Raw genomic sequence first — 55,768 nt, 5'->3', positions numbered from 1 at the left:
CGCAAGGATCACGCTCTCGCGCAGATGGTCCTCGGCCGCAGCACCTGCTCCCAAGACCGATGCTTTGGTGCTGGCCATGGGCACACCTTGGGGCTGCCATTTGCCCCGTGGCTGATAGGTCGACTTCGCCGTGCCGCCACGGTTCTGGCGAAATAGCTCCCATCTGAGCGACTTGATTTCTTCGCCATAGTGGCTGCGGATCGACGGGTCTTTGATCTCTTGGATCTTGGCACGCAGTGCTTTATCGAGTGCGGCCTTGCGCTCTGGACTGTCAAAGACTTTGCCTTCGGTCTCACGACGCCACAGGAGCTGAACCATTGGGATCGCTTGATCGAGCAAGGCCTGCATCGCACCAGGGCCCTGCCCTTTGACCAAATCGTCAGGATCCATACCCTCGGGCATCAAGGCAAAGCGCACGGACTGCCCAGCCTCGAGCATAGGCAAGGCGGTGTCGATCACACGCATCGCCGCACGCATACCAGCAGTGTCACCATCCAGCGCGATGATTGGTTCGCGCGCGATGCGCCACATCAGACGCAATTGATCCTCGGTGATCGCAGTTCCTAGCGGGGCGACCGTCGCACCAAAACCGGCCTCTGACAGCGCGATCACATCCATATACCCCTCGGCCACGATCAGATCGCCACCTTTGCCCGCCGCCTCGCGCGCAGGTTTCTGATTGTAGAGGTTGCGACCTTTGTCAAAGAGGACGGTTTCGGGCGAATTGAGGTATTTCGCATTATCATTTGGATCCATCGCACGCCCGCCAAAGGCAATCGCACGGCCCAGTCCATCGCGGATTGGAAACATGATCCGGTTGCGGAACGTGTCATAGGGCTTGCCGCCCTTGGACGACGGTTTGGCCAAACCACAGTCCATCATCATGTCAGGCGAGACACCTTTGGCCGTCAGGTGGTCCCACAAGTTTTGCCAACCGTCAGGTGCAAATCCGATTTCCCAGCGTTCAAGAGACGTGTCATTGAACCCACGCCCGACCAGATAATCACGCGCTTCACTTGCGGGACCAGTTTTCAGCGAAAGACGAAAAAACTGGACCGCTTGTTCCATCACGTCGGCAAGCTGGGTGCGTCGGTCTGCTTTTTTTTGCGCCTCGGGATCGCGTTGGGGCATTGGCATGCCCGCCTCACCGGCTAGGATTTGAACAGCTTCCATGAACCCGACATTTTCGGTTTCTCGGACAAAGGAAATCGCATCACCTTTGGCGTGACACCCAAAGCAATAGTAATAGCCCTTTTGATCGTCGACGTGAAAACTGGCCGATTTTTCCTGATGAAACGGGCATGGTGCCCACATATCGCCCTTGCCCTGATTGGACTTGCGCGGGTCCCAAATAACTTTGCGCCCAACAACCTGAGCGATGCTCAGTCGGGTACGCAATTCATCAAGGAAACCGTCGGGCAAACTCATTTAGACAATATCGCTCAGCGCGTTCAGAGAGTCGAGAGTCCCTCGCGCGCGGCGACACCGCGCATCGCGGTTTTCAGCTCATGCACCAATGTCCCAGCCATCGAACGAAAGACATAGAGATCGAAACTGTTGTCGCCCGTGCAATGGACCGCGCCGTTCATATGCTGGATCTGCGTGCGGATCACATCACCACGTTTAAGTGCGGTGATGTCCGCTGGGACAAGGCGCGACAAAACGTCAGGTGCAGTTGCGCCGACAATCGTCACACATGCCCACGCATCTGATTGATCCGTAACGGCGGCATCAGCGGGCCGTGGGGCGGGACCATGTACCATCCAATGCCCTTGCCCAAACCACAAAATGCGGGCGTCTTTGCCCCCATTGCTGCGCCCGATGCGAGGAAGCGTGAGACCAGCAGCCGAGGTCCCGTTAAATGGCTCGACCAAGTGCATTTGATCAATCACCTGTTCGATCAAAGACACCCCGCCCCAAGAGAAAGGCAAAAGATCGGCACAGGGTGTTTTCGCAATCAGCTTAACCACGGACACGCCTCCCCTCTGGATCAAAAAAAACGGGGTTCACGACCTCGCATAGCGTTTCAACACTACGCAAATGATCCACAAGCCGGATGGTTTCACCCATCCTGTCGCGCCCGTCGCGCAAGAAACCTAGGCCAAGATTTTGGCACAACGTTGGGGAATAACAAACGCTGGTGACGTATCCCGCAGAGTTCTGACGCGTCGCGTCGGCACCGCGTTCAAACAGATGCGCACCGGCCGTCAGTTCGCCATCGAAGGCGATAGGGCGCAAGCCAATCAGTTCGTCCCGATCCTCGACCAAACCGACACGAGCCGCCATCGTCTTGCCGATGCAATCCTTTTTGACCGACACCATCCGGTCCATCCCGATATCAAAGGCCGTCACGCGCCCATGGATTTCCGCATGGGTGATAAAACCCTTTTCGATCCGCAATACGTTGAGCGCCTCCATCCCGTAAGGACCACCGCCCATCGTTTCTGCGGTCGCGGTCAAAAGTCGGAAGAGGCTGTCACCGTATCTGGCAGGAACTGCGATTTCATAGGCATGTTCACCAGAAAAGGAGATGCGGAACAAACGGCCTGAGACACCTGCGACCTCGACATTGCCGCAGGCCATAAAGGGCCAGTTTTCGTCATCAATCGTGCTGTCGAGAAACCTACTAAGCAGCTCTCGCGACTTGGGGCCCGCAACGGCGAACTGCGCCCATTGTTCCGTCGCGCTTGCAAGGCTGACACGCCAGTCCGGGCGCAAGGCCTGACGGATGAATTCGAGATGCCGCATCACCAGACCTGCAGCCGTAGTCGTCGTAGTGATGACATAGTGCTGATCGCCCAGCCGTGCGCAGGTTCCATCATCTAAAACATGACCATCTTCGCGCAACATCAGGCCATAGCGGACCCGCGCGACTTTGAGCGTGGACATCATGTTGGTATAGGCCAAATCGAGCAACGCAGCAGCGTCTTGCCCTTGGATATCAATCTTGCCTAGGGTGCTGACATCACAGACACCGACCGCGTTTCGAACATAGCCGACTTCGCGGTCGCAGCTTTCGCGCCAAGTTGTCTCGCCCACCGCAGGAAAATACGAAGGGCGATACCAAAGGCCCGCTTCGATCATTGGGGCACCGCGCGCGATCGTCGCGGCGTGGCTGGTTGTCAGACGTTCGGGCGCAAATCCATGTCCCTGCCCGCCGGCCCCCATCGATGCGATAGAGACAGGTGAATACGGTGGTCGAAACGTTGTCGTCCCCGTCTCGGGAATTCCGCGACCCGTCGCATCTGCGAGGACCGCCAGGGCTGACACGTTCGAGTTCTTGCCCTGATCCGTCGCCATCCCCTGCGTCGTGTACCGCTTCATATGCTCTACCGAGCGAAAGCCCTCTTGGGCCGCAAGATTGATATCTTTGACCGTGACATCATTTTGAAAATCGAGCCATTTGCGGCCTTTGCCCTCGACTGACCAAAGGGGGCCAATCGCATATGTTTTCGCCTCGGCCTCGGGGAGTGGAGCCGGTTTCTCGTTAAATGCCAGATCGGTTGCCGCCGCCGCACCCGCCTGCGCACCGCTTGCGAGACAGCTTGCCGTGTCCATCTGCCCAGCAGCGGCGCCTGCAACCGTCATACCGGGTACGGCGCCCGCGGTTGGGACAAAGGATAATATGTCTTCGTTCCATTGCGGCCGACCATTCATGTGACAAGTCAGATGCACTGACGGGTTCCACCCTCCTGACATAGCAAGGCAATCCGTGCGGATCACATGCGTGCCATTTGAATTCGCGACTGTGATCTCTTGCAGTCCGTGCCGCCCCTTGGTCGCGGTGACCCGTCCACCTGCATAAACCGGAACATCGGCATTCAATGATACGTCCTTGCGGCTGTCGATCAGGGCGGCAACGTCGACGCCAGCATCCAGCAGATCATGCACAGTTTGGTGCGCGTCATCGTTATTGCCAAAGACCGTTACGCGCGCGCCAGGGGCCACGCCCCAGCGGTTAACATAGGCACGCGCCGCGCTGGCCATCATCACGCCGGGTCTGTCATTGTTCGGGAAGGCCACGGGCCGTTCGATTGCTCCAGCGCACAGAACAGCGCGTTTTGTGACGATCCGCCAAAAGCATTCGAGTGGCGCCTCGCCACCACGTGCGCGGTGTTTGCTCACCCGTTCGAGCGCACCGTAAGTGCCTTGGTCATATGCACCGGTGACGGTTGTGCGTGGCATGATCCGAACATTGTCCATCGCCTCTAGTTGGGCGCGCGTCGAAGCCGCCCAATCCGACCCAGACCAGCCATCAAGCGAGCCCGTCTCGGCATTCAAACGCCCCCCGATCATGCTGTCTTCGTCAGCGAGAATGACCTGTGCGCCGCCTTGACCCGCACTAAGCGCAGCCATCAGGCCCGCAGGACCCGCACCAATCACCAGAACATCGCAATGGGCGAATGCCTTTTCATAGAGATCCGGATTAGCCTTGCCACTCAGCGTACCAAGACCTGCAGCGTTTCGAATGAACGGTTCGTATAGACCTTCCCAAAGTGCTTTTGGCCACATGAATGTCTTGTAGTAAAAACCGGCACTTAGAAATGGTGACAGCAAATCGTTGATCGCCATGGCATCGTGACGCAGCGACGGCCAAGCGTTTTGCGACCGTGCCTCGAGACCATTGAACAGCTCTTGGACTGTGGCGCGCACATTCGGCTCGGCGCGTGCATCGCGGCCAATCGTCATAAGCGCGTTTGGCTCTTCGCTTCCTGCGGTCAGAATGCCCCGAGGCCGGTGGTATTTGAACGACCGCCCGACCAAACGCACGTCGTTGGCCAACAAAGCAGAGGCCAAAGTATCACCCTCAAAGCCTTGGTAAGCCGTACCATCAAAGGTAAAGGCCACTGGCTTGGCGCGGTTAATATGTCCCTTTCCAACCAGCCTCATTTCGTGGCCTTTCGCGCAAGCTCGGCCTTGATCACCTCGTGCGTAGCAGTGTTCCGAGTGACGACAATCCACGCCGAACAGCCTCCCTCATGACACCACAGATCACGGGTGATCCCCGCCGGATTATCACGCAAATGTACATAGTCGTCCCATGCTGCCTCGCCCGCATCAGGGTCAGGGCGGTTCAGGGCGACAGCGTCGCCCTGATAGTAAAACTCCCGACGATCACGATCGCCACAGATAGGACATGGGATACGCATTCGGGCTTAGCCACCTCTGCAAGATTGAAGGACCACATCAACAAAGGTCACGCGGTTAACGTCCAAGAGACGCAAACGGAACCCACCAGCCACATCAAAGAATGTCTGTACTCACGGCTGTCGCCCTCGCAGACACCCTCCGCAAACGCCGCAGCCGCAATCTTTTTCACTTCGGCGCGCTCATCGGCCGGAATGATCGCTTGGTCGAGCCCTACGTTGATATCCATCAAAACTGTCGGGCCTATCGCCACGGCGCGGGACAATTTGAAGCCAGGTGCAAAATCACGTCCACGCTCGCGATCAATATCTTGCGCGACCGCTTGGGCCAACTGGCACGTCAGTTCCGATGGGCACGGCGTGCCCTGTTGTGGAATGGGCTCGCAAGCCGCGAGAAAGCCAAGGCCCGCCACAAGGAGTGCGCTTTTGAAGAATGCAGAAAAGGTCATAAGGTTTCCTAAAAAGTGATTAATGAAGGTTGTGTTGAGAGCCTGTGCCCTCTTCGTCCAATAGATTGCGACCCGTTCGGAACCGATCGAGCCTAAATTTAGTAGCCGCGTCATGGTAGGTGTCAGTGGCCATTAAATGAGCAAAAACATTGCCCGAAGCCGGTACAGCTTTAAAGCCACCATAGCACCAGCCACAATTAATATAGAGACCCTGAACATCTGTACGGTCAATGATTGGGGATCCGTCAGGCGTCATATCCATAATGCCACCCCAAGATCGTAAGACCTTGGCCTTGCCGATCATGGGCATCAGGGTCATGCCCGCCTCCATCACATGCTCTTTCATCGGCAAATTGCCGCGCGCTGCGTATGAGGCGTAGAAATCAAGATCACCCCCAAAGACGAGACCGCCCTTGTCAGATTGACTGATATAGAAATGGCCCATGCCAAAACTGATCACCTGATCAATCACAGGTTTCAGGCCTTCGGTCACAAACGCCTGCAAGACGTGGCTCTCAATCGGCAAGCGCATCCCTGCCATTTCGGCGACCTGACTAGAGCGACCCGCCACGACCATGCCGATCTTTTTTGCGCAGATGGCTCCGCGTGTGGTTTGCACACCGCGCACGGCACCGTTTTCGATATCGATGCCAGTGACTTCGCAATTCTGGATTAGGTCAACTCCGAGCCGGTCCGCACCACGAGCGTAGCCCCAAGCAACAGCGTCATGCCGCGCCGTGCCGCCCCGTTTGTGCAACAAGCCGCCATAGATCGGAAAACGCGTGTTTTCAAAATCGAGATAAGGAACCAAGTCTCGAACGCCATTTTGATCTAGCAGCTCTGCGTCGTCGCCTTGGTTGATCATCGCGTTGCCGCGACGCGCAAACGCATCGCGCTGACCGTCCGAGTGAAACAAGTTCAGGATGCCGCGTTGCGACATCATCGTATTATAGTTCAGCTCTTGCTCCATATTCTCCCACAGCTTGAGCGAATGTGAGTAGAATTCAGAGTTGCCATCGAGGAAATAATTGGCCCGCACGATCGTCGTGTTGCGCCCGACATTGCCACCGCCCAGATATCCCTTTTCCAGAACGGCGATATTCTTGAGCCCATGCTCGCGGGCAAGGTTATAGGCAGTCGCCAACCCGTGCCCGCCACCGCCAATAATGATGATATCGTATTCAGGTTTGGGATCCGGCGTGCGCCAAACGGGCTTCCAGCCGCGCTGACCTCGCAACGCTTCAGATATTACGCGGAACCCTGAATAGGTCATCTGCCCTGTCTCCCCTTACGAGGCAGAAAAGCACCGCATCACTGGATGTTCAATGCGTCAATTTCGAAAAACCCGACCGCCAGATCGAAAAAGGCGGCTCTGATGAAAGAGCCGCCTCAATGATAGGGTTTTGTGCCTAAGGTCAGAGACCTTTGGCGCGGTAGCTTGCTGACACTTTGCCGATTGCAACCAGATAGGCCGCGGTGCGCAAGTCCGTGACATCGTCGCGGCTGTGCCAGACCTCTCGCATCGACTGATACGCCGCACGCATTGTGTCATCGAGACCTGACCGGACAAGCTCGAGCTCGCCTGCGCCTCGCAGGTAGCGCTCTTTGAAATCAGGGCTCAGTTCCCAACCAATGCCGCTGTCCTTGGACAAACGCTCGAGCTCGTCGACAACCAACTGGTGGCGCGATTCCTCGGCGCGACGCTGCATGCGTCCAAACCGGATGTGGCTCAGGTTTTTGACCCATTCAAAGTAGCTGACGGTCACACCACCTGCGTTCGCAAACATGTCAGGGATAATCACACAGCCCTTTTCGCGCAGGATGTCATCGGCCCCAGCCGTCACAGGTCCATTCGCTGCCTCGATGATCAAAGGCGCCTTGACGTTGGCCGCGTTGCCCATGTGGATCACCCCTTCGAGCGCCGCAGGGATCAGGATATCGCAATCCACCTCGAGAATGCTGGACCCGTCAGTCGTGTGCGTGGCTTTTGGATAGCCGGTCACACCGCGGCGTTCACCAATCCAAGCCCTCACGTCTTCGACATCAAGTCCATTTTCATCGAAAAGTGCGCCATCATGTTCGATAATGCCAATGATTTTCGAGCCGTCTTCTTCCTGAAGAAACTTGGCCGCGTGGTAGCCCACATTGCCGAGGCCCTGAACGACAACGCGTTTGCCAGAAAGATTACCTGTTAGGCCGGCAGCCTTCATGTCTTCAGGATGACGGAAGAACTCTTGCAATGCATATTGGACACCACGACCTGTCGCCTCGGTCCGGCCTTGGATGCCGCCCGCATTGATCGGTTTACCGGTGACACACGCGGCCGAGTTGATGTCCGTTGTGTTCATGCGTTTGTATTGGTCCGCAATCCACGCCATTTCGCGCTCGCCTGTGCCCATGTCGGGAGCGGGGACGTTTTGTGATGGATGGATCAGGTCACGTTTCGCGAGCTCATACGCAAAGCGGCGCGTAATCAGTTCAAGTTCGTGCTCTTCATATTCGTTCGGATTGATGCAAAGCCCGCCTTTGGACCCACCAAACGGCGCCTCAACCAGCGCGCATTTGTAGGTCATCAGCGCAGCGAGCGCCTCGACCTCGTCCTGATGTACGCCTAGTGAATAGCGTATTCCGCCTTTCACAGGTTCCATATGTTCGGAGTGGACCGACCGATACCCTGTAAACGTTTGAATTTCGCCGCGCAAACGAACGCCAAAACGGACCGTATAGGTCGCGTTACATACTCTGATTTTTTCTTCTAGACCCGGCGGAAGATCCATAAGCGCCATGGCGCGCTTGACCATAATATCAACGGATTCACGAAAGCTCGGCTCTTGGATGTCGGCCATCTGGCCCTCCTGCAATGACGGTGCGCGCCAATGCCCGCACGTTGTTATCAAAGCGCAGCAGCGAAACAAAAGCCACCGGAAAACGCACAAATTTTCATCACTTTAAAAACTTTTTGTTTCGGATCCCAAAAAGCATCCAATTGGTTAACGTTCCATTGAGCCTTTCTGTCTCAATTTATAATTTTTGTGAAATTTGTGTCCAATCCCCCGCCAAAGGGGCCGATTGACGCGAAAACGAGCACAGTTTGACAAACTTCCGCCAAGATTGAACCTCTCTCGCCCAAATTTGAACACCCTGCTCTGATTAAAACTTCCTTGGCGACAAGTGCGTCGTCCAGCCAATGCCCCTTTTTTTGGGGCTGTGAAGGGATTGAAATGAAACACGCTGTGACCTTGAAAGAGGTGTGGAATGCCGCACGCACCACGCGCTCGGCCAAGCGATTTGTTAAAGAGTTCGCAAGAGACGAAGATGGTGCGTTTATCATCTTCTCTTTGTTTATGTTTGTGTTGATGTTGCTGACCGCTGGTATGGCGCTGGACCTCATGCGTTACGAAACACACCGCGCGCGCCTTCAAGGTACGCTAGATCGCGCCGTTCTCGCTGCAGCCGATCTGGACCAGACACTATCGCCCGCAGCGGTTGTCACCGATTATTTCGCCAAAGCCGGACTCTCGAGCTTTTTGACGTCGACGACTGTCGACCAAGGCCTGAACTACAGAATCATCAGCGCCCAAGGCAACATGACGATGCCAACGACCTTTATGCGTCTGTCGGGTCAAACCGAATTGGCGATCCGCGGCGACGCAACCGCAGAGGAACGTGTATCCAACGTAGAGATTTCGCTTGTTGTAGATATTTCAGGCTCGATGGGCCGCAACAACAAGTTGAGCACACTGCGGACCGCCTCCCATACATTCATTGATACAGTGATCCGTCCAGAAACAGAGGATCTGATCTCGCTCAATATTATTCCCTACACTGCGCAGGTGAACGCAGGGCCAGATATCTTTGATCAGCTGACGGTAGACCAAAAGCACAACTTTTCGCATTGCATCGACTTTGAACCAGCCGACTTCAACACGGCAGCTCTGGATGTTCCGCCTGTGTCGACCCGGACCTATAAGCAGATGCAGCACTTCCAATACGGCTGGTCTTCGAGCTACGTGAACAACCCAGGTTGTCCAATGCAGAGTTATGAGCGGATCGTTCCGTTCAGCCAGGACGCGACATCGCTCAAGAGTACAGTGACAAGCCTACGAGCCCGTGCAAACACGGCGATCCACCTTGGGATGAAATGGGGTGTGTCGATGCTTGACCCGACCTTCCGTCCGATCGTGACAGCCATGATTGCGAACAACAAAGTAGACCCTGAGTTCGCTGGTCGTCCTGTCGCTTACAACGACCCAGAGACGCTCAAGACGATTGTTCTGATGACAGATGGTCAAAACGTAGACACCTACCGTATCAGCGACGAATTCTATTCTACCCCGTCGCAGATTGCGCACTGGGATCGTTACCAACTGTTCTTCTTTACTAACAATTACATCGATCGTGATATCGACCAGAACTACTACTACAAGAAGTTCACAGCGACCCAAGCCGACACCATGCTGCAGTCGATCTGTGACGCTGCAAAAGCTGAAGGCATCCTAGTTTGGACAATCGGCTTTGAGGTCTCGAACCATGCTGCTGGCGAAATGCTGGACTGTGCGTCGTCGCCTAGCCACTTCTTCCGTGTGGAAGGCGTCGAGCTCAGCGAAGCGTTTGCGTCGATTGCACGTCAGATCAACCAGCTGAGACTGGTCCTATGATCCAGGCACTCAAATCTAGGGTGGCAGATTGGCTTGCCCCTGTCGTTCGCTTTCGTAAGAACGAAGACGGCAGTTCAAGCGTCGAGTTTGTAATCCTGTTCCCTGTGTTCATCGTGCTGGTTGCGACATCGATTGAGGTTGGCCTCGTCATGACACGCCAAGTGATGCTAGAACGCGGCACCGACTTGGCCGTACGTGCGATCCGCTTGGGAACGACGTCACCGGGTCCAGTCGGCGCAGCTCAGATAACCAACATGATCTGCAGCACGGCTAGCATCATTCCCGATTGCGTCAATCAGGTAAAAGTTGAGATGCGGCCAATTGATCCGCGTTCTCTGACTTTGATCCCGACGGTTGCAGATTGCCGCGACCGTGATGATCCTGCGGTCCCTGCTCGTGAAGTCACGTCAGGCACTCAGAACCAGCTTATGGTCTTGCGCGTGTGCGCGTTGATCGACCCGTTCTTTCCAACCGTCGGTTTGGGCAAACGCTTTTTGGTCGATGAAAACGGCAAGCTGGTCCCGAGAACAAATGAGAACGGCGACATTATGCGCGACGCCAATGGTGTTCCGTTAATCAAAAAGAGCGGTATCCCATTGATCGCCTACTCCGCCTTTGTGATGGAGCCCTAAGTTATGTGGTCGTACCTCAAATCATTCCACCATGATGAACGCGGCAGCTTGTCCGTCGAGATGGCGCTTGTGGCCCCGATGCTGGTGTGGACCTATTTGGCCATGTTTGTGTTCTTTGATGCCTACCGCACAAAGGCCAACGCGACCAAAGCAACCTATACGTTCTCGGACTTGTTAAGCCGCGAGTTGGACTATGTGAACCCGACCTACATGATGTCGATGCAGCAGTTGTTTAACTTTATGACAGAATCCCCGAACACAGCGCGCATCCGCCTCACCATGGTGCGGTTTGACGCGGGCAATAATCAGTACCGTGTTAACTGGTCCAAAGAACGTGGCGGAGTTGGCGTCTTGAACACCACGTCGTTGGCACAGATACACAACCAGTTGCCTGTGATGCCAGATGGCGAAGTTGTCATCCTGTTTGAAAGCTGGCTCGACTTCATGCCGTCATTCAACGTCGGACTTGAGCCCTTTACGATCTACAACCATGTGGTGACACGCCCCCGTTTTGCGCCACAGGTTTGCTGGGAACAACCAGGCAATTTGAGCAACAACTGGGGTGGTGACGACGCTCCGGTCGTCGATTGCTAATTAGCTCTGACGCAGCGCGATTTCGGTCGCGATGCGTTCGGCCATAAATTTTGCGGCCCCTGCAGCAGTAACACCACCGACACCAACACGACGACCTGACTGCCAAAACATCCCCGGCGCCCAGCGCCGTTTCTGACGGTTTTTCAGAACAAGCGTAAACCCGTTTGACGGCTTCATCGCAAACACACCGCGTTCGACGGCCTGAATATCATCCGTTTCAGCGATCATTTCGCCGGTATTGTCCCACACCCCTGTTTCATCAAAGGTGATGACCATTAGCGTGGCACGGCGCAAACGTTCCGCGATCCACAAGACACCCGCCCCAAACGCCAGCAAGAAGATCCGCCAGCCAAACGATGGAGCCGTCGAAAAGGCGAGATAGACCAGCATCGCCCCCAACGAAATCAAAACCGCACAAGCAAATATACGGCGCGGAGCCGAGGCGGTCAGAGTAGCGAGTGGAGCGTCAGTGGTCATCAGGGCAGCCTTTTGTCATCAAGTGACTGCCTCATATCGCGCTATCCGCGAAAATACTAGCGACGGACGACGATCTCGGCGCCACGCTCTTCTGGTTCATCATCTTTCATCTCTGGCGGAAAGCCCGGTGCTGTAACGTCCAATCCGGTACGATCTTCGAGACGGCGAATAATATTGGGGGACAATTCGCGGGGTCCGTATTTCTCGATACCATCATTGAAGATGTTGATCATGAGCGGGCTCATTTCCAGCTCGACGCCAGCGCGATCAGCAACCTCTTGGAACAGGCCGATGTCTTTGGCTACCAAATCCATGGTGAACGAAATATCGCGGCTGCCATTCAAGATGACTTGGCTTTCGGTTTCATGAACAAAGCTGGTGCCCGATGACATCGCGATCGCCTCGTAAGCGACGCCCATATCCATATCGGCCCCTTTGCATACAGTCAGCGCTTCGGCGCAGGAAATCAGGTTCGCAGTGGCTAGAAAATTCGTCACAACCTTGAGAACGGACGCAGATCCCAGATCGCCAGTGTGCAACACGCGGCGGCCCATCACGGTGAGCAAAGGCAGAATTTTCTCGAACGTCGCGCGATCACATCCAGCAAAGATGCTGATGTTGCCTGTATCGGCACGGTGGCACCCACCAGAGACCGGGCAATCAACCGCTGCACCGCCCTGAGCAATCACTTGGCTTCCCAATCGTTTGACTTCGGCTTCGTCTGTTGTGCTCATCTCCATCCAGATTTTGCCAGCCGTCGCATGGGGCATCATTTGGCTGACGACAGCGTCCGATGCAGCAGGTGACGGCAAACAGGTGATGACGGCGTCGCAGTCTTGCATCATCTGAGCAGGCGACCCTCCGTCTTGGGCACCACGTGCCACACAATCGGCAACCAGTTCCGAATTCAGATCATGAACAACCAGATCAACCCCGTTGCGCAGCAAGCTGCCCGAGAGTTTGCCCCCGACATTTCCTAGTCCAATAAATCCAACTTTCATCCTGCTCTCCATCGCAATATTTTACCCAGACAAACGGGTTTCGCTGGAAACGTCAGGTCTATTTGCGACGCTTAGAGTGCAATTTTTCATGTGCAGCGCCGCACCAAATCCATGTTCGTCTGCACAGTTTGTGCAATTGCCCCAAACCCGCTGGATCATTAGGTACAGATCAAAGGAGACAGATCATGTCACTACGCCCCACTTTGGAAACCCGCCAAGCCACACCAACAATGGAAGGTGCAGGTGTTAAACTGCATCGGGCCTTTGGGTTCCAAGATCCAAGCGAGATGGATCCGTTTCTGTTGTTTGATGATTTTCGCAACGACCATCCCGAAGATTTCGAGAAAGGATTCCCTTGGCATCCTCACCGCGGGATCGAGACGATCACCTACGTTCTGAATGGTACGGTTGATCATTCTGACAGCCTTGGAAATAACGGTTCGCTGGGTGCGGGTGATGTTCAATGGATGACCGCAGGGTCCGGCATTCTGCACCAAGAAATGCCCCACGGAAACACGCGCGGACAGATGCACGGCTTTCAGTTGTGGGGTAACTTGCCAGCCGCACAAAAAATGACGGCGCCACGTTACCAAGATGTGACAGCCGGTGCGATCCCGACCGTCATTGACGATGACGGTGTCGCCGTGCGCATCATCACAGGTGAGTTTTGGGGTAAAAAAGGTCCGGTGGACGGCATTGCGGCAGACCCTCAATACCTAGATGTGACTGTACCCGCTGGCGTGCGCAAAACCTTTCAGATCGACACCTACCGTCGTGCCTTTGCCTATATTTTTGAAGGGGCTGGAGCATTTGTGGACGCATCAAACCCATCAGGCGTGTTGCTCGAAAAAGAGGTCATGGGTGAAGAGCTGAACATTCGCGACATGTCAGGTGATCGTACATTGGTTCGCTTCGGAAACGGCGACAAGGTTACAGTTCAGGCCGGACCAGACGGAATGCGGTTTCTGCTCATTTCCGGCGCACCGATCGAAGAGCCGGTCGCCTGGCACGGCCCCATCGTGATGAATACACGCGACGAACTGGTCCAAGCCGTCAAAGAATTGAACAACGGCACATTCATCAAGCCCGCGCACTAGGGCGCCACGGATTTTCGCACCAAATCCCAATATAGGTCTGCAACTGCAGTTTCAGGCAGCCGACCATCTTGGCGGTACAATGTAGAGACGCCCGTCAGCATCGCGATGATCGCAAGAGATGTGATCTTGGCGTCTTGGGTCGCAATGCTGCCGTCTTCTTGGCCCCGTTTGAGGATCAGCTCGACTTCGGTCTCGTAGGTCTTGCGCAGCTGTTCGATCACGGCGAAATTCTCGGGGCTGAGATTGCGCAGTTCCATATAAGAGATGAACACCAGATCGGGGCGCGGAAGGTGATAGCCCATGTGAAACCGCGCAAAGCTCTCTAGTTGAGCCATACCGCCCTCGGGCTTTTGGACTGCCGCCCAATCGTTTAGCAGCGCGTCCATATGTTCGCGCATCAGATTGAACAGCAAGGTTTGCTTATCAGGCGTATAAGAATAGAGCGCACCCGCCTGAATTCCGACCTCGGCCGCGATTTGGCGCATGGAAACAGCTGCGAACCCATGCCGCGCAATCAAGCGCAACGCGGCTTCGCGGACCCGTGGGCCAGTAATTTGCGAGTGTGATCCCGTTTTGCGTGCCATGCCGCACCTCTCGGCGAAAATCCCGCCTGTTTGCTTTACGCCCTCAACCTGCCCTTGCCCCTACGCGCTCGCAAGCCTAATCTGCAGACAGACCCAATAGCGGACCTGCCATTTATGCGTGCCTTGCCAATCTTTTTTGTTGTGATGCTGGCGGCATGCACCCCTTTTCCCGATCTGGATGATACGCTTGATCCGGCTGTGCGTGACGCCGCCTTTCCAAAACTCATCCCTCTCGAACCCCTTTTGGCGGGCGTTCCAGACACGCGCACGACGCCGGCTGTTTTGGCGAATGTCGATGCGCAGATCGCAGCTCTTAATGCTCGGGCAAATCGCCTACGCGGGCCTGTCATTCGCGCCAACACGCGCGTACGGATGAGGCGCGGAGTGACATTGCAGTAGCTGCGACCTTAGGGTAACAGCGTGCGGCAAGTAACGCTCCGACAAGGATTTTGAAATGACTGACATGACACCACTTCGGCTTGGAATTGCGGGCTTGGGCACCGTTGGTGCGGGTGTTGTGAAAATCATTCGTCAAAAGGCGAATTTGTTGGCGAGCCGCACAGGCCGCCCAGTCGTCATTACCGCAGTATCGGCGCGTTCACGTGACAAAGATCGCGGTGTGAATTTGGCTGACTACGCGTGGGAAGATGATCCAGTCGCATTGGCCACCCGCGATGATGTCGATGTTTTTGTCGAACTGATGGGGGGCGACGAAGGCCCTGCCAAGGACGCCACAGAAGCCGCAATTGCTGCGGGCAAAGACGTCGTAACCGCAAACAAAGCGCTTCTTGCGCACCACGGTCACGCGCTGGCACAATCTGCCGAGGCTGCAGGCCGTGTCATTCGGTTCGAAGCCGCAGTCGCGGGCGGTATCCCCGTCGTGAAATCATTGACCGAAGGTCTTGCTGGCAACGATATCGACCGCGTCATGGGTGTCATGAACGGCACGTGCAACTACATCCTGACCCGTATGGAGAGCGCAGGCTTGCCCTATGACGAGGTCTTTAAGGAAGCCAATCAGCTTGGCTATCTGGAAGCAGACCCGAATTTAGACGTCGGCGGAATTGATGCGGGTCACAAACTGGCCCTGCTGGCGGCGATTGCTTACGGAACCCGCGTTGATTTCGACGCGGTCGAGTTGGAAGGTATCGGCAGCATTACCATCGACGACATCAAACATGCCGCTGATATGGGTTACAAAATCAAACTGTTGGGTGTGGCACAACTGACCGGACGCGGCCTAGAGCAACGCATGACGCCGTGTCTTGTTCCGGCAACCAGTCCGCTGGGTCAACTGGAAGGCGGCACCAATATGGTCGTTATCGAGGGTGACCAAGTCGGCCAGATCGTTTTGCGCGGAGCGGGTGCTGGCGAAGGCCCGACTGCGAGTGCGGTGATGTCTGATGTCATCGACATCGCGCGCGGCACACGTATTTCGACATTTGGCAAACCTGCGGTTGAGCTTGAAGACAGCCGTGCGGCACGTACATCTGCCCCTGCGCCCTACTATTTGCGCATGATGCTCGATGACAAGCCCGGAGCGCTCGCCAAGATTGCGACCGTTTTGGGCGAGGCTGGCATTTCGATCGACCGTATGCGGCAATATGATCATGCTGGCGGGACGGCCCCGGTTTTGATCGTAACACATAAAACCACACGAGAGGCGCTGGACAGCGCGATTTCAGGCTTTGAGGCGACCAAAATATTGGCAGACGGTCCGGTCGCAATTCGGATCGAGGCAGTTTCGTAAACTGTTAGCGTTAAACCTCTCAAGCGGGGGTTCGCAACGCGAACACAAGCGGCTATGCGCTGGGTAGTTTAGTTTAAAAGGACGACCGAAATGGCGAAATCTGCTGACTTTAACGACCGTATGTTGTCATTGGGCCTTGCCCGTGTGTCAGAGGCTGCTGCCCTTGCTTCGGCCAAGTTGATCGGTCGCGGGGATGAAAAAGCTGCGGACCAAGCCGCGGTCAATGCCATGCGCGAACAGCTAAACCTGCTCAACATCCAAGGTGTTGTCGTGATTGGCGAAGGCGAACGCGACGAAGCACCAATGCTGTATATCGGCGAAGAGGTCGGCAACGGCGAAGGCCCAGCTGTCGACATTGCGTTGGATCCTCTGGAGGGAACCACCCTCACCGCGAAAGACATGCCAAACGCGCTGACCGTCATCGCGATGGGGCCTCGCGGATCGATGCTGCACGCGCCCGACGTTTACATGGACAAGCTGGCGATCGGTCCCAGATTTCGCACAGGCGTCGTCACGCTAGATATGTCCCCAGCCGAACGCGTCTCTGCGTTGGCTGCGGCCAAGGGTTGCTCGACAGAAGACATCACCGTTTGCGTTCTAGAACGCCCCCGCCACGAAGATATGATCGATGAAATTCGCACAACTGGTGCCGCGATCCGTCTGATCACAGATGGTGATGTCGCGGGCATCATCCACTGTGCCGAGGCTGAAACGACAGGCATCGACATGTACATGGGTTCAGGTGGCGCCCCCGAGGGTGTGCTGGCCGCAGCTGCATTGAAGTGTATGGGTGGGCAAATCTTTGGCCGCTTGTTGTTCCGCAATGACGACGAACGTGGTCGTGCATCAAAAGCTGGAATCACCAATTTTGACCGCGTCTACACTCGCGATGACATGGTGACGCAAGACGTGATCTTTGCGGCAACCGGCGTGACCGACGGATCGATCCTGCCCGGTATCAAACGCGAACCGGGGTACCTGACGACCGAGACGATCCTGATGCGTTCGAAAACAGGGTCTGTCCGGCGCATGAATTATCGTAATCCCATTGGTAGATAACGGGTTTCTCGGAGTTGCCGCCTCGGTCACGGGGCGGCGTTGGGTTGGTCCCACCGCGGACCAAGACCGTCTCGCGCAAGCGATGGCCCAAGACTCCGATCTGCCCTTGCCAATTTGCCGGACACTCGTCCGGCGCGGTGTACCAGCACCCGAGGCGTCGGCGTTTCTCACGCCTGCCTTGCGGGACTTGATGCCTGACCCTCGTAGCCTTTTGGACATGGAACGCGCGGCTTTGCGGTGTGTTCAAGCTCTGAAAAAACGAGAGAAGATCGCCATCTTCGCCGACTACGATGTGGACGGCGGTGCCTCTGCAGCTCTTCTTTTGGCGTGGCTACGCGCTATGAACCACGATGCAACGCTTTATATCCCTGACCGGATAGACGAGGGATACGGCCCCAACGATGCGGCGATGAAGAAGTTGGCGGATCAACACGATCTGATCGTCTGCGTCGATTGTGGGACCCTGTCTCACGGCCCGATCGAGGCAGCTCAGAGCGCCGATGTGGTCGTCTTGGATCACCACTTAGGTGGTGAAACACTTCCGCCCGCGCATTCGGTCGTCAACCCAAACCGGCAAGATGAAACAGGCGATCTGGCACATTTATGTGCAGCAGGCGTTGTGTTTATGATGCTGGTCGAAGCGAACCGCCAGATGCGTCAAGACGACGTCAAAGGGCCGGATTTAATGTCGATGCTCGATCTTGTTGCATTGGCCACGGTTGCAGATGTAGCGCCGTTGATCGGGCTTAACCGCGCGTTTGTCAGAACTGGTTTGCAGGTCATGGCACAACGCAAGCGGATCGGCCTTGTTGCATTGGCGGATGTCGCTCGCATGGATGCGGCTCCGACATCTTATCATCTTGGGTTTCTGCTAGGTCCTCGCGTGAATGCAGGGGGGCGGATCGGGGCGGCGGACATGGGTGCTCGGTTGTTGGCCAGCACCGATATGAACGAGGCACGCGCCTTGGCGGAACGTCTCGACCAACTCAATTCAGAACGACGCGAGATCGAGGGGCAAGTCAGAGCCGCCGCGACCGATCAAATGGAACAACGTGATCAAAGCGCGCCACTGGTTTGGGCGGCAGGGGATGGTTGGCACCCGGGCGTTGTCGGCATCATCGCAAGCCGGATCAAGGAACAAACAAACCGGCCTTCCATCGTGATCGGACTAGACGGTGATGAAGGCAAAGGATCAGGTCGATCCGTCAGCGGGATCGATTTGGGAGCCGCGATCCAGCGGGTTGCTGCCGAAGGACTATTGATCAAGGGCGGCGGACATAAAATGGCGGCTGGCTTGACCGTTGCACGCGCACAATTAGAACCTGCAATGGCCCGATTGTCTGAGTTGCTTGGCAAACAAGGGGCCGGTGAGCTAGGCCCATCAGATCTCAAACTAGACGGTGTATTGATGCCAAGTGCCGCGACACCAGAATTGATCGCACAGCTTGAACAAGCTGGTCCATTCGGAGCCGGCGCCTCTGCGCCCCGATTTGCATTTCCAGATGTCCAAATTAATTTTGCCAAGCGGGTTGGAGACAGCCACCTAAAAATCACGTTTGGTGACGGAATGGGGGCAAGGATCGAAGCGATTTCATTTGGTGCGTTTGATGGCCCATTGGGGCCAACGCTTGAAAAACATGGCGGCGCGCGGTTTCATTTGGCCGGTCGATTGGAAATCAACAGCTGGCAAGGCAGAGACCGTGTCCAGCTCCGATTAGAAGATGCAGCACCGGCATAATTTTCGAAAATTTGCATGGTCAAAAAAACCCATAAAAATGCGAAAGAATCCTCTTGCTCTCGCATGCGGCTTGGCCTAATCACACGCCTACCAACGTGGCCCGTTCGTCTATCGGTTAGGACGCCAGGTTTTCAACCTGGAAAGAGGGGTTCGATTCCCCTACGGGCTGCCACGGTTTCCCCAAAATTATTGGTCTTCAGCGCGCTGCGCCAGGGTTATGTCTTGTTCAGGTTTAAAAAAGCAGTGTTGGGCGCGGCCTAACGACTTGCTGCGATAGAGAGCCCGGTCCGCGTCTGCGAGCATCTGAATCGCCGTTGGGTCAGAATAATACGTGGACAAGGTTGTGCCCGCGCTCGCAGAAATTCGACACATCTCGCCTTCGAATGGAATCGGTACTTCAATCCGTTCAATCACCCGCGACGCGATTGTGCCTAGTCGTTCGCGGTCGACCAGCCCCAAGAACAAAATGACAAATTCGTCGCCCCCGATCCGCGTCACGACGTCATCGGAACGTGTCACGTCCCGCAAAATTTCGGCAACTGCCGTCAACACATGATCACCGGCTGCATGTCCCAACGTATCATTGACTGCTTTGAAGTGGTCGAGATCTATTTGCATCAATGCAAAATCATTGCCTTGGGTCAGAGTTTGCTCAAGCATCTGGTCCAGAGCTCGGCGGTTGCTAAGCCCTGTCAAAGCATCTGCAAATGCCTGTTCTTCAGCGGCTTCGCGGGCCGATTGAAGGCGCAGGTTCAGCTTTTTGGTTTCGTCCATAACCGCGTTTTTGGCCTCGACGAGGTAAAGCATTTCGATGGCAAGATCGGTATGGGCAAAATCCGCTGACGTCAGATCAAAGCGTCGCACCGCATCGATCACGCCGATTCCGAAAGACAAGGTCAACAAATACCCCAGCTGATCCCCAAGCGGTACAAGCACCCCCTTGAGACGTGTCTCTGGGTTCGCGACGAATGCGAGGTGAAGTTTTTGCCCTGCCGTTTCGATGAGATCACTGAATTTGTCACCCGCACGCGGACGAAGCATCGAAAACGCATCGAAAACCGGATCACCAATTGCAAAGTGTTGAGACCAACATTTCCGCAGGGTTGGGCCAATGTTCAGAATTTCCCCACCTGCACCGAGCCGCACGTGCATCGGGCAAACAACGTCCAAGACGGCATCCACTTGGCACACATCAGCGTTGAAATCATGAGATTGAACAGTCATTGGCTATGCGCCAGTTCAAATTCCCGAGCCTTGGCAAATTTGACGTCTAACAATTGGACCTCAATCTGATCGAGCCCTGTCTCACCTTTTGCAAGGTCCATAAGAACAAGCGCTCCATAGTCATCAGCCATTGCCCGCAGCACGCCCAAAATCCCAAACGCGATCCCTGCCAGCGGTGAATTAACGACAATGCGGTATCCATCAGGGCCTGTTTGGCGCACCTCAAGGGGCGGGATGTAGAGTTCGGGCAATGCGAGCTGGGCCCAATCCGGCATATCATCAAGCGTCAGCAAGAAGTCACCGAACGTATCGCCACCGAACCGTAACAGGCGACGTAGGCCACCGCTGGTCGGGTGAGACACCAGATAGGTACCGACGTCTTCGAGCAGGACCGAGCACGGTTTTTGGAGGGTTTCTGAAGCAGCCCTGATCATGTCGAACAAAATCTGGTCATCATAGACCAGCATCGCCTCAAAGGTTGTGACCTCAAGCGCAGCCTTGCGCACGATCGTTTCCCAGATCGCTTCGCCATATGTATCACACACAAAACTTTGAAATGCGCGATTTATGAGCCCGTGCATAACACCTCCAAACAGTTACCACGTTCGGGTATGACCGACGGATGTTAACAAAAGCCTTATGCCCTTCGAGAGACCTTAACCACTTTATAGATTAGAAGTCGGTCGGGGCTCCGCCTTCGCGTTTGCGTTTCTCTACAAATGCGGCGAGCTCTTCTTTGATCCCCGCGTCCATTGGTGGTTCTTCAAAATTGGCGATGATCTCTTTGAATATCCCATGCGCACGCTCGGCAGTCCAAACGCCGCCGGCGAGATCCCAGCCTTCAAAGTTCCGCCAGTCCGATACGAACGGTTGGTAGAACGCAGTTTCATAGCGTTCTTGGGTGTGTTCAATCCCAAAGAAGTGCCCATCACTGCCCACCTCTCGAATAGCGTCGAGAGCAATGCCATCGGCGCTGGTGTCGCAAATTTGGGGCTCCATATAGCGTTGGATCATTTGCAGAACTTCACAGTCCATCACAAACTTTTCCGGGCTGGCGATCAGCCCTCCTTCGAGCCAACCTGCAGCGTGGTAGACTACGTTTGTACCTGACTGAACGGCTGACCACATGGCGTTCGAGGTTTCCCACATGGCTTGGCCGTCAGGTACGTTAGCCGCACAAGAGCCGGAGGCGCGCATCGGCAATCCGTAGCACCGCGCCATTTGGCCCGTCATTTGCGTCGCACGCATATATTCAGGTGTTCCAAACGCTGGCGCACCAGATTTCATGTCTACGTTGGATGTGAATGTACCGATAACGCAGGCCGATCCCGGCCGGACGTACTGGAACAACGCAATCGCGGCGAGCGCTTCGGCAATAGACTGTGCCACGGCACCTGCCATTGTGACCGGCGCCATGGCTCCTGCCAATGTGAATGGGGTCACGAACACCGCCTGCCCTCTGCGGATCATCCGCAAGCAGCCGTCGATCATCGGGACGTCATGTTTTAGCGGCGAGGTTGAATTGATGTTAGTGTACATCTTGGGGCTGGCTTCAAATTCTTCATGGGTCCAGCCGCCAGAGATACGCACCATCTCCATCACATCCTCAACCCGCTCTTGCCCCAAGGAATAGGCATGGGCGACTTTGTCCGTCAGGGTCAGTTTGTCATGCACAACATCGAGGTGCCTAATGCTGGCATGGATATCGACCGGTTCCACAGGATAGCCACCGGCAAAGTGGATACAGTTAAAATACTGTGTGAGCCGCAACAGATCCGCACATTGCTTGCGATTACCGGGAACCTTTTTCCCAATCTCGAGGTCGTAATAGTTGGGCGGTGAAGACACATTTCCAAACAAGATATGTTTGCCACCGATTGGCAACGCCCTCGCAGGGTTACGCGGCGTGATTGTGAATTCTGCAGGGGCCTGAGCAATCATCTCCATGACCCAGTCACGACCCATCTTAACGGTTTCACCTTCGACTTTGCATCCAGCCTCTTTGAACAATGCAAGGCTCTCTTCGTTGAGAAAGACGATCCCGATCTCTTCGAGAATGCGCATGGCACCATCATGAACCGCTTCTACCCCCTCTGGGGTCAATGGTTCGGTCGGGGCGTCAATATTTACAGGAATTCGCCACGGCATCTGATCGATCACATTGCCACCACGTCTGGCGGCATTTCCAGCGCGGCCACCGCCACGACGGCGTTTGGGACCAGTATCAGACATCGGGTTCTCCTCTTATGACTGTCTTGATCGGACAATAGTCACAATGGGATTACCGCGCCTCGGGCGACATCTGGTGTCGTTTTTGACGAACGTTGGTTCGGATTAGGCGTCGAGCCACGCACCTAAAGCGCCAATGCTGGACAAGAGCAGATCACAATGCGGCCCCAAATCTTGTTCCGTCGCCGTGCCTGTCAGGACGCCGATCCGAAACATTCCAGCCGCTTGACCTGCGGATAGGTCATGCAAGCTATCCCCAACCATTGCACAATCTTCGGGGGCCAGGCCGACCGCGTCACAAAATGCTATCAACTGCCCCGCCGATGGTTTTCCACCATATCCGCTGTCTGATCCCGCGACGAAATCAAAGTGAGCTTCGACTCCCGCGCGTTCCAGATGAGTTCGAGCTGGTGCTTCGGCGTCATTTGTCGCGACACCAATTTTCAGGCCACGCGCCTTAAGGTCCAGCACGAACTCGTGCAATGGAACGACTTCGACCTGCGGCACCTGTTGCGCCATCGTGTTCATCCGGTCCATCAGCTCAGAAATGGGCTGAGACGGAAGCTGCGGCAGCAATTGTTCAGCGATTTCGCGCGGTGTGCCCGCGACAACGACGCTTGATCTTCGAAACCGCGTCTGCGCCATGTCATACCCGACAGCATCACCCAATCTTTGGGCAAGCTCCGGATCGCCGCCAGCCTCTTGGGTCAGGAAACGCGCAGCCCAAACACCCCATGTGGCGTCAAAGTCAAAAAGCGTTCCATCTTTGTCAAAGAGAACGCCCTTGATGCCCGTGCCTTGGTTACCCATTCCGAGATCTTTCTTAACATTCATGTCCAATGAACGTCCTGCGCACCGGGCAAGGCATACCGCGCATGAAGGGGCATTTCGTACTTCAATTCATTCGCATCGCAAAACTGCATGACCCACTGATCGTTCATTGTCAGAAATTCGAGAACCGAGCCCAAAAACGCAGGATCATTGGCCCGAACGCGCAAATCGTCGACCGAGGCACCCGTCGATCCCATAAAGACGGGGCACAATTCTTCGTCGCCGACCAACCAAGCAAGCGCCTGTAGGCCAATTGTCTCTGCAGCGGCTGGTGTCATTCATTTTCCTTACGCAAACAGAAACCCTTTCTTAACCATTTGCCACGACATTGGCCCCAAGGAAAGACAGAAGGTGACGCTCTTACTGTCGGAAAGGACGTAAACGAATGTCGGGACAGGTGCTGATTGTTGACGAAGTTGCCACCAACCGTATCGTCCTGAAGGTCAAACTGGCGTCCGCAAAATATGACGTTGTACAAAGCATGTCCGTCAAAGACGCGATTGCCCAGATTGATCAAAAATGCCCAGACGTTGTTGTCATGGATCTTGGTTTTCCTGATTTGGGGGCTGTCACATTGTGCCAGCATATCCGCACGTCATTTCCCGATGTACCGATCATCGTCACCGCGACCCACGAAAGCAGCGACGACAAGATCGCAGCCTTTGCCGCCGGTGCCGATGAGGTTCTGCTCAAACCGCTGAACGAAACATTGCTGTTGGCCCGAATTCGCAGTCTGCTTCGCGCAAAGGACGCAGCATCGGAACTAAAGCTGCGCGACGACACCAAACGCGCGCTCGGGTTCGCGGAACAAGCCACGAATTTTGAGGCCCCTAGCACCGTTTCCCTGATTACCGCGCCTCCTGCGGCGTCTCAACGATGGACGTCTGTCTTGACCTCTGTAAGTGGCATAAAGACCATCAAATTGCATATCGACGATGTGTTCGAAGTTGGCAGTGGGGCCTCTCATTCAGATGTTTTCGTGCTCGATGCCGCGAGCCTGTCGACAGTACGCGCAATGCAATTGGTCTCAGAACTGCGAAGCCGAAAGGACACCCGATTGGCTACGATCGTCGTTGTTTTATCCGACACCCAACCGGATATCGCTGCCATGGCATTGGATTTGGGGGCAAACGATGTTTTGCCCTATCCGTTTGAGGATCAAGAGCTGAGACTTCGCATTCACACTCAGGTCCGACGAAAGCAACAGCAAGACCGGCTGCGCAAAGGTGTGAGTGACGGCTTGAATGCTGCGGTAACCGATCCGTTGACCGGCCTGTTCAATCGCCGTTATGCGATGCCCCATTTGGAACGTATCGCGGAAAGGGCCAAAGAATCTGGTCGCGAATTTGCAGTGATGATGTTGGATATCGATCACTTTAAATCAGTGAACGACAAATATGGACACCGAGCAGGCGACGCTGTTTTGATCGAGGTCGCACGCCGGTTGCGCAACAACTTGCGACTGATTGATCTGATCGCGCGTGTCGGGGGCGAAGAATTTCTAGTGACTTTGCCTGAGACAACCCAAGAGGAAGCCGAAATTGCGGCCCAACGGTTGAGGTCAGTCGTCGATGATACTCCGTTTCATATTCCCCAACTGGGCATGCCCGTGCCCGTGACCCTAAGCATTGGTGTCGCGATGAGCGGGGATGAAGCCCTGTTAACTCCGCCGTTTGACCATCTTTTTGGTCGCGCGGACGCGGCTTTGTATTCGGCCAAAAACGCCGGCCGAAACACAGTCGAAATCAGCGCCTCAGCCGCCTGAACGTGGACGTCTGGGGCCGCGTGGGCGTTTGATTTCTGTCTCGAAACGCGTGGCGAATGCAGCACGTTCTTCTGGGGTCATGTCGGTCAGATGCTCTAACAGCGCCTGCTGACCGGCAGCTTGGATCGCTTGGGTTTGGCCACGCTGGCTTTCAAACAACGCCTGCATGGCCTCGGGATCGAACGGCTCTGTGTTGAGCACTTCAATAATATCGCGGAACCCTTGACGGTGAAGATTGCGAAACTCGCCGCTGACCTGTCGATTGCTCCGCAATTCGCGCAGAACCTCGCGCCGACCATCGGCATCAAGCGCGCGCACAAAGGGACCAACACCCAGATCAGCTCCCCCGCGAGGGCCATTGCCAGTTTTGGCAAATGAACCAGCCACAACCCCGACAACCAACAAGTTGACCGCAAGTGACGCGACAAGAACCCAACGCAAGATCCGGTTTTGAGGTGCTTTGGTCATTTCAACCCTCCAACGCAAAATAGTCGAAATCAGGAGCCACATCGACAACGATGCTGCTTCCCAAAACATTCGTTGTGATCGCTTCTAGTGCGGCTGTTGGTGCGACCCCGATATAAACGCCAGCCACGGTAGCGGCGGCCAAACCGCTTATCGCGGGCCACCCACCTAAGCCTTGGAATAGGCTGGCCCAGAACGGCTCGGCTATGTTTGACTGCGGCGCGGCTTGCGGCAATTGGCTTTGCGCATCTGCAAGAATGCGCGCGGTCAATGCATCCGATGGCACCGGCACCTCTGCCGCAGCTTCGGCGAACAATGCGTCCAGTTCGGCAGCTTCAAATTGTTCATCTAGGTTTCTAGTCATCTTCAAACCCCAACTCGTCTTTGCGTCCTGATAGTATGGCCTTGAGCGCGCGTTTTCCGCGCGCCGTCAGGCTTTCAACCCCTTCGACAGATTGCCCCATGATGTCGGCAATTTGCGGGTTCGGCAAACCCTGTAAATGTCTAAGGCTGACCGCTTGGGCCTGCCGATCTGGCAACTCAGCGAGGGCTGCCTGTAATGCCGCGACACGTGCACCCGATTGCATCATCTCAACGGGTGACGCCGCTTCGTCGACTGGCTCGGGTGCCGCATCGAGCGGGCGCTGCCTGCGCGTCTTGCGCATCCGGTCAATGCATAGGTTCATTGCAACGCGGTAGACCCATGTACTGACCTTTGCTTCGCCCTGTCGCCAGTCCGGCGCGATATTCCAAAGTCGCATCATCGCGTCTTGGGTGACATCTTCGGCTTCTGCCCGATCTCCCAAAGTGCGTGTTGCGTAGGCCAGAATGCGTGGGCTCAATCGCTCGGTCAAGACACGAGCCACCGACAGGTCACCGTTTGCATAGGCGATCAGCAGGGCATCGTCCGGAACACCGTCCAAATCTGGATCGAGCATGGTCATCAAGCGCAGTCGGCTCCAATAGCGTAGAGTGAATGTCGCCCACCCGCGTTACAACAGCAAGCGGATGGGCAAGATCATAGGTCAATTAGTTGCTATCACCGCGCTTACCGCCGCGTTTCCCACCGCGACCGCCACGGTCACCTTTCATCTCTTCCATCTCGGCTTCGGACAGGCCACCGCTGCCGTCTGTGTCGGCTTCGGTGAAGCGTTCAGTCATCCGGTCATTGGAATTCATACGCACAGTGATTTCAGCCTGCTGCAGCAAGCCGTCTTCATTTGCATCAAGACGCTCGATCATTTTGTTGGCCCGACGTGTTGAACGCTCAGATGCCTCACGTTCACCGCGCGCGGCGATCTCTTCTGCAGACAAGGCACCGTCGCCATTTATGTCTGCGGCTTCAAACCGTTCGGCTGCCTTGGCCGTACGGAATGTAACGAGTTCCTCTTGGCTCACTTCGCCATCGCTGTTTGCGTCCAGCTCGGAAAATGCAGGGCGTTCACGGTCGCCGCCGCGTGCTTGGGCGGGTTCTGCCATTGTCAGTGCGAAACTTGATGCAATCGCGCTCATAAGAAGAAGTGTTTTCATTTTGTTGATCCTCAATAGGGTAAGTCAGTTATGTGTATGAACACGGCCCTCAACTGCTGCGTTCAAAAGGACAAACGGCGCAGCCGCAAACTTCTGTCGATATTTTTGAAATTTGTTTGCGACAAACCCGCACGGCCCCACGGTTTGCACTGGAAATGTACCTGCAAAAGGCGCATCTGCTGATCAGACCGGAGAGACACGATGCCCTTAGATGACAGCCTTGACGCCGCAACTGGCGACGATCGCCCCATGAAACCGGCGATCTGGCGCGGGTTGCGCTGTAAATGTCCGAATTGCGGAGAAGGCGCGCTGCTCAAAGGGTATCTGACCGTGCGAGACACCTGCCCCGTCTGTGAAGAAGACCTGTCTCATCATCGTGCAGATGATGGTCCGGCCTATCTGACTATTCTAGTAGTCGGGCACCTTATGGCACCCTTGATCCATTTCGCGTTTGTCCATTACCGGCCTGATCCGCTGGTGTTGGCTACCGTATTCACTCTTGGCACCGTTGGATTGTCTCTCTACCTTTTGCCTCGGTTCAAAGGAATGGTCGTGAACATTCAATGGGCCCGTCGAATGCATGGGTTTGGGGCGGCTCCTTAACCTGAACAAGGGGTCAGGATCATCGACAAGACGGCTATCAGAGACGCAGCGACAGTTATCGTCTTGCGTGATCGGGCGACTGAACCGCGTATCTTGATGGGTCAGCGCGGTGCAAACGCCGCCTTTATGCCAAATAAATTCGTATTCCCCGGCGGCGCGGTCGATGTCGCAGACGCTGAGATTCCACTGACCAATTCGGTCAGCCCGCATCAAGCTGCCTGTCTAGCGGTCGAAACCGAAATGCCGTTGGTCCATGCCTTGCAGGTCGCCGCGATCCGAGAGTTGAGCGAAGAAACCGGACTGATGTTGGGGTCCCCTGTTACATGGGACAACCCACCAGAGGGTTGGGAAAATTTCGCTGCAGCAGGGATATGCCCGGATGCTGCTGCTCTTTCATTCGTATTTCGCGCCGTGACACCTCAAGGGCGGCCTCGCCGTTTTGACGCGCGGTTCTTTTTGGTGGATGCCGATCATATCCATGGTGATCTTGATGACTTCTCAAACGCCGAAGACGAGCTTAGTCATTTGCAATGGGTGCCGCTGGGCGATGCGCGTGGTTTGAATTTGCCGTTCATCACCCAAGTCGTACTGGCCGAGGTCATCGATACGTTAGACAAACCTGGAACGCGCACCTCTGTCCCATTTTTTCGCAATGACGACGAACGGCATCTCGTTGATCAACTGTCAGGGCGTCATCCGCTAGCGAATGATTAGAATCAACAGCAAGACACTGATGGCCACCAGTGTGACGCCCGCGATCTCGCGCCTTGTGACGGATTCTTTGAACACAAAGACGGACGCCACAAAACTAAAGACCAGCTCGATTTGCCCCAAGGCTTTGACGTAGGCAACTGTTTGCAGCGAAAACGCGATGAACCAGCCCACTGATCCGACCATGCTGGTCAACCCCACCAATCCGGCGACACGCCAGACCGACAGGACGCGCGTGATTTCGCCCCGCTCGCGCCATGCAAGCCAACCCGCCATTCCAATTGTCTGCGCGCTGGTCACACAGGCCAGCGTGACCAAGGCACGGAAAATTGCATCGTCAGAGTCAATCTGAAGCGTCGCACCGCGGTAAGTCACGCCCGAAATTGCGAAAAACAATCCCGAAGCAAGCCCAAGCCCAGCCGCGCGGTTCCAAATGCGTTTGATCCAGCGCCCTTCGGCACCCGGCGGGTCTGACAGGATCAACACACCCGCAAGCCCGATCAAAATTGCGCCGAACCCCCATAGGCTGACGCCTTCTCCTAAGACGAGCACACCAACCCCAACAGCCATCAGGACCTCGGTCTTTTTGAAGGTAATCCCGACACCAAAGTTGCGGTGAGCAAAGAGCGCGACCACGCACATGGTTGCCGTGATTTGAGACACCCCACCGACCAACGCGTATCCCCAAAACACGGACGAGAGTGTTGGTGTACCCTGCCCGATCACTTGGGCATAGCCGATGGCCAGCACAGCGATGATCGGTGCCGAATAAAGGAAGCGTGCAAAAGTAGCACCACCGGTCGACAGGGTCGCGGTCTTGAGGTGCTTTTGCAGCATAAAGCGCAAGTTTTGCGAAAACGCAGCAATGACTGTAGCGATAATCCAAGGGCTCATACGCGCTTATCCCCTAGTCCGTTGGCGGTTGCCAGAGCGGGTGCGCAACGGGGTCCTTGGCCCGCAGGAAATAGCACGCAAACAATGCGCGGTAGTTCGCAAAGACATACCCGCCATTGCGCGACAGATATCTTTGTCTGTCTGATACATAAAGGGCAGGAAGATCGTACCAAGGGACCGCCGGTTTCATGTGATGAACGACGTGCAAGTTGTTGTTCAAAAACAAAAAGGCGAGCCAGCCACGATCTTCGATGACGACAGTACGGTGGGCAAAATGCTCGGCAGCGAGGTGCTCTGCAAATGTGCGAATTTTCAATAGCGAAAGTGCAAAGTAGCTGGCGATCACATACGCCCAGAGGCTGGTGTCACTGATCCAAACGCACATTAGAACGGGAACTAATGCCAAGAGATGCACGGCCCATCCCCGCCAGACCGCAGGCGTAGCTCGATCTTTCCAATCGGCGCGCATGAACATGATCTGTCCGATAACGGGACCAATCACCAAGCGTCCCAACAACGTGTTGTTCCATTCCAGCAGGCGCTGTGACGCACGAGGCAGCCGTGCCCACACCTGAGGGCAAACATAGTTGGTTTCTGGATCTTCATAGGGGTCCGTCAGGCGGCTGTCTTCGTGGTGCGCCAAATGTGTATCGCGGAACCGCAAATACGGGACCCATAGACCAAGCGCCGGAAACACCACCAACGAGTTTGCAAACTCAGACGGGAACGGATGCCCATGCAAGGCTTCGTGTGAAAGAGATGAATGAAACGCGAGAATGACTGCCAATGCAGGCACGGCGACCCAAGCTGGCAGCAACCATAGTGCCGCTATCCATGCGGCGTAACACAGAACCAACGCCAAGAGCGTCGGCCATTCCCGTAATCCTTTTCCCATGCCGACTGTGTAGCCGCAAAGGTGCAGACCGGCTGCGCCATTTACGCCCAAAGCGATGTCGCTTTTGACCGCCCCTAAACCTTGGGGTCTGGGTTCTCGGTGTGACCATCCACGGCGATGACTTGCCCCGAGACCATGCGCGCCGCTTGCGAGCCCAAAAACACCGCCATGTTCGCGATGTCTTGCGCCTCGACGAACGATCGCATCGAGGTTCCAGCTGCGTAGCCATCGTAGACCGCGTCACGGGTCATGTTCTTAGCAGCGGCTTCTCGTTCGAGCACGCCTTCCATGCGGTGCCCTTCGACCGCACCCGGACAAATCGCATTGGCGCGGATCCCGTGTGGGCCCAGCTCCATTGCGACGGTCTTCATCAATCCAATGATCGCCCACTTCGCTGCAGCATAGGGAGCGCGGTTTGGGTAGCCATAGATGCCAGCAGTGGACGACGTGAAAATGATCGCGCCATGTGCAGCTCCTTTCATCATCGGAGCGGCAAGCTTGGACGCGAGAAACGCTCCTTCGAGATTGATTGAAACACAGGTCCGCCAATCAGCCAGCTCGACGTCTTCCAAGGCGGCCGTTGGACCAGCAATGCCAGCGTTTGCACAAAGAACATCCAACCCGCCAGCGTCCTTGATCGTGTCAAACACAGCGCGCATGACCTCTTCGTCCGAAGCATCGGCTTCTAGCGCTGTCCATGCTTCCGGGACATCCTCTAGGGCCGCGCTGTTAACGTCCGTCACCCAAACATCGAACCCTGCCGCGTCGAATGCGTGGCCCATCGCCAGACCGATACCCGACGCGCCTGCGGTGATCAAAACACGGTTCATCGTTTGCCCACCGCCGCACCGGCCCCATCGGGGACTGGCAACATTGCATGTGCCTGCGCGATGGCCCCCAAAGTCGCCGCGATGGCGTCGCTTGGGGCTCTGGCCTTGCGGGTTTCAAGACTGACGTGGATCAACATATGTTCGCCGGTCGCCAACAACCTGTCGCCATCAAACATCCGGTGGAAGAGGTGGAGCTTCTTGCCTTCGCCAAGCAAACATTGGGTTTCAACACGGATTTTGGTCCCAGCGTGGACCTCGTCGATGTGGCGGATGTGGGTTTCGGCAGTGAAATAGCTGCCGCCGCTGGCGATATAATCTGCGTCGCAGCCAATGATCTCCATGAACCGGTCCGTTGCGTCACCAAAGGCTTGCAAATATCGTGCTTCGTTCATGTGACCGTTGTAGTCCGTCCAATCCAAAGGCACGGCACGACGTACCGTTGTGATCAATTGGGTCGTGTCACCCGCATCCGGTTTCGTCTCGGACACATTCAACAGTGCGCCCGCACCCCAGTCTTGCGCCTTGAGCGCACGCATCATCGCAACAAGGTTGTTGTCACGGATACGTTCGAGTTCGCGGATCGAATATTGCCCAGACTGCGCGTCGGATTGATCTGCGATCTCGTTAACCAATTCGTCTGTCAGCTCGGGCACATCCATCAGCTTGGTCCACGGCCATTCCAGGCAGGGGCCAAATTGCGCAATAAAGTGCTTCATGCCCGCCTCGCCACCAGCAACGCGGTAAGTCTCAAACAGCCCCATTTGCGCCCAACGAACGCCAAAGCCATAGCGGATCGCATTGTCAATTTCTTCGGTCGTCGCAATCCCGTCGTTGATCAACCACAGCGCTTCGCGCCAGACAGCTTCTAGGAAACGATCGGCGATATGCGCATCAATCTCTTTTTTGACGTGCAGTGGAAACATACCGAGTCCGGTGATGATCTCTTTGGCCCGCTCAATCACATCGGTCGGGTTCTTGTCGGTGGTCACCAGTTCGACCAATGGCAAGAGATAGACCGGATTAAACGGATGGGTGACAACAATTTGCGCAGGGTTCGGAACACAGTTCTGAAGCTCGCTGGGCTTAAAGCCGCTGGTCGACGATCCGATGATCGCAGCCTTCGGCGCATGTTCCTGCAGTGTCGCGTAGACCTTGGACTTGAGATCTAACCGTTCAGGCACGCTCTCTTGAATCCAGACAACACCATCGACAGCGTCGGACATCGTTTTGTGAAATGTCAGGCGCCCTTCTTCGGGCATTGCCTGATCGGTCAAGCCGGGCAAAGAACGGCGGGCATTCGACAGCACCTCGTCGATTTTGCGTGTCGCTTCGGGATCGGGATCAAAGACCCGAACATCCCAACCCATGAGCAGAAATCGGGCGGCCCAGCCACCACCGATTACACCCCCGCCGATGATGGCGGCCGTTCTTGGAGCCATTAACTTTCCTCGATTTTCACAAATTCTTCTTCGTCAGTCGGTTGGTTGCGCCGGATCACACGTGGATCGCACGCCACCATCGATGTGTTCGCATCACGGATGATCAGACCACCGCGTTCTTTGCATGTGGCAAAGCTGATGTTGGACCCCAGAACCATTTGCTCTGAACGACCACCGCCGCCACTGCCACCCAAAGCGCCCATCGACGCCTCGTCACAGCCAGCCAAAGTCGCACATACGGCCAACACACTAAATTTCACTCGTCTTTGCATTTCAATTCCCTCTGAGGCGACTCAGATCATAGCCATACCAGCGCAGAATGTCCCGTGCCGCCGCACGCCGATCCGGCGAGATCGGCAAAGCTTTATCCAACAGCACCAAGACGTCTCCTTCGGGAGAGCCAAACACGACAGTTCTGCGACCCACATCGGTCCATAACAACCAAATTTCGCCCGAAAATGTGCTGGCACCCTCGGCCACTGCCCAGCGTCCGTCTGCAGTGTTGCGCATCGAAATGCGGGTAAAGCACGCCTCGCCAGTGCAATCAGCCAGCGGCGCAGTCAACACTATGTTTAACCCACTGACCGCTGCTTGCACTGTAGCACCAGCAGCCAGCCAGTCAGCGCCTGCCACGCTCGACACACGCCACGAGCCCGCAAATTCAATCGGGTCCACGTTGACTTGGCTTGCGATCGGGGCGGTCGGATTGCGCAGCGGCAAAGTCGCAGGCCCCAACGGGGTCGCAGCTTCTTGTGTCGGCAAACACCCCGCTAGTGCCAAGATCAGAGCGGCGAAACGTTTCACCCCTGCGGCGCGCGCTTGGTCAAGCCCAGCTTGGCCCGCACCTCTTCTGGACCAATGACTTTGGCGCCTAGGTTTTCAACGACGTTGACCGCCCGCTCAACCAGTTGTGCATTCGTTGCGAACACGCCGCGATCCAGCATCAAGTTGTCCTCGAGCCCGACGCGCACGTTGCCGCCCGCAAGAACCGAAGCCGCAACATAGGGCATCTGGTGACGCCCCAGACCAAAGGCCGAGAACATCCAATCATCAGGTACATTGTTAACCATCGCCATAAAGGTATTGAGATCATCGGGCGCGCCCCAAGGCACCCCCATACACAATTGAACCAATGCTGGGCTGTCTAGGACACCGTCCTTGACCAACTGTTTCGCATACCAAAGGTGCCCGGTGTCAAAGGCTTCGATCTCGGGTTTGACACCAAGCTCGGTCATCATGCGCCCCATCGCGACCAATGCACCAGGGGTGTTGGTCATGACGTAGTCGGCCTCGGCAAAGTTCATCGTGCCGCAATCTAATGTACAAATCTCCGGCAGGCATTCTGCCACGTGAGCCACCCGTTCAGTTGCCCCCACGAGGTCTGTTCCGTCAACTGTTGGAAACGGCTTTTCGACACCACCAAACACGATGTCGCCGCCCATTCCCGCGGTCAGGTTTAGAACAACGTCCACCTCGGCCGCTCGAATGCGGTCAGTGACCTCGCGGTATAGATCCAGCTTGCGGCTCGGCACACCTGTTTCGGGATCACGGACGTGGCAGTGCACAACCGCCGCACCCGCCTTGGCCGCGTCGATTGCGCTATTGGCAATCTGTTCTGGCGAACGCGGGACATGCGGGCTTCTGTCTTGGGTGCTGCCCGATCCTGTAATCGCTGCGGTGACAAAGACTTCGCGGTTCATCTCTAGTGGCATGTCATGCTCTCTCTATGTGTTCAGACAGTCTTTGCTGATTCTATAACTATCCGTAAACCGTGTTTACGACATGAGGCCGCGTTTACGACATCATCGTTCCATCGCGCCTCAATAGGGCATCGGATGAGCGCGGTGAGCTGCATCAATGTCTGCCAAAACCTCGTCTGACAACACAACATCCACCGATCCTAGTGCGGTCTCAAGCTGTTCCATCTTAGTTGATCCAAAGATCGCCGAGCACATAAACGGACGGGTCCGACACCACGCAAGCGACATCTGATTGATGTCGAGCCCGTGCTTGTCTGCCACTGCCTCGTAAGCCGCCACGGCTGGCCAAACTTGTGGTGTGACACGCCCACTGAGGTCGCCGGTGATATCGCGACGTGACCCTTTGGGCGTTTTCGTTTCTGTATATTTCCGGCTGAGCAACCCAGTCGCAAGCGGTGAGAACGACAACAGGCCGACATCTTCGTTGACGCTCATCTCGGCCATATCGGTGTCATAGAGACGGCACAGCAAAGAGTATTCGTTTTGTACTGACGCCACACGCGGGGCATTCAATTCATCACTCAGACGCAACCATTGCGACGTTCCCCAGCAGCTTTCGTTAGAAAGACCAAAAGACCGAACCTTGCCGGCTTTGACGACGGTATCCATCGCGTCGAGAACGTCACGCATGTGATCCATCGTCTTGGCGCGTTCTTGGCCAGACGGATCAAACGTCCAGTTTTGACGGAACATATAAGAACCGCGGATTGGCCAGTGCAGCTGATACAGATCGATATAGTCTGTCTGTAATCGAGCAAGTGATTGATCAACCGTCTCTAGAATAGTCTTGCCGTCATAACCGGCACCGCCACGAACCCACCCCGGATTGTCGCCGCTGACTTTGGTCGCGACGACTACATCATCACGGCGACCGCGACGAGCTAGCCAACTGCCAACAACGCGTTCACTGTCGCCAACAGTTTCTGCCGAGATCGGCATCACTGGATACATTTCAGCGGTGTCGATGAAATTGATGCCCCCCGCAATCGCGCGATCCATCTGTTGATGGCCCTCGGCCTCGGTGTTGTGCGAACCATAGGTCATCGTCCCGAGGCACAATTCTGACACCATAATCCCGGTGCGGCCGAGTTCGTTCATCTGCATCATCATGCTCCTATTGGGGGGACGTTTCACCGACACTATCCAACCTCGGCGCGACTGCAAGTAAATCCCGAATATCGGGTCTTGTGGTGCAGTAGGATGCGCCTATTGTCAGCTTTGAAAGGCTACCTCATGCGGATGATAATTTCATTTGCCGCGTTGTTCCTATCGGTCCTGTTGCTGCAGGTCTCATCAGGAGGCGTCGGCCCGCTCGACGCATTAACAGGGCTGGCAAATGATTTCACGCGCGCCCAAGTCGGTTTCCTCGGCTCGGCCCACTTTATCGGCTTTTTCATCGGATGTTGGTGGGCGCCAAGGTTGATGGGGACGGTTGGGCATTCCCGCGCTTTTGCAACCTTCTCAGCGATGGGCGCAATTGGCCTAATCGGTCATACGTTGATCTTCGACCCCCTCGCCTGGAGCGTCATGCGGATCGGGTCGGGTATCTGTATCGCCGGCTGCTACACTGTGATCGAGGCCTGGCTCCAATCCAAAGTCACCAACGAGACACGCGGCCGCGCAATGGGCACCTACCGCCTCGTGGATATGGGTGGCAGCCTGTTCGCACAATTGATGATCGGTGCATTGGCGGATGTCGAAACCTACCTTGCATATAACACTCTAACGCTGCTGTGCTGCGCGTCACTCTTGCCCCTAGCCCTGACCAAGGTCGAACAGCCCGCGGTCCCCAAGGCGACCAAACTTCGACCAATGACCGCGGTTGCGGCGTCTCCACTGGCTGCGGCTGGTGTCATTGTCGCAGCGATGTCAGCGGCATCCTTCAGGATGATCGGACCGGTTTACGGCCAAGAAGTCGGTCTGACAGCAGATCAGATCGGTTTCTTTCTCGCGGCCTTTGTTCTGGGTGGGGCAATCGCGCAATACCCCGCGGGCTGGCTCGCTGACAAATACGACCGGCGGTGGGTCCTGATTTGGGTATCCGTTGCATCAATCGGGGGATGCGCGGTGACGATGGTCACCTCAAATATGGGAACCAACACTGTTATGATTTCGGCCTTTATGTTCGGATTCACCACCTTTCCCATCTACTCGATTGCCGCCGCGCACGCGCATGACTTTGCCAACAGCGACCAGCGCGTGGAACTCTCCGCGGCTCTGATGTTTTGGTACGCCATCGGCGCGATCGCCTCGCCCTATATCTCGTCCCGCCTGATCGAAGGGTTCGGGCCACCTGCGTTGTTTGCATTCGTTGCGACCGGACATGTGGGCCTAGTGATTTTTGGTCTCGGACGAATGCGGGTTCGCGAAACTGTCAACGAACGGACACGCTATGTCTGGGTCCCGCGTACCAGCTTTATCATTGGGCGACTGACCCGACGCGCGCGTGACAAAGACAAAGGATAGAGGCATGGCACTTGGGCGCGGCTTGGGCTAAACCAAGTCGAACACTAGGCCAAGGCACAGAACATGACCCGTCATCTGATCACCTCAGCGATCCCGTATATTAACGGCATCAAACATCTCGGTAACCTAGTTGGCAGCCAGTTGCCGGCGGATTTGTTCGCCCGCTTTCAACGCGCGCGGCGCAACGAGGTTCTGTTCTTGTGCGCCACAGACGAGCACGGCACCCCAGCCGAGCTAGCCGCAGCCAAAGCGGGTAAACCGGTCGCTGAATACTGCGCCGAAATGTGGACCTTGCAGGCCGAGATTGCCCAAGGCTTTCGTCTGTCATTCGATCACTTCGGACGCTCGTCCAGCGACGAGAACCGCACGTTGACCCAACATTTCGCAGGACGTCTTGCCGACGAAGGATTGATCGAGGAAACTGTCGAAACTCAGGTCTATTCTATCGCTGATGGTCGCTTCCTACCCGATCGCTATATCGAAGGTACCTGCCCTAACTGCGGCTTTGAGAGCGCGCGTGGGGACCAGTGCGACAATTGCACCAAGCAGTTGGACCCCGCCGATCTCATCAATCCCTATTCGACGATTTCTGGATCAACCGAACTGGAGCCGCGTGAAACCAAGCATTTGCATCTCAAGCAATCCAAAGTGAAAGACCAGCTCGACAACTGGATTTCATCCAAAAAGGATTGGCCAATTCTGACTACGTCTATCGCCAAGAAATGGCTGCACGACGGTGACGGATTGCAAGACCGCGGTATCACCCGTGACCTCGACTGGGGCGTTCCTGTCAAACGGGGTGCAGACGATTGGCCCGGTATGGAGGGCAAAGTCTTTTACGTCTGGTTTGATGCCCCCATCGAATACATCGCCTGTTCCCAAGAATGGGTCGCAGCGGGCAAAGGTGACGACTGGGAACGTTGGTGGCGCACCGACAAAGGTGCGGACGATGTGCGCTATACCCAGTTCATGGGCAAGGACAACGTACCATTCCACACATTGTCGTTCCCAGCGACGATCATGGGTTCGAATGAACCTTGGAAACTGGTCGATTACATCAAATCGTTCAACTATCTGAACTATGACGGCGGACAATTCAGCACCTCGCGCGGCCGCGGTGTGTTCATGGATCAGGCGCTGGAAATTCTACCGTCAGACTATTGGCGGTGGTGGCTGTTGAGCCATGCACCAGAGAATTCGGACAGCGAGTTTACGTGGGAGAACTTCCAAGCCAGCGTGAACAAAGACCTTGCCGATGTACTCGGAAATTTCGTGTCTCGCGTCACCAAGTTCACGCGTTCTAAGTTCTCTGAAGAGATCCCAGATGGCGGCAAAAACGGCCCCGAGGAAGAGTCCCTGATCCAAGAGATCACGACCCGCGTCCGCGCCTACGAAGGCTACATGGAAGCGATGGAGATCCGCAAATCTGCGAACGAATTGCGCGCGATTTGGGTGGCTGGCAATGAATACCTGCAAACCGTTGCACCTTGGTCCACGTTCAAAACGGCCCCCGAACAAGCCGCCGCGCAAATTCGCCTCGCTCTCAATTTGATCCGCGTCTATGCCGTGCTATCCGCCCCGTTCATCCCTGACGCCAGCGCTGAATTGATGCAGGCAATGCAGACCGACAATGACGCATGGCCAGATGATGTTGCAGCGGCGATGACGGCCCTGCCTGCGGGTCATGCCTTTGCCGTGCCAGAGGTGACATTTCGTAAAATCACGGATGATGAGCGCGAAGACTGGCAAGAACGGTTTTCTGGCACCCGCGCATAGGCCAAGGACCAAGTGGCATCTTGGGCCACAAACGGGCGTGGAAAACATTCGAAAATTTGTGATCCAGTCCCATAGCTACAAGCCAATCCAGCTGTAAGCCGCGCGCTATTTGACAGTGACGGTCCACGTGCTAGCGTTCGTTAAGGAGTTTTAACGAGGATAGTTATGCTTAAGTCACTTGCCTTTATCGCCGCAGTTTTTGCGACTCCAGCAATTGCCGCCCAGTGCGGAAATGACGCGTCAGGATTTGATCGCTGGAAATCTCAATTTTCACAAGAAGCTGCGGCCCAAGGTGTGGGCCAACGGGGGCTAAATGCACTGGCCTCGGCACGCTATGCGACCCGCACAATCGCCGCAGACCGCAATCAAAAGAGCTTTCGCTACTCGCTGGAAAAATTTATGGAAATCCGTGGTGCGACGACAATTGTCCGCCAAGGCCGCCAACGAATTGCACAGAACCCCCGCTTTTATCGGGCCATTGAAGCCCGCTATGGCGTGCCTGCAGAAGTGATCGTTGCGATCCACGGTATGGAAACGGGCTTTGGTCGTTTTATGGGCGACTCAAATGTTGTTTCTGCCATCACGACGCTGGCTTATGACTGTCGCCGCTCAGAGTTCTTTTCTGGCCACGCATTGGGTGCGCTAAAACTGGTTGATGGTGGTGGGCTCGCTGCCAATACCCAAGGGGCGATGCATGGCGAATTGGGTCACACTCAATTCCTACCTGGCAACGCCCTGCGCTACGGCGTTGATGCCAACGGTGACGGTCGTGTTGATCTGACCAACCTGACAGACAGCCTAGCATCGACAGCTAATTTCCTGCGTCAAAAAGGGTGGCGCCTCGGTCAGGGCTATCAAGAGGGCCAACCCAATTTCCGCGTAATCCAAGAATGGAATGCGGCAGGCGTCTATCAAAAAACGATCGCTATCATGGCTGGCCAAATGGCTGGCTAAAGGCCGATCGCGACCTCTGAGGAAAACGCGAAGCAGAACTCGGTGGCACCTTCATTTTGGAAGTGTGTCACCGCCTGCTGATCCATTTGATTGCGAAACTACCGTTCAGTCAATTCACACGCACAGCCCTAAAATTTGGACCTATCATAAAAAAACGGGCTGCACCCAGTTCAGGTGCGACCCGTTTTCGAATTTATTGACTTAGACTAGGTCGAAACGGTCAAGGTTCATCACCTTGGTCCATGCCGTAACAAAGTCTGCCACGAACTTCTCTTTTGCATCGTTTGACCCATAGACCTCGGCAATTGCACGCAGAACAGAGTTTGATCCGAACACCAGATCCACCGCAGTTCCTGTCCACATCACGTCACCACCGGTTGTGCGCGTGCGCGCCTCATAGGAGTTCTTTGATGTGGCCGTCCATTCTGTCTCCATGTCCAGCAAATTGACAAAGAAGTCGTTGCTGAGTGTGCCAGGTGTCTTGGTCAGAACACCAGTGTCCGACCCATCGGCATTCGCGCCAAGCGCGCGCATTCCGCCAACCAGAACCGTCATTTCCGGAGCGGTCAATGTCAGCAGTTGCGACTTGTCGATCATCAGCTCAACCGGGGAACGCGACACGCTCGCCTTGGTAAAGTTACGGAAACCATCAGCCCGTGGCTCTAGATACGAATACGACAGAACATCAGTCTGCTCTTGCGTCGCGTCGGTCCGACCTTGGGTAAATGGCACGCCGACTTGGACACCCGCATTCAGGGCCGCCTGCTCTACGGCTGCTGTACCACCCAGTACAATGAGGTCTGCCATCGAGACATCACCAGAGAACGACGCGCGAATACCTCTGAGCACGTCCAAGACCTTAGCAAGCTCTGCAGGGTTGTTGGCCTCCCAGGACTTGGCTGGTTCAAGCTGGATGCGCGCGCCATTGGCACCGCCACGTCGATCCGAGCCACGGAATGTCGAAGCCGAGGCCCATGCTGTTGTGACCAGCTGCGCGATTGTGAGGTCCGACCCTAACAATGCCGTCTTTAGTTCAGCAATTTGAGCATCGGTCAAAGAACCGTCAGAGCCAACTGGCACCGGATCCTGCCACAGCTCTGGCTCAGCTGGAACAAGCGGTCCTAAGCCACGCACATAAGGGCCCATGTCACGGTGTGTCAGTTTGTACCAAGCTTTTGCAAATGCTTCCGCAAATTGGTCTGGGTTCTTGTGGAACCGCTCAGAAATCTTGCGGTACTCTGGATCTTCCTTGAGCGCGATATCAGCTGTGAACATCGTCGGCTTGTGACGCAGGTTCGGATCATGCGCATCTGGAACAGTTCCGTCAGCGGCTGCATCCTTTGGATACCATTGGTGTGCACCACCCGACCCTTTGCCCAGCTCCCATTCGTAGCCCAACAGGTTATCAAAATAACCCATATCCCACTGGATCGGATTGCTCGTCCAGGCGCCTTCGAGACCGGATGTGATCGCATCAATGCCTTTGCCGGACTTATAGCTGTTTTTCCAACCTAGGCCCTGTTCTTCGATGCTAGCACCTTCTGGCTCTGCACCCATGTAGGCATCAGGTACTGTCGCACCGTGGCCTTTGCCAAAGGTGTGACCACCCGCAGCCAATGCGACTGTCTCTTCGTCGTTCATCGCCATCCGAGCAAAGGTTTCACGGATGTCACGCGCTGACCCAAGTGGGTCTGGGGTGCCGTTCGGCCCCTCTGGGTTCACATAGATCAGGCCCATCTGAACGGCGCCTAGATCACCCTCGAGCTCGCGGTCACCAGAATAACGCTGATCGTCGAGCCATTCTGTTTCCGGACCCCAATAGATGTCTTCTTCTGGCTCCCAGATGTCTTCGCGGCCGCCTGCAAAACCAAAGGTTTCAAAACCCATCGTTTCTAGCGCGACGTTGCCCGTCAGGATCATCAGGTCAGCCCAAGAAATCGCTGCGCCGTATTTCTGCTTGATCGGCCACAACAGGCGACGCGCTTTGTCGAGGTTGCCGTTGTCAGGCCAGCTGTTAAGCGGCGCAAAACGCAAGTTGCCAGCACCTGCACCACCACGGCCATCACCAACGCGGTATGTGCCAGCGCTGTGCCACGCCATACGGATAAAGAACGGACCGTAGTGGCCGTAGTCCGCAGGCCACCAGTCCTGACTGTCTGTCATCAAAGCGCGTAGATCGTCGCGAACAGCCTCAAGGTCCAATCCTTTGAACGCGTCGGCATAATTGAACTCATTGCACATAGGATCGCTGGCAGGCGTATTCTGGTGCAGTACTTTGAGGTTCAGCTGATTTGGCCACCAATGAAGATTAGCCACGTTGCCAATCGCTTTCTCACGTTGCGCACCGCCAAAGATTGGGCATTTGCCCGCGGTTGCATCCTTCTTGTCGTCAAAGGCTCCGTCCATCGTATCGCTCCTATCCAGAATCGTCTGTGTAACTTTGGAATAATTCTAACAAGCGCTGACCATTAGTTTAAGTTGAATATTCTGATAGTCGTGATAATTTTTTCTTATCATGAATTTGACACTCAAACACTTCCGCTACTTCGAGGCTTTGGCTCAGCACGCACATTTTGGACATGCAGCCGAGGCCTGTTCAATTTCACAACCCGCCCTCTCCATGCAGATCAAAGAGCTAGAGGAAAAGCTGGGCACACCACTCTTCGAGAGAAGCCCACGCCAAGTGCGTTTGACCGCCTTTGGTGAGATCTTTGCCCAGCGCGCTCGCGACATCCTACGATCGGTCGACGAGCTAGAGGAAATGGCGCGTGCGTCAGAAACGGGACTGACGGGGCGGCTGCGGATTGGGGTGATCCCGACGATCGCGCCTTACCTGCTGCCGCGTATCATTCGCAGTCTGACCGAGGCGAACCCCGAGCTTGATCTTCATGTCCGTGAGACACTGACGCCAAAACTGATCCAAGAGCTTGGAGACGGGCGTATCGACACTGCCATTGTCGCTTTGCCAGTCTCGGAACCTGCCTTTGCCGAAGAGCCATTGTTTTCAGAAGACTTCGTTCTGATCCGATCGGCACAAGACGCAACCGCACCGATCCCCAACATCGATGAGCTGCGTGAAATGCGGCTGCTGCTGCTAGAAGAAGGCCACTGCTTTCGCGACCAAGCCTTGTCATTTTGCAATCTCCAAACCGCGCGCCCGTGGCAAGGACTGGATGGCAGTTCGTTGTCGACCCTCGTGCAGATGGTTGGCGCGGGGATTGGCGTAACACTGTTGCCTGAAATGGCCATTGGAGTGGAGACCCGATCAGCGGATGTATCGGTGACCCGCTTTAAGGTTCCAAAACCAAGTCGTCAGATTGGAATGATCTGGCGCAAGACCAACCCGTTGACAGATCAGCTTCGCGAGGTGGCAAACATCGTCCGCGCCTGCGCAACGTAAAACGGCCCGCACATCATGTACGGGCCGCAAAAGTCGCCTAGAAAATGATCAGCTGTCTTGCGCGATCTTATCTTGGGTCTTGGTCTCGAAATCGCTGGAGTCATGGCGTTCATGCAATTGCTCTTGCGGTTCGCCCCATGCCCGATTGACGATCTTGCCGCGTTTATACGCAGGCCGCGCCATCACGTCGTCCGTCCAGCGGTTCACGTTCTCATACCTCGCAACATCGAGGAATTCGGCGGCGTCATATACCAGCCCTTTGACCAGCGCACCATACCACGGAACCGTTGCGATATCCGCAATCGTATAGTCATCGCCAGCAAGATACCGACGTTCGGACAAGTTCCGTTCGAGAACGTCCAAATGGCGTTTGGCTTCCATAGCAAACCGGTTGATCGGGTATTCGAATTTTTCAGGCGCATAGGCGTAGAAGTGACCAAAGCCACCACCCAAATATGGCGCCGACCCTTGCAACCAAAACAGCCAGTTCAACGCTTCGGTTCGACCGGCTGGATCCGTCGGCAAGAACGCCCCGAATTTCTCGGCGAGATACAACAAGATTGCGCCGCTTTCGAAGACGCGCGTGCCTGTCGTCGTGTCCAGCAGCGCCGGAATTTTCGAGTTGGGGTTTACGTCAACAAACCCGCTTGAGAACTGATCGCCCTCTTGGATGTTGATCAACCAAGCGTCGTATTCAGCCCCCGTGTGCCCTGCAGCGAGCAACTCTTCTAGCATGACAGTGACTTTGACACCGTTCGGCGTCGCCAACGAATAAAGCTGAAGGGGGTGCTTGCCCACTGAAAGTTCTTTGTCGTGGGTTGGGCCAGCGATAGGGCGGTTGATGCTCGCGAACTTGCCGCCGCTTTCGGCGTCCCAAGTCCATTTTTTGGGTGGGGTATAGGTCATAGTGAACTCCAATTCATTCAGACCTCACCTAGTCGCTAAAGCGCGAACAACAATGGCCCTTCCGCATCGTCACATAGCTGTGTCTGGGTAGGCACTGTTCAAGGGCCACGCGTTCGCAACGAGGCTGTTCGGTCAAACCTTTTCGGACAAACAGAGAACCGCTTCTAGTCTTTGGTGAACGTCCAACGGTATTTGGGCGGTGTCGGCCCTTTGTTCCGTCCGCCTTGTTGAACTTGCTCCCAAGAATGCGCCAGAATTCCAACGGACCTTGAGATACAAAACAGGCCCCGGGCAAGCGGTGGCGCAAAGCCCAATTCGGCATAGATGACCGCGGTGGCACCATCGACATTCATCGGAATTGGCTCTTGTTTTCGGTTGGCAAGCTCGGCCTCGACGTGCTGTGCGATTTGGCTGAACTCTCCGGTGCATGCTCCGGCTTGCATCGCCTCTTGGACCATTTCCATCAATCTTGGCGCACGTGGATCGACTGGCTTGTGAAAGCGATGCCCAAAGCCCGGGATGATTTTGCCATTGTCGGCGATCCAAACGTCCAAGGCTTGCCCCAAATCTCCGTCAAAACCCTGAATGTGATGACAAAGCTCGACCGCCTGTTCGCCTGCGCCACCGTGAACATCGCCCAACATATTTACGGCACTGGCCATCGCGTTATTCAGCGACAACCCACAAGTCACAGCCATCCTTGCAGCAGCGATTGAAGGGGCTTGCGGGCCGTGATCGACCGCCGAGACAAGAGCGGCCTCGAACAAACTCAACTGGTCTGGCGTTGGCCTGTCTCCACGCACCATCAGCCAGATCATTTCAGCAAATCCAACATTACCAATCAGGTCTTGGATCGGCTGCCCTCGCAATTCGATCCGGCCCGGCTCCATGTCGATAATCGATGTTTGCCACCAATCAGAAACGTCGCTCATATCACGCCCTCGTTCTGCAATGCTGAAATCTCATCTGCGCTCAAACCGGCCTGTCTCCAGATTTCCACGTTGTGTTGCCCCAACGTTGGTGGCGGCGATTTTGGCGCGGGCCTTACGCCGTCGACCAGCACAGGTGCTGCGGAAACTTGGACCTGTTCCGTCCCAATAGATACGTCCGCAATCATACCGCGATCCTTCAGTTGCGGGTCATCAAGGACCTGCGGCACTGTCAAAACTGGACCGGAAGGGACGCCCATCGCATTCAATGCTTTGACCCACTCGCTGGCCGGTTTTGTGATCAGGGTTTTTTCGAGCTCTGCGCGTAGGGCGTAGCGGTTGGTTTTGCGATTTTCGCGGGTCAAATAGTCTGGATCATCCAAGAGATCTGAACGCCCCAAATGACGCGCGAGGGTTTCCCATTGCTCGTCTCGATTTGCCGCGATGTTGAGAGGTTGATCTGCCGTTGCAAAGGTGCCCGACGGCGCAGACGTTGTGTTCTCGTTGCCATTGGCGGCCGGTGTGACGCCCCCGATCAAGTAGTTCGACACCACCCAACCCATCGCCGAGACCACCGCATCCGTCATGGAAACATCCAAGAATGCACCCCGAGGGTTGGCGTTGAGTTCCGCCGCTATCGCCATGGCAGCGGTCATGCCGCCCGTCGTATCGGCCAATGGATAGCCAACGCGGTATGGCGCATCGTCGGGCGATCCTGTGATCGACATGACGCCGGACACACCCTGTACAATTTGATCGTAGGCGGGATCGCCCTTGCGTGGGCCGGTTTGTCCAAAACCCGAAATCGCACAGTAGATCAGCCTAGGTTTCACCGATTTGAGCACTGGGTAGTCCAGCCCCAGACGTTTCATAACTCCGGGTCTAAAATTCTCAACCAACACATCGGCTTTGCGAACCAAATCTTTGAGCAGCTCTTTCCCGCGCTCTGATTTTAGATCTAGCGTAACAGACTTCTTACCCGCGTTCTGGGCTAGAAAACTGATGCCCATTTGCGCTTTGTTCCGCGCGGGGTCGGCCCCCAGAACCCGAGCTAAGTCTCCGGATCCGGGGCGTTCTACTTTGATGACGTCGGCCCCCATCAATGCCAGCTGATAACAGCAATAGGGGCCCGCCAATACGTTTGTCAGATCAAGAATTCTAATACCTTCGAGAGGTCTAGTCCCCATCTGCCACACCTTCAGCACGTACACGTGCACGGCGCTGGCGGTAGCTAGGAAGCACAACAAGGATCAGTGCCAAAATCAACAAAGCCAGCGTCATCGGACGCTCCCAAATGAAGCCAACACCATCATAAAGCTGCATCGCCCGCGAGAAGTTGTTTTCGAGGAGTGGCCCAAGAATGAAGCCGATCAGCAACGGCGCGAGAGGATAATCCGCAAACCGCAGCATCGTCGCACAGACACCAAAGCCAACCAGGAATAGCAGCTCGGTTGCGTTGTTTTGTCCGATGTATGCGCCCATCAATGTGAAGAACAGAATGAACGGGATCAGGTAGTTGCGCGGAACTGCGAGCACCTTAGCGATGTACGGGATCAGCGGCAGGTTCAGGATCAAAAGTACCAGATTGCCAAGGTACATCGAAATGATCACTGCCCAGAAAATCTGTGGCTCATCAACCATCAAGCGCGGACCGGGGCTGACGTTCAAGGCGATCAATGCACCGAGCAAGATAGCAGTCGTGCCAGACCCTGGGATACCCAAGGTCAAAAGCGGCACGAACGATCCGGTGCAGGCCGCATTGTTCGCGGCCTCAGGTGCTGCAATGCCTTTTGGCGCGCCTTTGCCGAACTGCGCTTGTTCTTCTTTGGGTGCGATGTTGCGTTCAACTGCATAACCGAGGAAGGACGCGATCGTCGCTCCTGCCCCAGGCAGAACGCCGATAAAGAAACCTTGAAGAGATTGGCGCCCAATGACGGGTGCAATGGAACGGGCTTCTTGACGTGAAATGCGCAGGTTTTTGATCTTGCCAGAATCTCCGTCGCCTGTTTTCGAACGGCTAGGGTCCAGAACGAGGTAGATCGCCTCGGGCAAGGCGAACATGGCCATCGCAAGCGTGATAAAGCCAAAGCCTGATTGCAGATCCATGACACCCATCGTGAAGCGCGGCATGTTGAACAAAACACCCTCGCCCACTGTTGCCATCATCAACCCGACAAAGGTCATCAATAGCGCCTTGGACACCTGCCCCGTACCAGCAAACGCGGCGATGGCAGATAGGCCCACAACCATCAGCGCGAAATATTCAGAACTGTGGAAAAGCAGCGCGACCGAGGCGAGCGCTGGTGCAAAAATCGCAAGCAAAATCGCACCAATTGTGCCCCCCGCAAACGATGAGATCGCAGCGATAGTTAGCGCTTTGCCAGCCATCCCAGCGCGGGCCATTGGATAGCCATCAAACGAGGTCGCAACGGTTGATGCTACTCCGGGCGCGTTGATCAAGATCGACGAGGTCGAGCCGCCAAAGACAGCGCCATAGTAGACGCCCGCCAAAAGGATAAGAGCCGTCGATGGATCACCAATCGTGATGGCGACGGGGATCATGATTGCGATGATCGACATCGGGCCAAGACCGGGCAACATTCCAATAAATGTACCGATCAGGCAGCCACCGATGACCATCAAAATGTTTGTGAATGTGAATGCGGTCTGAAGACCAACGAGAAGTCCGTCGAGCATTTCAGCCTCCGATCAAAAAGAAGGGGAGCGGGCGCAGGAAAATTCCTAAAACCGAGTCCACCAGATACCAAACGAACCCAGCTGCAATCGCAGAAACGATCACCATCAAAAGATAGCGCCGCTCTCCTAGGATAAAGCTACTGGCCGTTAGGAATAAGAACGTTGAGGCGAGAAAACCCAGTGGGCGCAACAGCACCGCATAGGCCACCATAAGCGCAAGAAGCAGAAAGGCTTGTCCGAATTTATAGTCGCCAAGACGGGATAGATTGATGTCCGCGGCGTCCTCTTTGACGGGCGTTTTTTCTAGCCCCAAAACAATGACCAACGAAAAGACGATCCCACCGCAAACCAAGACCTTTGGAAAGGTAGAGGGCCAAATCGGGCGTTGTTTCATGATGGGCGGCAAAAGCCCGTCCATAGTAAAGAATGCGCCGTATCCGTAAGCGATGCACAGCAGCAAGATCACAAAGGCTATCCAGCGATCAATCGCCATTTTTTGTCCCCTCCCAAAATGGCGCGCCCGAACAGGATCGGGCGCGCCAGAGTTTTCATTGGTGCGATTTAGAGGAACGGCGCTTCTTCATCAGATCACCGATGACAGTTTCTTGGTTCTCCAAGAATGTCTGGAAATCTGCACCAGGGTTGTGGATGTTGACCCAACCGTTGCGCGCACGCACAGTTTCCCACTCATCTGTCTCGTACATCTTAGCGATGGCATCTTGGTACATGGCCAATTTGTCATCAGGCAGACCAGGTGCTGCAAAGAACCCGCGCCAGTTGACAAAGGTCGTGTCGTTGCCCTGCTCGAGCATAGTCGGAGCGTCAGCATATGCATCCACGCGATCGTCAGCAGTCACACCGATGATGCGTACTTCGCCAGCTTTCGCCAGTTCAACAGCCTCGGAGAAACCAGTTGAAACGGCTTGCACTTCGCCGGACAGAAGACCGGCCATAGTCGCGCCGCCGCCGTCGTAAGGGACGTACTTCATAGCTACCGGATCAGCACCTGCCGCTTGGAAAACCATAGCAGCGACCAAGTGGTCCATGCCGCCTGGAACCGAACCGCCACCAATCGCAACAGCCGATGCGTCTGCGTTAAATGCGTCGATCAGACCGTTGACGTCTTGGATGTCGCTGTCGGCCGCAACAACAAGCGCCGCGTAGTCACCGATTGTACCCGCAACCAGTGTCAGGTCGCGGAAGCTTTGCGGGAACACACCAGTCAAAGACCGGATCACGATCGGTGTGGAATTCACCATCAGTGTGCCGTGGTTGCTGTCAGCATTTTCGATCAGATAACCGATAGCTTTACCGCCGCCGCCGCCTGACATGTTTTCGTAAGAAGCCGAGCCAACAAGACCTGCGCCAGTCAGGGCTTCGCCTGTCCCGCGTGCAGTGCCATCCCAACCGCCACCAGCGCCGCCGGGGATCAAGAAGTGAAGGCTGTCTACAACTTGGTGACCATCCGCCAGCGCGGGGCCAGAAAGTCCGAATGCTGCAATAGCAGTGAGAAGGGCACGACGGCCCATTTTGAATGTCATTTGATTTTTCCTCCCATTTGACATTTGCGGCACAGGCCGCTCATGTTCGATCAGGTTGACCACCCAAACTGACACAAAGCTGACAAGCTCGGAGAAAGACAAAAGCGTCATGCGTTTCCTCCTCATCGAAGACAATGAAGCGCTGGCCGGAGCCGTGGTGGATCGCCTCGCCTTGGATGGTCATGTTGTAGATCACGCAGGAGATTTGGAAACTGCTTCTGACTTCACCCATACGACCGATTACGACCTGATTTTACTGGATATTATGCTTCCAGATGGCGATGGTCGCAGCTTTCTGGCACAGCAAAGAGAGGCAAAATCCCGCACGCCCATCATCGTCCTGACAGCCCGTTCCGAAGTCTCAGATCGCGTCGGAATGTTGGATCTGGGCGCTGACGACTACATGGTAAAACCCATCGACTTTTCCGAACTAGAAGCCCGCTGTCGTGCCGTTTTGCGCCGCCAAGGTGGTGCTGCGCGCAATATCATTTCGTTTGGCGAGTTGGAATTTGATTCTCTTGCGGGGACGCTAAAGATCGGCGGCGATGAGACAAAACTCAGAACGAGAGAACTCCGGTTGTTCGAAATCTTCGTGAACGCCCCCAACCAAGTTTTCTCAAAACCCAAGCTTGTCGACCGCTTGTTTTCGTACGACGAAGAAGCCTCGGAGAATGCAATCGAGGTCTATGTCGGGCGTTTGCGTCGCCACCTTGATACGTCCGATGTCTCGATCACGACGGTCCGCGGTTTGGGCTACAAACTAGAACTGGCATGACAGCGCCCAACACAAAACGCAGCATTCGACAGCGGCTATTGGTCATGCTGTTGTTCAGCTCTGCCCTTACTGGCATTTTGCTATATTTCGTGATGCAGTCAGTCTTTCAGCAGATCGCACAAGAGACCCAAGACAACATCCTTGCAGCCTCGGCCATTTCTATTTTGGACAGCGCACGGGTGTCACGTGGCGAGATCTCTGTCGACCTTCCATATTCGGCGCTGTCGATGCTGGATAGGGTCACAGACGAACGCGCATTTTATTCGATCCGCTTGGATGATGAATTTTTATCAGGCTACGACAACCTGCCCCGCTCGATCGATTTCGCCGACGCAGACATGACCTTTCAATCGGCCGCGTACTTGGGGCAAGACATCAGGATCGCAGCGACGAGGCGCAGCTTTTCCATAGACAACAAGCAGGCGTTTCTAGAGGTGTCAGTCGCCCAAACGTTGACGGGCGTGAACCTCGCCCTCGCGCGTATTTCCAGAATTTCACTTAGCGTGGGTCTTGGGTTTTTTGCATTGTCTGCAGTCATGGCATTGCTGATCGCACGCAGCACCATTCGCCCCCTCCAAAGCCTAACAGAATCTGTCTCGCGCCGAGGGCCCTCCGACCTGCGACCAGTTGCAGCCCCGGTCCCCAGCGAGATGGCACCACTTGTTGTGTCGCTGAATAACTTGATGGCTCGGCTCAAGAAATCACTGGCCCGATCCGAGGATTTCATCGCCGAAGCCGCCCACCGTGTCCGTACCCCGCTGGCCATTGTCCGAACTCAGGCTGAAATCACGCTGCGCAGGGTCGAAAAAGAGGAAAACCGCCGTGCCGTCCGTGAAATGATCCGTGCGATCGATGAAAGCTCTCGAACGGCTGGTCAGTTGCTTGATCATGCAATGGTGACGTTCCGGACCGACAACCTGTCCTCTGAGGTCATAAAATTGCACGAGTTGATCAGCGAGACCGTGGAAAGGTCACAACCCATTTCAGATCTAAAAGAGATCCCCGTTCGCATTCTCCATTTGGATCCAATAGAAATCACTGGTGACCGGATTTTATTTCAAAGCGCGTTTCACAACGTGCTGGACAACGCGATCAAATACTCAAGCAGCGGCAAGGTTGTCGACGTTTCCCTGGAAATTGCAGATGGCGGCTTTGAGATCATTGTCTCGGACTCTGGTCCGGGTTTCAGCGAAACGGATCGTGGCACATTGCTCGAACGTTTTGAGCGCGGCGAAAACGCAGATACCGTGGTTGGCTCGGGGCTGGGATTGACTATCGCTGACGAAGTGGTCCGCGCCCATGGCGGCACAATAACACTAAGCAATAATTCAGGAGGCGGCGCATGCGTAACCTTGTCCTTTCCCTCGGACTGATATGTTTCTCAACACTGGCGAATGCCTTTGAAATCGAAGATCGTGCGGTTTTTGGACCCGATGGGTCGGATCAAGTCCTGCGGATCATATCAACAGCCGACATCAGTTTCTTTGAGCCGATGATCCAGTCCTATTTGGCGGACAACGACGTGGTCCGTGTTGATTATACCGTCGCCAGCTCATCCGAAGTGATGCGCGCGGTCTTGAATGAACAGCAGCCCTTTGACCTAGCGATTTCCAGCGCGATGGATCTTCAAACCAAGCTGGCCAATGACGGGATGGCGCTGCCACATGCGTCGGACCTAACGCAGGGTTTGCCAAATTGGGCCGTCTGGAACGAAATGGTTTTTGCCTTTACGCAAGAACCCGCCGCCTTTGTGATTTCAAACGCTGCTTTTGCGGACTTACCCGTCCCAGAAAACCGTCAGGAACTGATCAATACGCTCCGTCAAAATCCGGAGATCTTTGAGGGCCGCGTGGGCACCTACGACATCCGGTCATCTGGTTCTGGGTATCTGTTCGCCACCCAAGACGCCCGCGCATCCGACACCTATTGGCGTCTTACCGAAGTGATGGGCACGCTTGATCCGCAACTCTATTGCTGCACATCGAGCATGATTGATGATGTCGTCAGCGGAGACCTCGCGATTGTCTACAACGTCTTGGCCAGCTATGCCGAGCAAAGAGAAGATTCTGACGCGTTCACAATTATCCTGCCGTCTGATTTCTCGATCGTGATGCTCAGAACGATGCTGATCCCAACGACATCCGAAAACCCCGAATTGGCGGCCGAGTTCTTGGATTTCGTCTTGGCGCAGACTTTCCCTGATGGAAACTCGCCGCTCTTGCGGTCAGAAGTGTTGGACACAGCGAGCGAGGAATCCCTACACCGGATCGCATTGGGTCCAGGTCTTCTGGTCTATCTCGACCAATTCAAAAGCAGAAACTTCATTGCAGAATGGGAAAGCTCTATCCTGCAGGAATAAGCCGGACGTCAGCACCATGTCAGGTCATTGCCGTATCAGCCCGAACAAGGAAAACGAGGACACCGTGGCACATTCAGTTACAACCAAGATCCTAATTCCGTCAGGTGCGCTTGGCCTTGGCTACGACCGCGACGCATTGGCCCGTGGCGTTAAGGAAAAACCTGACCTGATCGCGATTGACGGCGGTTCCACGGACAGTGGTCCCCACTATCTTGGTACAGGCACCTCAAAATACTCCCGTAGTTCGATCAAATCCGAATGGCGCGAATTGATGGACGCACGCGCCAAGGCTGGCGTGCCCTTGGTCATCGGAACGGCCGGCACAAGCGGTGCAGACGATGCAACGGATTGGCTGGTCGAGATTACTCAAGAAATAATCGCAGAAACGGGCCAATCTGCCAAAGTTGCTATTCTAAAGTCCGGCCAAGCGAACGCCAAAATGGTCCAAGCGCTCGCCGGCAACAAAATCAAACCGCTTGAACCTGCGATTGACGTCACTGCCGAAGTATTAGAGAGCTGTACGAACATCGTCGCGTTGGCCGGTGCCGAACAAATCCAAGCCGCGCTCGACACTGGCGCGGATATTGTAATCGCCGGACGCACAACAGACACAGCCATGATCGCAGCACTGCCTCTTGCGCGTGGATGCCATGCCGGTGGCGCGTGGCATGGCGCCAAGATCGGCGAATGCGGGGCACTGGCGACGACCAGTCCGAACTCTGGCACAATCATGATCACCTTTGACGACACGGGTTTTACGGTTGAGCCAATGGGCGACACGGCAAAGGCCACGCCCTACACCGTATCCGCGCACATGCTCTACGAGAATTCCAACCCCTATCAACTCTATGAACCCGGCGGCCACCTTGATGTGATCAAGGCGCGATACACAGCTCTTGATGACCGTTCCGTTCGAGTCACAGGCAGCGAATGGGTGCCCAGCGACATATACACCGTCAAACTGGAAGGTGCGCGCAGCGGCGGTTTCCAAACGGTCTCTTTGGCCTTGGTTCGCGAGCCGCGATACGTGGAGAACATTCACGAATGGGTGGCCGATATTAAGGACCAATCTATGCGCAAGGCGAACGAGCGCGTGAACGAAGAATTTACATTGGAACTTCGGTTGATCGGTGCAGACGCGACGCTTGGGTCTCTCGAAAACAACGCGCGCATCGGCAGTGAAGTCGGCGTTATGGGGATCGTCACAGCACAGTCCGAGGCGACGTCGCGCGAAGTGGCGAAGATCCTCAACCCATACCTTTTGCATCACCCACTGACCGAGCAGGAAGAAATGCCGACCTTCGCATTCCCGTTCTCACCTACCGAAATGGGCCGTGGTGAAATTTATGAATTCTGCCTGAACCATGTCCTTGAATTGGAAAGCCCAATGGACGCGTTCGAGCTCGACGTTGAGGTTATGACCGCATGACCAAACTTTCAGATCATACGATAAAAATCCGATCAAAGAATGCGGGGCCGTTTTGGCTTACTATCGATATTTTTTGCGATGGCCCCGAAGCTTTCGCAAAGACCTGTCAGATTGCCGACAACACTCGGGTTGCCGAAATGCTGGGCACATCTGAGGCCATGTTGAAGCGTTATGAAATTGTGGACCTCAATGTCCTCAAATTCAGCCTGCCCAGACCGGAAGTCCAAGGAACTCGTTTTGATCGTGATATGCACGGCGCATCGTTCGCAAATCTATTGGCGGACCTAAGCGCGGATTGAGAGTGTCGCGCGGTGCTGCTGCCATAGACTTGGATCAAGAGGTCAATGCGGGTCCGCCTCATGGCTGACGTCCGAGATGAATCCCGAACAACATCCTGAAAGAAAATGGCTTTTCTTAGTTGTTTCTCGGATGACCAAGCGACGCTTCAAGCCGGACATGGCTATGAAGCTCAAACGATGTACCTTTGGTGCTCTGTTCCACCATAGAAACGAGCTCGTCTGCCGCGCGACGCCCCATCTCGGCATGTGGCACATGAACTGTGGCCAGTTTCGGAGTGACAATATTGGCAATCTCGATGCCGTCAAAACCAGTTACGGAAACATCTTCGGGCACAGACAGCCCCATCTCTGTTGCGCACTGGATCGCGCCAACAGCCAATACATCGTTCCCACACATCACAACTGTCGGCTTGTCGTCACCTTCCATCAGCTGTTCGAACGCGCGGGCGCCATTTTCAATCTCGTAAGAAGTTTCGATGATTGGCACGTTGTCCAAATCGATCCCTTCGATCTTTAGCCTTTCGACAATTCCCTTCAGGCGATTGGCTGCGCGATCATTTCCATCGACAATGCCTGAGATGATTCCAAACTTTCGGTGACCTAATCCCAGAACTTCGTTGCACAGCCGATACATCGATGCGCGGTTGTCAAAGCCGACCGCTGGCAAAGAGTTATTGGCGGCAAAGGCCCATGCCAAAAGAAACGGGATATTGCGTCGCCGCAGGAAGTCATAGGTACGCTCGTCGCGCCGGTATCCAATAAGCAAAATCCCATCGGCACCACGACTGGCCAACGTGCGGATCTGCTCTTCTTCGATATCAGGGTCATAGGAACTGCTTGAGACCAGCAAGGTATACCCAAGGCTATGAAGTTGTTCCTGAAACGCCTGAATACCACGCGCAAAAATCGCGTTCTCCATGGTGGGGATAATCGCACCGATGGTCATCGTACGCTTTGCCGCCATAAACCTCGCGCCGAAATTTGGCGTATAGCCCAGCTCGTCAACTGCGGCCTTCACTCGGGTCAAAGTTGTCTGCGAAACAAGCGCGGGCGAGTTGAGTGCGCGCGACACCGTTGCAGGCGAAACGCCTGCTGCTTTAGCAACATCATTCAGGGTTGGTACGGGTTGAATTGACGTCATCAAGGGTGCCTTACGCAGGTTTCTGTCGACCCTATTATGTAATTTCGTAAAAAACACTGAAAAACTCAAGGTTATCCACCAATGACTGAAAGCGCTTGCATCGACTCACTGAAAGCGCTCTCATTGGGAGCGAACCAACAACGCAAAGAGCAACAATGTTCCTTTTGGCATCCTTGATCGTCTTCATCGTCTATTTTGCGAACGTCGCGAGTGGCGCGTTCACTGGAACTGTCTTCTTTGGAGACGTCGGAGAGATGTTGGTTCTTTTCGCGGCGACGATCTTGTTCGTCATCGCGATCATCAAAAAAGAAGCCGACCGAAAAACAAAAACGGCGGCTGAGTCCAAAACGGGGAGGAACCCAAATGAACAATGAACTGAAATCAGCGGCACGCCGCAATTTCCTGAAACTGACAGGCTCTGGCGCATTCACAGCAGCCATGGTTGCTGGTGCTGGCGGAATGCTATGGTCATCAGAAGCCGTGGCCCAGACAGCCAATGAAGAACGCGACCGCGAGGCCGCAGCCGACCACATCATGACAATCGCCACAGCCTACGTGCTTGGTGCGTCGCGCAGCTATCCGATCATGCAGCTGGACTTCAAAGAGAACATCCAAAACGCAACGAACGGCAAGGTCTACGTGAAATTGGCACCTGGTGGTCAGCTTGGCGCGGGTGGTGCATTGGTCCAAAAGGTTCAGGGCGGTACGATCCAAGCAGCTCAGCACTCACTTTC

General features: G+C 55.3%; 57 protein-coding genes and 1 tRNA gene (2 of these 58 cut by a window edge). 23 read left to right on the top strand and 35 right to left on the bottom strand.

The window, feature by feature from the left end:
* The 7 genes from dnaG to TR2A62_RS17165 all read right to left on the bottom strand — a co-directional run.
* Positions 1 to 1,428: the 5' portion of a DNA primase gene (dnaG, locus tag TR2A62_RS17195; protein ID WP_009158744.1), read on the bottom strand. Its footprint begins 522 nt before the window's first position; 1,428 of the gene's 1,950 nt are visible here — the first part of the coding sequence; it begins with the start codon at positions 1,426 to 1,428; its stop codon lies off the left edge, out of view.
* Positions 1,429 to 1,451: 23 nt separating this feature from the next.
* Complete coding sequence (locus tag TR2A62_RS17190; protein WP_009159606.1) at positions 1,452 to 1,970, bottom strand: sarcosine oxidase subunit gamma; 519 nt, start codon at positions 1,968 to 1,970, stop codon at positions 1,452 to 1,454.
* Positions 1,963 to 4,890, bottom strand: coding sequence for a sarcosine oxidase subunit alpha family protein (locus TR2A62_RS17185; protein WP_009160817.1), 2,928 nt, complete (start codon positions 4,888 to 4,890; stop codon positions 1,963 to 1,965). The genes TR2A62_RS17190 and TR2A62_RS17185 overlap by 8 nt, the downstream gene beginning before the upstream one ends.
* A complete protein-coding gene (locus TR2A62_RS17180) occupies positions 4,887 to 5,150 on the bottom strand; it encodes a sarcosine oxidase subunit delta (RefSeq protein ID WP_009158265.1) in 264 nt (87 codons plus the stop codon). The genes TR2A62_RS17185 and TR2A62_RS17180 overlap by 4 nt, the downstream gene beginning before the upstream one ends.
* 47 nt (positions 5,151 to 5,197) lie before the next feature.
* Positions 5,198 to 5,596, bottom strand: a complete 399-nt coding sequence (locus tag TR2A62_RS17175; RefSeq protein WP_009159506.1) for a hypothetical protein — start codon at positions 5,594 to 5,596, stop codon at positions 5,198 to 5,200.
* Positions 5,597 to 5,615: 19 nt separating this feature from the next.
* On the bottom strand, positions 5,616 to 6,869 hold the full coding sequence (locus TR2A62_RS17170; protein ID WP_009160353.1) for a sarcosine oxidase subunit beta family protein: 1,254 nt from the start codon (positions 6,867 to 6,869) through the stop codon (positions 5,616 to 5,618).
* A 142-nt stretch (positions 6,870 to 7,011) separates the two neighbouring features.
* Positions 7,012 to 8,442 (bottom strand): Glu/Leu/Phe/Val dehydrogenase, encoded by a 1,431-nt coding sequence (locus TR2A62_RS17165; RefSeq protein ID WP_009157888.1) that lies wholly within the window; start codon positions 8,440 to 8,442, stop codon positions 7,012 to 7,014.
* Positions 8,443 to 8,817: 375 nt separating this feature from the next.
* Between TR2A62_RS17165 and TR2A62_RS17155 the strand changes: the two genes are divergently transcribed.
* The 3 genes from TR2A62_RS17155 to TR2A62_RS17145 are packed head-to-tail and all read left to right on the top strand — an operon-like array spanning position 8,818 to position 11,480.
* Positions 8,818 to 10,254 (top strand): TadE/TadG family type IV pilus assembly protein, encoded by a 1,437-nt coding sequence (locus TR2A62_RS17155; RefSeq protein WP_009158013.1) that lies wholly within the window; start codon positions 8,818 to 8,820, stop codon positions 10,252 to 10,254.
* Positions 10,251 to 10,886, top strand: a complete 636-nt coding sequence (locus tag TR2A62_RS17150) for a TadE/TadG family type IV pilus assembly protein (RefSeq protein ID WP_050761103.1) — start codon at positions 10,251 to 10,253, stop codon at positions 10,884 to 10,886. The genes TR2A62_RS17155 and TR2A62_RS17150 overlap by 4 nt, the downstream gene beginning before the upstream one ends.
* Positions 10,887 to 10,889: 3 nt before the next feature.
* Positions 10,890 to 11,480, top strand: a complete 591-nt coding sequence (locus TR2A62_RS17145; RefSeq protein WP_009157557.1) for a TadE/TadG family type IV pilus assembly protein — start codon at positions 10,890 to 10,892, stop codon at positions 11,478 to 11,480.
* Here the strand turns inward: TR2A62_RS17145 and TR2A62_RS17140 are convergent, their stop codons facing one another.
* Together TR2A62_RS17140 and TR2A62_RS17135 are read right to left on the bottom strand one after the other, a co-directional pair.
* A complete protein-coding gene (locus TR2A62_RS17140) occupies positions 11,481 to 11,957 on the bottom strand; it encodes a hypothetical protein (RefSeq protein ID WP_009160207.1) in 477 nt (158 codons plus the stop codon).
* A gap of 56 nt (positions 11,958 to 12,013) precedes the next feature.
* Complete coding sequence (locus TR2A62_RS17135; protein ID WP_009159122.1) at positions 12,014 to 12,958, bottom strand: NAD(P)-dependent oxidoreductase; 945 nt, start codon at positions 12,956 to 12,958, stop codon at positions 12,014 to 12,016.
* 185 nt (positions 12,959 to 13,143) lie between these two features.
* Here TR2A62_RS17135 and TR2A62_RS17130 point away from each other — a divergent pair, with 185 nt between their 5' ends.
* On the top strand, positions 13,144 to 14,055 hold the full coding sequence (locus TR2A62_RS17130) for a pirin family protein (RefSeq protein ID WP_009159935.1): 912 nt from the start codon (positions 13,144 to 13,146) through the stop codon (positions 14,053 to 14,055).
* Here the strand turns inward: TR2A62_RS17130 and TR2A62_RS17125 are convergent.
* On the bottom strand, positions 14,052 to 14,639 hold the full coding sequence (locus TR2A62_RS17125) for a TetR/AcrR family transcriptional regulator (RefSeq protein WP_009160865.1): 588 nt from the start codon (positions 14,637 to 14,639) through the stop codon (positions 14,052 to 14,054). The two genes, TR2A62_RS17130 and TR2A62_RS17125, sit on opposite strands and share 4 nt — an antisense overlap.
* Before the next feature lie 114 nt (positions 14,640 to 14,753).
* On the opposite strand from TR2A62_RS17125, the gene TR2A62_RS17120 reads away from it, so the two are divergent.
* The 5 genes from TR2A62_RS17120 to TR2A62_RS17100 all read left to right on the top strand — a co-directional run bounded on the left by TR2A62_RS17120 (position 14,754) and on the right by TR2A62_RS17100 (position 19,358).
* Positions 14,754 to 15,038, top strand: coding sequence for a hypothetical protein (locus tag TR2A62_RS17120; protein WP_009158869.1), 285 nt, complete (start codon positions 14,754 to 14,756; stop codon positions 15,036 to 15,038).
* A gap of 55 nt (positions 15,039 to 15,093) precedes the next feature.
* Complete coding sequence (locus tag TR2A62_RS17115) at positions 15,094 to 16,389, top strand: homoserine dehydrogenase (RefSeq protein ID WP_009157802.1); 1,296 nt, start codon at positions 15,094 to 15,096, stop codon at positions 16,387 to 16,389.
* Positions 16,390 to 16,479: 90 nt separating this feature from the next.
* Positions 16,480 to 17,448: a class II fructose-bisphosphatase gene (gene glpX, locus TR2A62_RS17110; protein WP_009157551.1), complete on the top strand. Its 969-nt coding sequence runs from the start codon at positions 16,480 to 16,482 to the stop codon at positions 17,446 to 17,448.
* A gap of 82 nt (positions 17,449 to 17,530) precedes the next feature.
* Positions 17,531 to 19,186, top strand: a complete 1,656-nt coding sequence (recJ, locus tag TR2A62_RS17105; RefSeq protein ID WP_150103608.1) for a single-stranded-DNA-specific exonuclease RecJ — start codon at positions 17,531 to 17,533, stop codon at positions 19,184 to 19,186.
* A 97-nt stretch (positions 19,187 to 19,283) separates the two neighbouring features.
* Positions 19,284 to 19,358: transfer RNA gene (locus TR2A62_RS17100), tRNA-Glu, on the top strand.
* Between the two features lie 14 nt (positions 19,359 to 19,372).
* On the opposite strand, the gene TR2A62_RS17095 is transcribed toward TR2A62_RS17100, so the two are convergent.
* From TR2A62_RS17095 to TR2A62_RS17075, 5 genes are all read right to left on the bottom strand, one after another.
* Positions 19,373 to 20,410: a GGDEF domain-containing protein gene (locus tag TR2A62_RS17095; protein WP_009157835.1), complete on the bottom strand. Its 1,038-nt coding sequence runs from the start codon at positions 20,408 to 20,410 to the stop codon at positions 19,373 to 19,375.
* Positions 20,407 to 20,991: a heme NO-binding domain-containing protein gene (locus tag TR2A62_RS17090; protein WP_009160822.1), complete on the bottom strand. Its 585-nt coding sequence runs from the start codon at positions 20,989 to 20,991 to the stop codon at positions 20,407 to 20,409. Before TR2A62_RS17090 ends, TR2A62_RS17095 begins: the two co-directional genes overlap by 4 nt.
* Positions 20,992 to 21,082: 91 nt before the next feature.
* Positions 21,083 to 22,642 carry a trimethylamine methyltransferase family protein gene (locus tag TR2A62_RS17085; protein ID WP_009160048.1) on the bottom strand — a complete coding sequence of 520 codons (1,560 nt, stop codon included), beginning with the start codon at positions 22,640 to 22,642 and terminating at the stop codon, positions 21,083 to 21,085.
* 102 nt (positions 22,643 to 22,744) lie between these two features.
* On the bottom strand, positions 22,745 to 23,473 hold the full coding sequence (locus TR2A62_RS17080) for an HAD family hydrolase (protein ID WP_009158267.1): 729 nt from the start codon (positions 23,471 to 23,473) through the stop codon (positions 22,745 to 22,747).
* Positions 23,470 to 23,748: a DUF3572 domain-containing protein gene (locus TR2A62_RS17075; RefSeq protein ID WP_009160156.1), complete on the bottom strand. Its 279-nt coding sequence runs from the start codon at positions 23,746 to 23,748 to the stop codon at positions 23,470 to 23,472. Before TR2A62_RS17075 ends, TR2A62_RS17080 begins: the two co-directional genes overlap by 4 nt.
* 107 nt (positions 23,749 to 23,855) lie before the next feature.
* Between TR2A62_RS17075 and TR2A62_RS17070 the strand changes: the two genes are divergently transcribed.
* Positions 23,856 to 25,235 carry a diguanylate cyclase gene (locus TR2A62_RS17070; protein ID WP_009158539.1) on the top strand — a complete coding sequence of 460 codons (1,380 nt, stop codon included), beginning with the start codon at positions 23,856 to 23,858 and terminating at the stop codon, positions 25,233 to 25,235.
* Here the strand turns inward: TR2A62_RS17070 and TR2A62_RS17065 are convergent.
* From TR2A62_RS17065 to TR2A62_RS17050, 4 genes are all read right to left on the bottom strand, one after another.
* Positions 25,224 to 25,703, bottom strand: a complete 480-nt coding sequence (locus tag TR2A62_RS17065) for a periplasmic heavy metal sensor (protein WP_009159339.1) — start codon at positions 25,701 to 25,703, stop codon at positions 25,224 to 25,226. The genes TR2A62_RS17070 and TR2A62_RS17065 overlap by 12 nt on opposite strands.
* A gap of 1 nt (position 25,704) precedes the next feature.
* On the bottom strand, positions 25,705 to 26,064 hold the full coding sequence (locus tag TR2A62_RS18630) for a hypothetical protein (protein WP_009158668.1): 360 nt from the start codon (positions 26,062 to 26,064) through the stop codon (positions 25,705 to 25,707).
* Positions 26,057 to 26,644, bottom strand: coding sequence for an RNA polymerase sigma factor (locus TR2A62_RS17055; protein ID WP_040820933.1), 588 nt, complete (start codon positions 26,642 to 26,644; stop codon positions 26,057 to 26,059). Before TR2A62_RS17055 ends, TR2A62_RS18630 begins: the two co-directional genes overlap by 8 nt.
* Before the next feature lie 85 nt (positions 26,645 to 26,729).
* Positions 26,730 to 27,230, bottom strand: coding sequence for an EF-hand domain-containing protein (locus TR2A62_RS17050; protein WP_009157871.1), 501 nt, complete (start codon positions 27,228 to 27,230; stop codon positions 26,730 to 26,732).
* Positions 27,231 to 27,431: 201 nt separating this feature from the next.
* Between TR2A62_RS17050 and TR2A62_RS17045 the strand changes: the two genes are divergently transcribed.
* Together TR2A62_RS17045 and TR2A62_RS17040 are read left to right on the top strand one after the other, a co-directional pair.
* Positions 27,432 to 27,833 carry a DUF983 domain-containing protein gene (locus tag TR2A62_RS17045; RefSeq protein ID WP_009160518.1) on the top strand — a complete coding sequence of 134 codons (402 nt, stop codon included), beginning with the start codon at positions 27,432 to 27,434 and terminating at the stop codon, positions 27,831 to 27,833.
* A 63-nt stretch (positions 27,834 to 27,896) separates the two neighbouring features.
* Positions 27,897 to 28,547, top strand: a complete 651-nt coding sequence (locus tag TR2A62_RS17040; protein WP_009158447.1) for an NUDIX hydrolase — start codon at positions 27,897 to 27,899, stop codon at positions 28,545 to 28,547.
* On the opposite strand, the gene TR2A62_RS17035 is transcribed toward TR2A62_RS17040, so the two are convergent.
* The 8 genes from TR2A62_RS17035 to TR2A62_RS17000 all read right to left on the bottom strand — a co-directional run bounded on the left by TR2A62_RS17035 (position 28,533) and on the right by TR2A62_RS17000 (position 35,466).
* Positions 28,533 to 29,438, bottom strand: a complete 906-nt coding sequence (locus TR2A62_RS17035; RefSeq protein ID WP_009157370.1) for a DMT family transporter — start codon at positions 29,436 to 29,438, stop codon at positions 28,533 to 28,535. The genes TR2A62_RS17040 and TR2A62_RS17035 overlap by 15 nt on opposite strands.
* Before the next feature lie 13 nt (positions 29,439 to 29,451).
* Positions 29,452 to 30,333, bottom strand: coding sequence for a fatty acid desaturase (locus TR2A62_RS17030; RefSeq protein WP_040821720.1), 882 nt, complete (start codon positions 30,331 to 30,333; stop codon positions 29,452 to 29,454).
* A 74-nt stretch (positions 30,334 to 30,407) separates the two neighbouring features.
* Entirely contained in the window at positions 30,408 to 31,163 is a 756-nt protein-coding gene (locus TR2A62_RS17025) for an SDR family oxidoreductase (protein ID WP_009159047.1), read from the bottom strand.
* On the bottom strand, positions 31,160 to 32,602 hold the full coding sequence (locus tag TR2A62_RS17020; RefSeq protein WP_009158252.1) for a carnitine 3-dehydrogenase: 1,443 nt from the start codon (positions 32,600 to 32,602) through the stop codon (positions 31,160 to 31,162). The genes TR2A62_RS17025 and TR2A62_RS17020 overlap by 4 nt, the downstream gene beginning before the upstream one ends.
* A complete protein-coding gene (locus TR2A62_RS17015; protein ID WP_150103534.1) occupies positions 32,602 to 32,862 on the bottom strand; it encodes a hypothetical protein in 261 nt (86 codons plus the stop codon). Before TR2A62_RS17015 ends, TR2A62_RS17020 begins: the two co-directional genes overlap by 1 nt.
* 13 nt (positions 32,863 to 32,875) lie before the next feature.
* Positions 32,876 to 33,406 (bottom strand): lipocalin family protein, encoded by a 531-nt coding sequence (locus tag TR2A62_RS17820; RefSeq protein WP_009160338.1) that lies wholly within the window; start codon positions 33,404 to 33,406, stop codon positions 32,876 to 32,878.
* Complete coding sequence (locus TR2A62_RS17005) at positions 33,403 to 34,314, bottom strand: 3-keto-5-aminohexanoate cleavage protein (protein ID WP_040820927.1); 912 nt, start codon at positions 34,312 to 34,314, stop codon at positions 33,403 to 33,405. The genes TR2A62_RS17820 and TR2A62_RS17005 overlap by 4 nt, the downstream gene beginning before the upstream one ends.
* A gap of 108 nt (positions 34,315 to 34,422) precedes the next feature.
* A complete protein-coding gene (locus TR2A62_RS17000) occupies positions 34,423 to 35,466 on the bottom strand; it encodes an aldo/keto reductase (protein ID WP_040820925.1) in 1,044 nt (347 codons plus the stop codon).
* A gap of 129 nt (positions 35,467 to 35,595) precedes the next feature.
* On the opposite strand from TR2A62_RS17000, the gene TR2A62_RS16995 reads away from it, so the two are divergent.
* The 3 genes from TR2A62_RS16995 (at position 35,596) to TR2A62_RS16985 (ending at position 39,558) form a co-directional block, all read left to right on the top strand.
* Positions 35,596 to 36,828, top strand: coding sequence for an MFS transporter (locus tag TR2A62_RS16995; protein WP_009160146.1), 1,233 nt, complete (start codon positions 35,596 to 35,598; stop codon positions 36,826 to 36,828).
* A 63-nt stretch (positions 36,829 to 36,891) separates the two neighbouring features.
* Positions 36,892 to 38,604 (top strand): methionine--tRNA ligase, encoded by a 1,713-nt coding sequence (metG, locus tag TR2A62_RS16990; RefSeq protein WP_009157660.1) that lies wholly within the window; start codon positions 36,892 to 36,894, stop codon positions 38,602 to 38,604.
* A 165-nt stretch (positions 38,605 to 38,769) separates the two neighbouring features.
* The gene (locus TR2A62_RS16985) at positions 38,770 to 39,558 is read left to right on the top strand and encodes a lytic transglycosylase domain-containing protein (protein WP_009158432.1); all 789 of its coding nucleotides are present in this window, start codon (positions 38,770 to 38,772) and stop codon (positions 39,556 to 39,558) included.
* A gap of 201 nt (positions 39,559 to 39,759) precedes the next feature.
* Here TR2A62_RS16985 and katG read toward each other — a convergent pair whose 3' ends face one another.
* Positions 39,760 to 41,964, bottom strand: coding sequence for a catalase/peroxidase HPI (gene katG / locus TR2A62_RS16980; RefSeq protein WP_009159484.1), 2,205 nt, complete (start codon positions 41,962 to 41,964; stop codon positions 39,760 to 39,762).
* Between the two features lie 109 nt (positions 41,965 to 42,073).
* Here katG and TR2A62_RS16975 point away from each other — a divergent pair, with 109 nt between their 5' ends.
* The gene (locus TR2A62_RS16975; RefSeq protein ID WP_009160900.1) at positions 42,074 to 42,958 is read left to right on the top strand and encodes a LysR substrate-binding domain-containing protein; all 885 of its coding nucleotides are present in this window, start codon (positions 42,074 to 42,076) and stop codon (positions 42,956 to 42,958) included.
* Between the two features lie 48 nt (positions 42,959 to 43,006).
* Here the strand turns inward: TR2A62_RS16975 and yghU are convergent, their stop codons facing one another.
* The 6 genes from yghU to TR2A62_RS16945 form a co-directional block, all read right to left on the bottom strand.
* Positions 43,007 to 43,864, bottom strand: a complete 858-nt coding sequence (yghU, locus tag TR2A62_RS16970) for a glutathione-dependent disulfide-bond oxidoreductase (RefSeq protein WP_009157994.1) — start codon at positions 43,862 to 43,864, stop codon at positions 43,007 to 43,009.
* Positions 43,865 to 44,028: 164 nt separating this feature from the next.
* Positions 44,029 to 44,796 carry a citryl-CoA lyase gene (locus TR2A62_RS16965; protein WP_009158192.1) on the bottom strand — a complete coding sequence of 256 codons (768 nt, stop codon included), beginning with the start codon at positions 44,794 to 44,796 and terminating at the stop codon, positions 44,029 to 44,031.
* Complete coding sequence (locus TR2A62_RS16960) at positions 44,793 to 45,980, bottom strand: CaiB/BaiF CoA-transferase family protein (RefSeq protein ID WP_009159243.1); 1,188 nt, start codon at positions 45,978 to 45,980, stop codon at positions 44,793 to 44,795. The genes TR2A62_RS16965 and TR2A62_RS16960 overlap by 4 nt, the downstream gene beginning before the upstream one ends.
* Positions 45,970 to 47,490, bottom strand: coding sequence for a tripartite tricarboxylate transporter permease (locus TR2A62_RS16955; RefSeq protein ID WP_009160762.1), 1,521 nt, complete (start codon positions 47,488 to 47,490; stop codon positions 45,970 to 45,972). The genes TR2A62_RS16960 and TR2A62_RS16955 overlap by 11 nt, the downstream gene beginning before the upstream one ends.
* A 1-nt stretch (position 47,491) precedes the next feature.
* On the bottom strand, positions 47,492 to 47,983 hold the full coding sequence (locus tag TR2A62_RS16950; protein WP_009157847.1) for a tripartite tricarboxylate transporter TctB family protein: 492 nt from the start codon (positions 47,981 to 47,983) through the stop codon (positions 47,492 to 47,494).
* A gap of 55 nt (positions 47,984 to 48,038) precedes the next feature.
* Complete coding sequence (locus TR2A62_RS16945) at positions 48,039 to 49,031, bottom strand: tripartite tricarboxylate transporter substrate binding protein (protein ID WP_040821717.1); 993 nt, start codon at positions 49,029 to 49,031, stop codon at positions 48,039 to 48,041.
* A gap of 109 nt (positions 49,032 to 49,140) precedes the next feature.
* Here TR2A62_RS16945 and TR2A62_RS16940 point away from each other — a divergent pair, with 109 nt between their 5' ends.
* The 5 genes from TR2A62_RS16940 to TR2A62_RS16920 all read left to right on the top strand — a co-directional run bounded on the left by TR2A62_RS16940 (position 49,141) and on the right by TR2A62_RS16920 (position 53,893).
* The gene (locus TR2A62_RS16940) at positions 49,141 to 49,806 is read left to right on the top strand and encodes a response regulator transcription factor (RefSeq protein WP_009159465.1); all 666 of its coding nucleotides are present in this window, start codon (positions 49,141 to 49,143) and stop codon (positions 49,804 to 49,806) included.
* Positions 49,803 to 51,179, top strand: coding sequence for a sensor histidine kinase (locus TR2A62_RS16935; protein ID WP_009160460.1), 1,377 nt, complete (start codon positions 49,803 to 49,805; stop codon positions 51,177 to 51,179). Before TR2A62_RS16940 ends, TR2A62_RS16935 begins: the two co-directional genes overlap by 4 nt.
* Positions 51,149 to 52,165 carry an ABC transporter substrate-binding protein gene (locus tag TR2A62_RS16930; protein WP_009159435.1) on the top strand — a complete coding sequence of 339 codons (1,017 nt, stop codon included), beginning with the start codon at positions 51,149 to 51,151 and terminating at the stop codon, positions 52,163 to 52,165. Before TR2A62_RS16935 ends, TR2A62_RS16930 begins: the two co-directional genes overlap by 31 nt.
* A 64-nt stretch (positions 52,166 to 52,229) precedes the next feature.
* The gene (locus TR2A62_RS16925) at positions 52,230 to 53,594 is read left to right on the top strand and encodes an acyclic terpene utilization AtuA family protein (RefSeq protein WP_040821714.1); all 1,365 of its coding nucleotides are present in this window, start codon (positions 52,230 to 52,232) and stop codon (positions 53,592 to 53,594) included.
* Positions 53,591 to 53,893 carry a DUF4387 family protein gene (locus TR2A62_RS16920; protein WP_009157300.1) on the top strand — a complete coding sequence of 101 codons (303 nt, stop codon included), beginning with the start codon at positions 53,591 to 53,593 and terminating at the stop codon, positions 53,891 to 53,893. The genes TR2A62_RS16925 and TR2A62_RS16920 overlap by 4 nt, the downstream gene beginning before the upstream one ends.
* 115 nt (positions 53,894 to 54,008) lie before the next feature.
* Here the strand turns inward: TR2A62_RS16920 and TR2A62_RS16915 are convergent, their stop codons facing one another.
* Positions 54,009 to 55,034, bottom strand: coding sequence for a LacI family DNA-binding transcriptional regulator (locus tag TR2A62_RS16915; RefSeq protein WP_009159138.1), 1,026 nt, complete (start codon positions 55,032 to 55,034; stop codon positions 54,009 to 54,011).
* A 155-nt stretch (positions 55,035 to 55,189) separates the two neighbouring features.
* On the opposite strand from TR2A62_RS16915, the gene TR2A62_RS16910 reads away from it, so the two are divergent.
* Positions 55,190 to 55,408: a hypothetical protein gene (locus tag TR2A62_RS16910; protein ID WP_009159970.1), complete on the top strand. Its 219-nt coding sequence runs from the start codon at positions 55,190 to 55,192 to the stop codon at positions 55,406 to 55,408.
* A protein-coding gene (locus TR2A62_RS16905; RefSeq protein ID WP_009160746.1) for a TRAP transporter substrate-binding protein crosses the window boundary here: on the top strand, positions 55,398 to 55,768 show its beginning. 769 nt of this gene lie beyond the right edge of the window; only the first 371 of its 1,140 coding nucleotides appear in the window; its start codon is at positions 55,398 to 55,400; its stop codon lies beyond the right edge, outside the window. Before TR2A62_RS16910 ends, TR2A62_RS16905 begins: the two co-directional genes overlap by 11 nt.

It is taken from the genome of Thalassobium sp. R2A62 (genome assembly GCF_000161835.1).
In the GTDB taxonomy this organism is placed as follows: domain Bacteria; phylum Pseudomonadota; class Alphaproteobacteria; order Rhodobacterales; family Rhodobacteraceae; genus Thalassobium.
This window is presented reverse-complemented; position numbering and strand designations above follow the sequence as displayed.

What these genes read in the sequence shown, in the direction of transcription:
- TR2A62_RS17055 (WP_040820933.1), bottom strand. Translation starts at nt 26,644, where the DNA reads ATGACCATGCTCGATCCAGATTTGGACGGTGTTCCGGACGATGCCCTG.
- TR2A62_RS17025 (WP_009159047.1), bottom strand. Translation starts at nt 31,163, where the DNA reads ATGAACCGTGTTTTGATCACCGCAGGCGCGTCGGGTATCGGTCTGGCG.
- TR2A62_RS17035 (WP_009157370.1), bottom strand. Translation starts at nt 29,438, where the DNA reads ATGAGCCCTTGGATTATCGCTACAGTCATTGCTGCGTTTTCGCAAAAC.
- TR2A62_RS17050 (WP_009157871.1), bottom strand. Translation starts at nt 27,230, where the DNA reads ATGAAAACACTTCTTCTTATGAGCGCGATTGCATCAAGTTTCGCACTG.
- TR2A62_RS17170 (WP_009160353.1), bottom strand. Translation starts at nt 6,869, where the DNA reads ATGACCTATTCAGGGTTCCGCGTAATATCTGAAGCGTTGCGAGGTCAG.
- TR2A62_RS17095 (WP_009157835.1), bottom strand. Translation starts at nt 20,410, where the DNA reads ATGACTGTTCAATCTCATGATTTCAACGCTGATGTGTGCCAAGTGGAT.
- TR2A62_RS16940 (WP_009159465.1), top strand. Translation starts at nt 49,141, where the DNA reads ATGCGTTTCCTCCTCATCGAAGACAATGAAGCGCTGGCCGGAGCCGTG.
- TR2A62_RS16945 (WP_040821717.1), bottom strand. Translation starts at nt 49,031, where the DNA reads ATGACATTCAAAATGGGCCGTCGTGCCCTTCTCACTGCTATTGCAGCA.
- metG (WP_009157660.1), top strand. Translation starts at nt 36,892, where the DNA reads ATGACCCGTCATCTGATCACCTCAGCGATCCCGTATATTAACGGCATC.
- TR2A62_RS17150 (WP_050761103.1), top strand. Translation starts at nt 10,251, where the DNA reads ATGATCCAGGCACTCAAATCTAGGGTGGCAGATTGGCTTGCCCCTGTC.
- TR2A62_RS17000 (WP_040820925.1), bottom strand. Translation starts at nt 35,466, where the DNA reads ATGCAGATGAACGAACTCGGCCGCACCGGGATTATGGTGTCAGAATTG.
- katG (WP_009159484.1), bottom strand. Translation starts at nt 41,964, where the DNA reads ATGGACGGAGCCTTTGACGACAAGAAGGATGCAACCGCGGGCAAATGC.
- TR2A62_RS16995 (WP_009160146.1), top strand. Translation starts at nt 35,596, where the DNA reads ATGCGGATGATAATTTCATTTGCCGCGTTGTTCCTATCGGTCCTGTTG.
- TR2A62_RS16960 (WP_009159243.1), bottom strand. Translation starts at nt 45,980, where the DNA reads ATGGGGACTAGACCTCTCGAAGGTATTAGAATTCTTGATCTGACAAAC.
- TR2A62_RS16950 (WP_009157847.1), bottom strand. Translation starts at nt 47,983, where the DNA reads ATGGCGATTGATCGCTGGATAGCCTTTGTGATCTTGCTGCTGTGCATC.
- TR2A62_RS17125 (WP_009160865.1), bottom strand. Translation starts at nt 14,639, where the DNA reads ATGGCACGCAAAACGGGATCACACTCGCAAATTACTGGCCCACGGGTC.
- TR2A62_RS17145 (WP_009157557.1), top strand. Translation starts at nt 10,890, where the DNA reads ATGTGGTCGTACCTCAAATCATTCCACCATGATGAACGCGGCAGCTTG.
- yghU (WP_009157994.1), bottom strand. Translation starts at nt 43,864, where the DNA reads ATGACCTATACCCCACCCAAAAAATGGACTTGGGACGCCGAAAGCGGC.
- TR2A62_RS17155 (WP_009158013.1), top strand. Translation starts at nt 8,818, where the DNA reads ATGAAACACGCTGTGACCTTGAAAGAGGTGTGGAATGCCGCACGCACC.
- recJ (WP_150103608.1), top strand. Translation starts at nt 17,531, where the DNA reads ATGGCCCAAGACTCCGATCTGCCCTTGCCAATTTGCCGGACACTCGTC.
- TR2A62_RS16915 (WP_009159138.1), bottom strand. Translation starts at nt 55,034, where the DNA reads ATGACGTCAATTCAACCCGTACCAACCCTGAATGATGTTGCTAAAGCA.
- TR2A62_RS17120 (WP_009158869.1), top strand. Translation starts at nt 14,754, where the DNA reads ATGCGTGCCTTGCCAATCTTTTTTGTTGTGATGCTGGCGGCATGCACC.
- TR2A62_RS16965 (WP_009158192.1), bottom strand. Translation starts at nt 44,796, where the DNA reads ATGAGCGACGTTTCTGATTGGTGGCAAACATCGATTATCGACATGGAG.
- TR2A62_RS17070 (WP_009158539.1), top strand. Translation starts at nt 23,856, where the DNA reads ATGTCGGGACAGGTGCTGATTGTTGACGAAGTTGCCACCAACCGTATC.
- TR2A62_RS17075 (WP_009160156.1), bottom strand. Translation starts at nt 23,748, where the DNA reads ATGACACCAGCCGCTGCAGAGACAATTGGCCTACAGGCGCTTGCTTGG.
- TR2A62_RS17020 (WP_009158252.1), bottom strand. Translation starts at nt 32,602, where the DNA reads ATGGCTCCAAGAACGGCCGCCATCATCGGCGGGGGTGTAATCGGTGGT.
- TR2A62_RS16920 (WP_009157300.1), top strand. Translation starts at nt 53,591, where the DNA reads ATGACCAAACTTTCAGATCATACGATAAAAATCCGATCAAAGAATGCG.
- TR2A62_RS17115 (WP_009157802.1), top strand. Translation starts at nt 15,094, where the DNA reads ATGACTGACATGACACCACTTCGGCTTGGAATTGCGGGCTTGGGCACC.
- TR2A62_RS16955 (WP_009160762.1), bottom strand. Translation starts at nt 47,490, where the DNA reads ATGCTCGACGGACTTCTCGTTGGTCTTCAGACCGCATTCACATTCACA.
- TR2A62_RS16930 (WP_009159435.1), top strand. Translation starts at nt 51,149, where the DNA reads ATGCGTAACCTTGTCCTTTCCCTCGGACTGATATGTTTCTCAACACTG.
- glpX (WP_009157551.1), top strand. Translation starts at nt 16,480, where the DNA reads ATGGCGAAATCTGCTGACTTTAACGACCGTATGTTGTCATTGGGCCTT.
- TR2A62_RS17130 (WP_009159935.1), top strand. Translation starts at nt 13,144, where the DNA reads ATGTCACTACGCCCCACTTTGGAAACCCGCCAAGCCACACCAACAATG.
- TR2A62_RS16935 (WP_009160460.1), top strand. Translation starts at nt 49,803, where the DNA reads ATGACAGCGCCCAACACAAAACGCAGCATTCGACAGCGGCTATTGGTC.
- TR2A62_RS17180 (WP_009158265.1), bottom strand. Translation starts at nt 5,150, where the DNA reads ATGCGTATCCCATGTCCTATCTGTGGCGATCGTGATCGTCGGGAGTTT.
- TR2A62_RS18630 (WP_009158668.1), bottom strand. Translation starts at nt 26,064, where the DNA reads ATGACTAGAAACCTAGATGAACAATTTGAAGCTGCCGAACTGGACGCA.
- TR2A62_RS17175 (WP_009159506.1), bottom strand. Translation starts at nt 5,596, where the DNA reads ATGACCTTTTCTGCATTCTTCAAAAGCGCACTCCTTGTGGCGGGCCTT.
- TR2A62_RS17080 (WP_009158267.1), bottom strand. Translation starts at nt 23,473, where the DNA reads ATGAATGTTAAGAAAGATCTCGGAATGGGTAACCAAGGCACGGGCATC.
- TR2A62_RS17030 (WP_040821720.1), bottom strand. Translation starts at nt 30,333, where the DNA reads ATGGGAAAAGGATTACGGGAATGGCCGACGCTCTTGGCGTTGGTTCTG.
- TR2A62_RS17165 (WP_009157888.1), bottom strand. Translation starts at nt 8,442, where the DNA reads ATGGCCGACATCCAAGAGCCGAGCTTTCGTGAATCCGTTGATATTATG.
- TR2A62_RS16910 (WP_009159970.1), top strand. Translation starts at nt 55,190, where the DNA reads ATGTTCCTTTTGGCATCCTTGATCGTCTTCATCGTCTATTTTGCGAAC.
- TR2A62_RS17065 (WP_009159339.1), bottom strand. Translation starts at nt 25,703, where the DNA reads ATGACCAAAGCACCTCAAAACCGGATCTTGCGTTGGGTTCTTGTCGCG.
- TR2A62_RS16985 (WP_009158432.1), top strand. Translation starts at nt 38,770, where the DNA reads ATGCTTAAGTCACTTGCCTTTATCGCCGCAGTTTTTGCGACTCCAGCA.
- TR2A62_RS17140 (WP_009160207.1), bottom strand. Translation starts at nt 11,957, where the DNA reads ATGACCACTGACGCTCCACTCGCTACTCTGACCGCCTCGGCTCCGCGC.
- TR2A62_RS17045 (WP_009160518.1), top strand. Translation starts at nt 27,432, where the DNA reads ATGCCCTTAGATGACAGCCTTGACGCCGCAACTGGCGACGATCGCCCC.
- TR2A62_RS17185 (WP_009160817.1), bottom strand. Translation starts at nt 4,890, where the DNA reads ATGAGGCTGGTTGGAAAGGGACATATTAACCGCGCCAAGCCAGTGGCC.
- TR2A62_RS17005 (WP_040820927.1), bottom strand. Translation starts at nt 34,314, where the DNA reads ATGCCACTAGAGATGAACCGCGAAGTCTTTGTCACCGCAGCGATTACA.
- TR2A62_RS16975 (WP_009160900.1), top strand. Translation starts at nt 42,074, where the DNA reads ATGAATTTGACACTCAAACACTTCCGCTACTTCGAGGCTTTGGCTCAG.
- TR2A62_RS17090 (WP_009160822.1), bottom strand. Translation starts at nt 20,991, where the DNA reads ATGCACGGGCTCATAAATCGCGCATTTCAAAGTTTTGTGTGTGATACA.
- TR2A62_RS17135 (WP_009159122.1), bottom strand. Translation starts at nt 12,958, where the DNA reads ATGAAAGTTGGATTTATTGGACTAGGAAATGTCGGGGGCAAACTCTCG.
- TR2A62_RS17085 (WP_009160048.1), bottom strand. Translation starts at nt 22,642, where the DNA reads ATGTCTGATACTGGTCCCAAACGCCGTCGTGGCGGTGGCCGCGCTGGA.